General features: G+C 58.8%; 56 protein-coding genes and 2 pseudogenes (1 of these 58 running past the window's edge). 37 read left to right on the top strand and 21 right to left on the bottom strand.

Going from position 1 to position 55,529, the window contains the following annotated elements; genetic code table 11:
* Positions 1-107 precede the first annotated feature (107 nt).
* Both CJU81_RS19100 and rph read right to left on the bottom strand, forming a co-directional pair.
* Positions 108-476: a DUF4870 domain-containing protein gene (locus CJU81_RS19100; RefSeq protein WP_095037856.1), complete on the bottom strand. Its 369-nt coding sequence runs from the start codon at positions 474-476 to the stop codon at positions 108-110.
* A 35-nt stretch (positions 477-511) separates the two neighbouring features.
* Positions 512-1,234: a ribonuclease PH gene (gene rph, locus CJU81_RS19105; protein ID WP_095037857.1), complete on the bottom strand. Its 723-nt coding sequence runs from the start codon at positions 1,232-1,234 to the stop codon at positions 512-514.
* Positions 1,235-1,440: 206 nt separating this feature from the next.
* On the opposite strand from rph, the gene CJU81_RS19110 reads away from it, so the two are divergent.
* The 6 genes from CJU81_RS19110 to CJU81_RS19135 all read left to right on the top strand — a co-directional run bounded on the left by CJU81_RS19110 (position 1,441) and on the right by CJU81_RS19135 (position 6,749).
* A complete protein-coding gene (locus CJU81_RS19110) occupies positions 1,441-2,304 on the top strand; it encodes a YicC/YloC family endoribonuclease (RefSeq protein WP_095027644.1) in 864 nt (287 codons plus the stop codon).
* Between the two features lie 13 nt (positions 2,305-2,317).
* Positions 2,318-2,938 carry a guanylate kinase gene (gene gmk / locus CJU81_RS19115; protein ID WP_095027645.1) on the top strand — a complete coding sequence of 207 codons (621 nt, stop codon included), beginning with the start codon at positions 2,318-2,320 and terminating at the stop codon, positions 2,936-2,938.
* A gap of 168 nt (positions 2,939-3,106) precedes the next feature.
* Positions 3,107-3,370 (top strand): DNA-directed RNA polymerase subunit omega, encoded by a 264-nt coding sequence (gene rpoZ / locus CJU81_RS19120; RefSeq protein WP_016782707.1) that lies wholly within the window; start codon positions 3,107-3,109, stop codon positions 3,368-3,370.
* Positions 3,371-3,430: 60 nt separating this feature from the next.
* Positions 3,431-5,536 carry a bifunctional GTP diphosphokinase/guanosine-3',5'-bis pyrophosphate 3'-pyrophosphohydrolase gene (gene spoT / locus CJU81_RS19125; RefSeq protein WP_016782708.1) on the top strand — a complete coding sequence of 702 codons (2,106 nt, stop codon included), beginning with the start codon at positions 3,431-3,433 and terminating at the stop codon, positions 5,534-5,536.
* 24 nt (positions 5,537-5,560) lie between these two features.
* Positions 5,561-5,941, top strand: a complete 381-nt coding sequence (locus CJU81_RS19130) for a RidA family protein (RefSeq protein WP_095027646.1) — start codon at positions 5,561-5,563, stop codon at positions 5,939-5,941.
* A gap of 67 nt (positions 5,942-6,008) precedes the next feature.
* Positions 6,009-6,749, top strand: a complete 741-nt coding sequence (locus CJU81_RS19135; RefSeq protein WP_095037858.1) for a hypothetical protein — start codon at positions 6,009-6,011, stop codon at positions 6,747-6,749.
* A 159-nt stretch (positions 6,750-6,908) separates the two neighbouring features.
* On the opposite strand, the gene CJU81_RS19140 is transcribed toward CJU81_RS19135, so the two are convergent.
* A complete protein-coding gene (locus tag CJU81_RS19140) occupies positions 6,909-7,772 on the bottom strand; it encodes an SDR family oxidoreductase (protein ID WP_095037859.1) in 864 nt (287 codons plus the stop codon).
* A 188-nt stretch (positions 7,773-7,960) separates the two neighbouring features.
* Between CJU81_RS19140 and exbB the strand changes: the two genes are divergently transcribed.
* The 6 genes from exbB (at position 7,961) to CJU81_RS19170 (ending at position 14,757) form a co-directional block, all read left to right on the top strand.
* Positions 7,961-8,941, top strand: coding sequence for a tonB-system energizer ExbB (exbB, locus tag CJU81_RS19145; RefSeq protein ID WP_095027649.1), 981 nt, complete (start codon positions 7,961-7,963; stop codon positions 8,939-8,941).
* A gap of 6 nt (positions 8,942-8,947) precedes the next feature.
* Entirely contained in the window at positions 8,948-9,373 is a 426-nt protein-coding gene (gene exbD, locus CJU81_RS19150; protein ID WP_095037860.1) for a TonB system transport protein ExbD, read from the top strand.
* Complete coding sequence (locus CJU81_RS19155; protein WP_094999712.1) at positions 9,370-10,116, top strand: TonB family protein; 747 nt, start codon at positions 9,370-9,372, stop codon at positions 10,114-10,116. The genes exbD and CJU81_RS19155 overlap by 4 nt, the downstream gene beginning before the upstream one ends.
* A gap of 162 nt (positions 10,117-10,278) precedes the next feature.
* Positions 10,279-11,199 (top strand): hydrogen peroxide-inducible genes activator, encoded by a 921-nt coding sequence (locus CJU81_RS19160; protein WP_095037861.1) that lies wholly within the window; start codon positions 10,279-10,281, stop codon positions 11,197-11,199.
* 8 nt (positions 11,200-11,207) lie between these two features.
* Entirely contained in the window at positions 11,208-13,283 is a 2,076-nt protein-coding gene (recG, locus tag CJU81_RS19165) for an ATP-dependent DNA helicase RecG (protein ID WP_095037862.1), read from the top strand.
* A 79-nt stretch (positions 13,284-13,362) separates the two neighbouring features.
* The gene (locus CJU81_RS19170; protein WP_176464880.1) at positions 13,363-14,757 is read left to right on the top strand and encodes an aminoacyl-tRNA deacylase and HDOD domain-containing protein; all 1,395 of its coding nucleotides are present in this window, start codon (positions 13,363-13,365) and stop codon (positions 14,755-14,757) included.
* A 134-nt stretch (positions 14,758-14,891) separates the two neighbouring features.
* Here CJU81_RS19170 and CJU81_RS19175 read toward each other — a convergent pair whose 3' ends face one another.
* The 4 genes from CJU81_RS19175 to CJU81_RS19190 form a co-directional block, all read right to left on the bottom strand.
* Entirely contained in the window at positions 14,892-15,272 is a 381-nt protein-coding gene (locus CJU81_RS19175) for a helicase (RefSeq protein ID WP_095027654.1), read from the bottom strand.
* Between the two features lie 189 nt (positions 15,273-15,461).
* A complete protein-coding gene (locus CJU81_RS19180; RefSeq protein ID WP_016782719.1) occupies positions 15,462-15,737 on the bottom strand; it encodes an HU family DNA-binding protein in 276 nt (91 codons plus the stop codon).
* Positions 15,738-15,926: 189 nt separating this feature from the next.
* On the bottom strand, positions 15,927-17,075 hold the full coding sequence (locus tag CJU81_RS19185; protein WP_095037864.1) for an NAD(P)/FAD-dependent oxidoreductase: 1,149 nt from the start codon (positions 17,073-17,075) through the stop codon (positions 15,927-15,929).
* A 41-nt stretch (positions 17,076-17,116) separates the two neighbouring features.
* Positions 17,117-17,284: a rubredoxin gene (locus CJU81_RS19190; RefSeq protein WP_003437744.1), complete on the bottom strand. Its 168-nt coding sequence runs from the start codon at positions 17,282-17,284 to the stop codon at positions 17,117-17,119.
* Between the two features lie 203 nt (positions 17,285-17,487).
* On the opposite strand from CJU81_RS19190, the gene CJU81_RS19195 reads away from it, so the two are divergent.
* Positions 17,488-18,051, top strand: a complete 564-nt coding sequence (locus CJU81_RS19195; protein WP_095037865.1) for a chorismate--pyruvate lyase family protein — start codon at positions 17,488-17,490, stop codon at positions 18,049-18,051.
* Complete coding sequence (gene ubiA, locus CJU81_RS19200; RefSeq protein WP_095037866.1) at positions 18,051-18,941, top strand: 4-hydroxybenzoate octaprenyltransferase; 891 nt, start codon at positions 18,051-18,053, stop codon at positions 18,939-18,941. The genes CJU81_RS19195 and ubiA overlap by 1 nt, the downstream gene beginning before the upstream one ends.
* A 40-nt stretch (positions 18,942-18,981) precedes the next feature.
* Here ubiA and CJU81_RS19205 read toward each other — a convergent pair whose 3' ends face one another.
* Complete coding sequence (locus tag CJU81_RS19205) at positions 18,982-21,363, bottom strand: penicillin acylase family protein (RefSeq protein WP_095037867.1); 2,382 nt, start codon at positions 21,361-21,363, stop codon at positions 18,982-18,984.
* 40 nt (positions 21,364-21,403) lie between these two features.
* Positions 21,404-21,988 carry a DUF6436 domain-containing protein gene (locus CJU81_RS19210; RefSeq protein WP_095037868.1) on the bottom strand — a complete coding sequence of 195 codons (585 nt, stop codon included), beginning with the start codon at positions 21,986-21,988 and terminating at the stop codon, positions 21,404-21,406.
* A gap of 108 nt (positions 21,989-22,096) precedes the next feature.
* On the opposite strand from CJU81_RS19210, the gene CJU81_RS19215 reads away from it, so the two are divergent.
* Positions 22,097-23,041 (top strand): alpha/beta hydrolase, encoded by a 945-nt coding sequence (locus tag CJU81_RS19215; protein ID WP_095037869.1) that lies wholly within the window; start codon positions 22,097-22,099, stop codon positions 23,039-23,041.
* 32 nt (positions 23,042-23,073) lie between these two features.
* Here CJU81_RS19215 and CJU81_RS19220 read toward each other — a convergent pair whose 3' ends face one another.
* Positions 23,074-23,826 carry a hypothetical protein gene (locus CJU81_RS19220; protein WP_095037870.1) on the bottom strand — a complete coding sequence of 251 codons (753 nt, stop codon included), beginning with the start codon at positions 23,824-23,826 and terminating at the stop codon, positions 23,074-23,076.
* Between the two features lie 153 nt (positions 23,827-23,979).
* Between CJU81_RS19220 and CJU81_RS19225 the strand changes: the two genes are divergently transcribed.
* From CJU81_RS19225 to CJU81_RS19235, 3 genes are read left to right on the top strand one after another with little or no spacing between them, the layout of a single operon-like run.
* Complete coding sequence (locus tag CJU81_RS19225; protein WP_095037871.1) at positions 23,980-24,615, top strand: 2OG-Fe(II) oxygenase; 636 nt, start codon at positions 23,980-23,982, stop codon at positions 24,613-24,615.
* The gene (locus CJU81_RS19230; RefSeq protein WP_095037872.1) at positions 24,612-25,106 is read left to right on the top strand and encodes a DUF523 domain-containing protein; all 495 of its coding nucleotides are present in this window, start codon (positions 24,612-24,614) and stop codon (positions 25,104-25,106) included. Before CJU81_RS19225 ends, CJU81_RS19230 begins: the two co-directional genes overlap by 4 nt.
* Positions 25,107-25,149: 43 nt before the next feature.
* Positions 25,150-25,863, top strand: coding sequence for a carbonic anhydrase (locus tag CJU81_RS19235; RefSeq protein WP_095027664.1), 714 nt, complete (start codon positions 25,150-25,152; stop codon positions 25,861-25,863).
* 57 nt (positions 25,864-25,920) lie between these two features.
* On the opposite strand, the gene CJU81_RS19240 is transcribed toward CJU81_RS19235, so the two are convergent.
* A complete protein-coding gene (locus CJU81_RS19240) occupies positions 25,921-26,556 on the bottom strand; it encodes a hypothetical protein (RefSeq protein WP_095027665.1) in 636 nt (211 codons plus the stop codon).
* A gap of 342 nt (positions 26,557-26,898) precedes the next feature.
* Between CJU81_RS19240 and coxB the strand changes: the two genes are divergently transcribed.
* From coxB to CJU81_RS19285, 9 genes are all read left to right on the top strand, one after another.
* Positions 26,899-28,023, top strand: a complete 1,125-nt coding sequence (gene coxB / locus CJU81_RS19245) for a cytochrome c oxidase subunit II (protein WP_095037873.1) — start codon at positions 26,899-26,901, stop codon at positions 28,021-28,023.
* Positions 28,024-28,105: 82 nt separating this feature from the next.
* Positions 28,106-29,695 carry a cytochrome c oxidase subunit I gene (gene ctaD / locus CJU81_RS19250; RefSeq protein WP_095037874.1) on the top strand — a complete coding sequence of 530 codons (1,590 nt, stop codon included), beginning with the start codon at positions 28,106-28,108 and terminating at the stop codon, positions 29,693-29,695.
* A gap of 145 nt (positions 29,696-29,840) precedes the next feature.
* Complete coding sequence (locus CJU81_RS19255; RefSeq protein WP_095037875.1) at positions 29,841-30,413, top strand: cytochrome c oxidase assembly protein; 573 nt, start codon at positions 29,841-29,843, stop codon at positions 30,411-30,413.
* Between the two features lie 12 nt (positions 30,414-30,425).
* Positions 30,426-31,313, top strand: a complete 888-nt coding sequence (locus CJU81_RS19260; RefSeq protein ID WP_088378661.1) for a cytochrome c oxidase subunit 3 — start codon at positions 30,426-30,428, stop codon at positions 31,311-31,313.
* Positions 31,314-31,320: 7 nt separating this feature from the next.
* Positions 31,321-32,058 (top strand): SURF1 family protein, encoded by a 738-nt coding sequence (locus CJU81_RS19265; RefSeq protein WP_095037876.1) that lies wholly within the window; start codon positions 31,321-31,323, stop codon positions 32,056-32,058.
* The gene (locus CJU81_RS19270; RefSeq protein WP_095037877.1) at positions 32,033-32,626 is read left to right on the top strand and encodes a hypothetical protein; all 594 of its coding nucleotides are present in this window, start codon (positions 32,033-32,035) and stop codon (positions 32,624-32,626) included. Before CJU81_RS19265 ends, CJU81_RS19270 begins: the two co-directional genes overlap by 26 nt.
* 11 nt (positions 32,627-32,637) lie before the next feature.
* The gene (locus CJU81_RS19275) at positions 32,638-33,687 is read left to right on the top strand and encodes a COX15/CtaA family protein (RefSeq protein ID WP_095037878.1); all 1,050 of its coding nucleotides are present in this window, start codon (positions 32,638-32,640) and stop codon (positions 33,685-33,687) included.
* A complete protein-coding gene (gene cyoE / locus CJU81_RS19280) occupies positions 33,687-34,574 on the top strand; it encodes a heme o synthase (RefSeq protein ID WP_441007425.1) in 888 nt (295 codons plus the stop codon). The genes CJU81_RS19275 and cyoE overlap by 1 nt, the downstream gene beginning before the upstream one ends.
* Positions 34,571-35,206, top strand: a complete 636-nt coding sequence (locus CJU81_RS19285) for an SCO family protein (protein ID WP_016782739.1) — start codon at positions 34,571-34,573, stop codon at positions 35,204-35,206. Before cyoE ends, CJU81_RS19285 begins: the two co-directional genes overlap by 4 nt.
* Before the next feature lie 113 nt (positions 35,207-35,319).
* On the opposite strand, the gene CJU81_RS19290 is transcribed toward CJU81_RS19285, so the two are convergent.
* The 3 genes from CJU81_RS19290 to CJU81_RS19300 all read right to left on the bottom strand — a co-directional run bounded on the left by CJU81_RS19290 (position 35,320) and on the right by CJU81_RS19300 (position 37,853).
* Positions 35,320-36,090, bottom strand: a complete 771-nt coding sequence (locus CJU81_RS19290; RefSeq protein ID WP_095027675.1) for a MetQ/NlpA family ABC transporter substrate-binding protein — start codon at positions 36,088-36,090, stop codon at positions 35,320-35,322.
* Between the two features lie 81 nt (positions 36,091-36,171).
* Positions 36,172-36,846: a methionine ABC transporter permease gene (locus CJU81_RS19295; RefSeq protein ID WP_094999685.1), complete on the bottom strand. Its 675-nt coding sequence runs from the start codon at positions 36,844-36,846 to the stop codon at positions 36,172-36,174.
* Positions 36,846-37,853, bottom strand: a complete 1,008-nt coding sequence (locus CJU81_RS19300; protein WP_095003984.1) for a methionine ABC transporter ATP-binding protein — start codon at positions 37,851-37,853, stop codon at positions 36,846-36,848. Before CJU81_RS19300 ends, CJU81_RS19295 begins: the two co-directional genes overlap by 1 nt.
* Positions 37,854-38,042: 189 nt before the next feature.
* On the opposite strand from CJU81_RS19300, the pseudogene katE reads away from it, so the two are divergent.
* A pseudogene (gene katE / locus CJU81_RS19305) lies at positions 38,043-40,244 on the top strand (catalase HPII); the annotation flags it as partial.
* 60 nt (positions 40,245-40,304) lie between these two features.
* Here the strand turns inward: katE and CJU81_RS19310 are convergent.
* The 4 genes from CJU81_RS19310 to CJU81_RS19325 are packed head-to-tail and all read right to left on the bottom strand — an operon-like array spanning position 40,305 to position 43,113.
* Positions 40,305-41,024, bottom strand: coding sequence for a PA5502 family lipoprotein (locus tag CJU81_RS19310; protein ID WP_095037881.1), 720 nt, complete (start codon positions 41,022-41,024; stop codon positions 40,305-40,307).
* Positions 41,025-41,061: 37 nt separating this feature from the next.
* Entirely contained in the window at positions 41,062-41,850 is a 789-nt protein-coding gene (gene znuB, locus CJU81_RS19315; RefSeq protein WP_095027678.1) for a zinc ABC transporter permease subunit ZnuB, read from the bottom strand.
* Positions 41,843-42,631, bottom strand: coding sequence for a zinc ABC transporter ATP-binding protein ZnuC (gene znuC / locus CJU81_RS19320; protein ID WP_095037882.1), 789 nt, complete (start codon positions 42,629-42,631; stop codon positions 41,843-41,845). The genes znuB and znuC overlap by 8 nt, the downstream gene beginning before the upstream one ends.
* Positions 42,631-43,113: a Fur family transcriptional regulator gene (locus tag CJU81_RS19325; protein WP_095037883.1), complete on the bottom strand. Its 483-nt coding sequence runs from the start codon at positions 43,111-43,113 to the stop codon at positions 42,631-42,633. Before CJU81_RS19325 ends, znuC begins: the two co-directional genes overlap by 1 nt.
* Before the next feature lie 66 nt (positions 43,114-43,179).
* Here CJU81_RS19325 and CJU81_RS19330 point away from each other — a divergent pair, with 66 nt between their 5' ends.
* Positions 43,180-44,100 (top strand): zinc ABC transporter substrate-binding protein ZnuA, encoded by a 921-nt coding sequence (locus CJU81_RS19330; RefSeq protein WP_095037884.1) that lies wholly within the window; start codon positions 43,180-43,182, stop codon positions 44,098-44,100.
* A 100-nt stretch (positions 44,101-44,200) separates the two neighbouring features.
* On the opposite strand, the gene CJU81_RS19335 is transcribed toward CJU81_RS19330, so the two are convergent.
* Positions 44,201-45,151: a homoserine kinase gene (locus CJU81_RS19335; RefSeq protein ID WP_095037885.1), complete on the bottom strand. Its 951-nt coding sequence runs from the start codon at positions 45,149-45,151 to the stop codon at positions 44,201-44,203.
* A gap of 56 nt (positions 45,152-45,207) precedes the next feature.
* Entirely contained in the window at positions 45,208-45,498 is a 291-nt protein-coding gene (locus CJU81_RS19340; RefSeq protein WP_016782750.1) for a DUF2782 domain-containing protein, read from the bottom strand.
* A gap of 74 nt (positions 45,499-45,572) precedes the next feature.
* On the opposite strand from CJU81_RS19340, the gene polA reads away from it, so the two are divergent.
* Positions 45,573-48,341 carry a DNA polymerase I gene (polA, locus tag CJU81_RS19345; protein ID WP_095037886.1) on the top strand — a complete coding sequence of 923 codons (2,769 nt, stop codon included), beginning with the start codon at positions 45,573-45,575 and terminating at the stop codon, positions 48,339-48,341.
* A gap of 334 nt (positions 48,342-48,675) precedes the next feature.
* Here the strand turns inward: polA and yihA are convergent, their stop codons facing one another.
* Complete coding sequence (gene yihA / locus CJU81_RS19350) at positions 48,676-49,326, bottom strand: ribosome biogenesis GTP-binding protein YihA/YsxC (protein WP_016782752.1); 651 nt, start codon at positions 49,324-49,326, stop codon at positions 48,676-48,678.
* A 189-nt stretch (positions 49,327-49,515) separates the two neighbouring features.
* On the opposite strand from yihA, the pseudogene CJU81_RS19355 reads away from it, so the two are divergent.
* From CJU81_RS19355 to CJU81_RS19385, 7 genes and pseudogenes are all read left to right on the top strand, one after another.
* Positions 49,516-49,763, top strand: a pseudogene (locus CJU81_RS19355) (c-type cytochrome).
* Positions 49,764-49,809: 46 nt separating this feature from the next.
* On the top strand, positions 49,810-50,430 hold the full coding sequence (locus CJU81_RS19360; protein WP_094999673.1) for a c-type cytochrome: 621 nt from the start codon (positions 49,810-49,812) through the stop codon (positions 50,428-50,430).
* Between the two features lie 200 nt (positions 50,431-50,630).
* Positions 50,631-51,269 carry a thiol:disulfide interchange protein DsbA/DsbL gene (locus CJU81_RS19365; protein ID WP_016782754.1) on the top strand — a complete coding sequence of 213 codons (639 nt, stop codon included), beginning with the start codon at positions 50,631-50,633 and terminating at the stop codon, positions 51,267-51,269.
* Between the two features lie 15 nt (positions 51,270-51,284).
* Complete coding sequence (locus CJU81_RS19370; RefSeq protein ID WP_095037887.1) at positions 51,285-52,163, top strand: endonuclease/exonuclease/phosphatase family protein; 879 nt, start codon at positions 51,285-51,287, stop codon at positions 52,161-52,163.
* Entirely contained in the window at positions 52,160-54,151 is a 1,992-nt protein-coding gene (locus tag CJU81_RS19375; protein WP_095037888.1) for a GGDEF domain-containing protein, read from the top strand. Before CJU81_RS19370 ends, CJU81_RS19375 begins: the two co-directional genes overlap by 4 nt.
* A 275-nt stretch (positions 54,152-54,426) precedes the next feature.
* Positions 54,427-54,828, top strand: coding sequence for a hypothetical protein (locus CJU81_RS19380; protein WP_095037889.1), 402 nt, complete (start codon positions 54,427-54,429; stop codon positions 54,826-54,828).
* Positions 54,829-54,960: 132 nt separating this feature from the next.
* Positions 54,961-55,529: the 5' portion of an N-acetylmuramoyl-L-alanine amidase gene (locus CJU81_RS19385; RefSeq protein ID WP_095037890.1), read on the top strand. Its footprint extends 211 nt past the window's final position; 569 of the gene's 780 nt are visible here — the first part of the coding sequence; it begins with the start codon at positions 54,961-54,963; its stop codon lies beyond the right edge, outside the window.

The following is a 55,529-nucleotide window of genomic DNA, read 5'->3' on the forward strand; positions in this document are numbered from 1 at the left end:
GAAATACAAAACGCCCGATGCGGTGCATCGGGCGTTTTGAGACTGAAATTGGTGTAAACCTATTTCAGGACTAGACAGTGCACACTCTGCAAACAGCATGGGGCAACTTACTTGATCGGCCGCCACGTGAAGGGATAGCGGTAAACAATCCCATCGTTAGCCTTGACCCCGGCAATCACCACCAGGACGACAGCACCGATCAGCACCAGCCCCAACAAGGCAAAGCCAATCAGCACGAACATCAGCACGTAGCAAATGGCCGACGCTATCGCCACCGTGATCTGAAAATTCAAGGCTTCCTTGCCTTGGTCGTCGATAAAAGGGTCGCTGTCACGCTTGAGTTGCCACACGACCAGCGGCCCGATCAGGCTGCCAAACGGGAACCACATCCCCAAAAACGCCGAGAAGTGACAAAACATGGCCCATTTACGAGCGTCGCGGCTCGGTTCGGGTTTTGAAAGGTCCAGCTCGCTCATGGCATTCTCCAGGTAGGGGTTGAAGGCGTGGGCTATCAGTCCGCCAATGCAGCTTGCTGCAGAGCGAAAATCTCATTCATGCCTTTTTGTGCCAATGCCAGCATGGCGTTCAGCTCTTCAGGTTGGAACGGCGCGCCTTCGGCAGTCCCTTGAACTTCAATGAAACCACCGCTGCTGGTCATGACCACGTTCAGGTCGGTTTCGGCGGCCGAGTCTTCAGGATAGTCCAGGTCAAGGACCGGTTCGCCTTGATACATGCCGACCGATACCGCTGCGATCATTTGTTTGATCGGGTCGCCGCCTTTAAGGCCGCCACGCTTCTTGATGATTTTCAGGGCGTCAACCAGAGCAACCATTGCACCGGTGATCGATGCCGTGCGAGTACCACCGTCAGCCTGGATCACGTCGCAGTCGACGTACAAGGTGATATCACCCAGTTTGGACATGTCCAGTGCAGCACGCAGGGAGCGGCCGATCAGGCGCTGGATTTCCAGGGTGCGCCCGCCTTGCTTGCCGCGGCTGGCTTCGCGCTGATTACGGTCGCCGGTGGCGCGTGGCAGCATGCCGTATTCGGCAGTCAACCAACCCTGACCCTGGCCTTTGAGGAAGCGCGGCACGCCGTTCTCGACGCTGACGGTGCAGATGACTTTGGTGTCACCGAACTCGACCAGTACAGAACCCTCTGCGTGTTTGGTGTAGTTGCGGGTGATGCGGATCGGGCGGAGCTGATCGGCAACGCGACCACTTGGACGTTTCATGTGGGATACCTGTACGGGACGGAAAACTGCCGAGCATTATAAAGGAAAGGTCATGGCCGCGCAGGGCGCGTCGGTGGACGCTGGCGTGGAACGACGGTGAAACGTATTTACGACCGACGCTATTTGGGGCAGTTGCCCGCACTGCGTTACAATCTGTCGTCTAACTTGCCGTCAGGCTTAACTCATCCAATCGCGAGGTACCGTCCATGGTGCATAGCATGACCGCCTTTGCCCGCGTCGAAAGCGCCGGCACTCAGGGCACCCTGAGTTGGGAGCTGCGTTCGGTCAACAGCCGCTACCTGGAGCCGCACCTGCGCCTGCCTGAATCATTCCGTGACCTCGAAGGTGCCGTGCGTGAAGCCCTGCGCCAGGGGATTTCCCGGGGCAAGCTGGAATGCACCCTGCGCTTCACCGAAGAAACCACCGGCAAACCGCTGCAGGTTGACCGCGAACGCGCCGCACAACTGGTGGCTGCCGCCGAGACCATCGCCAGCCTGATCAAGCAGCCGGCCGCACTCAACCCGCTGGAAGTGCTGGCCTGGCCAGGTGTTCTGGTAGCCGATGCCAGCGACCCGCAAGCCCTGAACAGCCAGGCGCTGGCACTGTTCAAGCAAGGCCTGCAAGAACTGAAAAGCGGCCGTGAGCGCGAAGGCGCGGAACTGGCCCGTTTGATCAGCGATCGCCTGACCGCCATTGAAAGCGATGTCGACACCCTGCGCGAGCTGGTGCCGCAAATGCTCGCCACCCAGCGCCAAAAGGTCCTCGACCGTTTTGCCGACATGAAAGCCGAGCTGGACCCGCAGCGCCTTGAGCAGGAAATGGTCATGCTGGCGCAAAAGAGCGACGTGGCCGAAGAGCTGGACCGTCTGAGCACCCATATTCTTGAAGTACGTCGCGTACTCAAGTCGGGGGGTGCTGCCGGGCGACGTCTGGACTTCCTGATGCAAGAACTGAATCGCGAGGCCAATACCCTGGGCTCCAAGGCATTCGATCCACGCAGCACCCAAGCGGCGGTCAACCTCAAAGTGTTGATCGAGCAGATGCGTGAACAAGTACAGAATATTGAGTAAGGTACTCCCTGACATGACCCACAGCACTGGCACCCTTTATATCGTTTCTGCTCCTTCGGGCGCAGGCAAGACCAGCCTGGTCAAGGCATTGATCGACGTTGAGCCGCAGATCCGGGTATCGGTCTCGCACACCACCCGTGCCATGCGCCCGGGTGAAGTGAATGGCGTGAACTATCATTTTGTCGAGCGCGAAGAGTTCGTGAAAATGATCGAGCACGGTGACTTCCTGGAGCGTGCCGAAGTGTTCGGCAACCTTTATGGCACCTCGCAAAGCCACTTGCAGCAAACCCTGGATGAAGGCCACGACCTGATTCTGGAAATCGACTGGCAAGGTGCCGAGCAAGTGCGCAAACTGATGCCGCAGGCGCGCTCGATCTTCATCCTGCCGCCAAGCCAGGAAGCCTTGCGTCAGCGTCTGGACAACCGTGGCCAGGACAGTGACGAAATCATTGACGGGCGCATGCGCGAAGCCGTGAGTGAAATGAGCCACTATGTGGACTATGACTACCTGATCATCAACGACGATTTTGCCCTGGCGCTTGAAGACCTCAAGGCCATTTTCCGCGCCAATCGCCTGCAGCAAAAGCGCCAGCAACAGCGTTTTGGCAAATTACTGGCCGAACTGCTCGGTTAATGAACACTTCCCAAAACCCCTGTAAGGGCTTTACATTGGTGCTTACAGAGGTTTTTTGAGCAGTGGCCGAAAAATCAGCGCTTCCCTAATGGCTGGTGATTTTTTAAACTGTTCAGTCCGCTCGCCCATCCGGGCAGCGCGCATATTGCATTTGCTACGAGGAAGACCATGGCCCGCGTAACCGTTGAAGACTGTCTAGAACACGTGGATAACCGCTTTGAGCTGGTCATGCTCTCTACCAAGCGTGCCCGTCAACTGGCCACCGGCGGTAAAGAGCCTCTGGTGCAGTGGGAAAACGACAAGCCTACCGTTGTTGCCCTGCGCGAAATCGCAGAAGGCCTGATGAGCTACGAGTTTATCGCCAACGCTGAAATCGTCGAAGACGAACCGCTGTTCGCAGCGTTCGAGGACGAGTCCAACGAGGCGAACTAAGCCTATGCCCGGTCGACGTAGCACGGCGAAGGGTAAAAAGTTTTGGCAGGAGGTTTCCTCATGCCGAGCATAGACGCCCTCGCCGATCGCTTGTCGGCGTACCTCGGCCCGGACCAGGTCAATCTGGTCCGCCGGGCGTACTTCTACGCAGAACAAGCCCACGACGGCCAACGCCGACGTAGCGGCGAGCCTTATGTCACGCATCCGCTGGCAGTGGCCAATATCCTTGCCGACATGCATATGGACCATCAGAGCCTGATGGCGGCCATGCTGCATGACGTGATTGAAGACACCGGTATTGCCAAGGAAGCGCTGGTAGCGCAGTTCGGCGAAACCGTGGCCGATCTGGTCGATGGCGTCAGCAAGCTGACGCAGATGAACTTCGAAACCAAGGCCGAAGCCCAGGCTGAAAACTTCCAGAAGATGGCCATGGCCATGGCGCGCGATATCCGCGTGATCCTGGTGAAGCTGGCTGACCGTCTGCACAACATGCGCACCCTCGAAGTGCTGTCCGGCGAAAAACGCCGACGGATTGCCAAGGAAACCCTGGAAATCTACGCGCCCATCGCCAATCGGCTGGGTATGCACAGCATTCGTATCGAATTCGAAGACCTCGGTTTCAAAGCGATGTACCCGATGCGCTCTGCGCGCATTTACCAGGCGGTCAAGCGCGCCAGGGGTAATCGCAAGGAAATCGTCAACAAGATTGAAGAATCGCTCAGCCACTGTCTGGCCATCGATGGCATTCAGGGCGAAGTCAGCGGTCGTCAAAAGCATATCTACGGCATCTACAAGAAAATGCGCGGCAAGCGTCGGGCCTTTAACGAGATCATGGACGTCTACGCGTTCCGGATCATCGTCGACAAGGTCGATACCTGCTACCGCGTGTTAGGTGCTGTGCATAATTTGTACAAGCCCCTCCCGGGTCGCTTCAAGGACTACATCGCCATTCCCAAGGCCAACGGCTATCAGTCGTTGCATACGACGCTGTTTGGCATGCATGGCGTACCGATCGAAATACAGATCCGTACCCGTGAAATGGAAGAAATGGCCAACAATGGCATCGCCGCCCACTGGCTGTACAAATCCAGTGGCGACGAGCAGCACACGGGCACCCATGCCCGCGCGCGGCAATGGGTCAAAGGCGTGCTGGAAATGCAGCAACGCGCAGGCAACTCCCTCGAATTTATCGAAAGCGTGAAGATCGACCTGTTCCCGGACGAGGTCTACGTGTTCACGCCCAAGGGCCGCATCATGGAGCTGCCAAAAGGCTCCACGGCAGTGGATTTCGCCTACGCGGTACACACCGACGTTGGCAACAGCTGCATTGCTTGCCGTATCAACCGTCGTCTTGCGCCGTTGTCCGAGCCGCTGCAAAGCGGCTCCACGGTGGAGATCGTCAGCGCCCCCGGTGCCCGCCCCAACCCGGCCTGGCTCAACTTTGTGGTTACCGGCAAGGCGCGTACGCACATTCGCCATGCTCTCAAGCTGCAGCGCCGTTCCGAGTCGGTCAACCTGGGCGAACGCCTGCTGAACAAGGTGCTCAACGGCTTCAACAGCGCGCTGGACAAGATTCCGGCCGAGCGCGTCCAGGCCATGCTCCAGGAATACCGCCTGGAGCAAATCGAAGACCTGCTCGAAGATATCGGCCTGGGCAACCGCATGGCCTACGTGGTGGCCCGACGCCTGCTGGGCGAAGGCGAAGCATTGCCGAGCCCGGAAGGCCCACTGGCGATTCGTGGTACCGAAGGTTTGGTGCTCAGCTACGCCAAATGCTGTACGCCGATCCCGGGCGACCCGATCGTTGGCCATTTGTCCGCTGGCAAAGGCATGGTCGTGCACCTGGACAATTGCCGCAATATCAGTGAAATCCGCCACAACCCCGAAAAGTGCATTCAGCTGTCGTGGGCCAAGGACGTTACCGGCGAGTTCAACGTTGAATTGCGCGTCGAACTGGAACACCAGCGCGGCCTGATCGCGTTGCTGGCCAGCAGTGTCAACGCGGCCGACGGCAACATCGAAAAGATCAGCATGGACGAACGCGATGGTCGCATCAGCGTGGTCCAACTGGTGGTCAGCGTGCACGACCGCGTGCACCTGGCTCGCGTGATCAAAAAACTGCGCGCCCTTACCGGGGTCATACGCATCACTCGCATGCGTGCGTAGCCATCTAATTACAAGGAGTCACCCATGTCCAAGACTGTTATCACCAGCGACAAGGCACCTGCTGCAATCGGTACTTATTCTCAGGCGATCAAAGCTGGCAATACTGTCTACATGTCCGGTCAAATCCCGCTGGACCCAAAAACCATGGAACTGGTTGAAGGCTTTGAAGCCCAGACCATCCAGGTATTTGAAAACCTGAAGTCGGTAGCTGAAGCCGCAGGCGGTTCGTTCAAGGACATCGTCAAGCTGAACATTTTCCTGACTGACCTGAGCCACTTCGCCAAGGTCAACGAAATCATGGGTCAATACTTCCAGCAGCCCTACCCGGCCCGCGCCGCCATCGGCGTTGCTGCCCTGCCAAAGGGTTCGCAGGTAGAGATGGACGCTATCCTGGTTATTGAGTAACACCCTCGGCGCAGCGTCTTCATGCTGCGCCAACCCCCGCTCTTCCCGGTTTCAAAAGGATTCCACCATGCGCAAAGCGCTAGTGTTGTCACTGCTCTCCATTGTTTTGGTTGGTTGTGCCAGCGAACCCGCCCGTCGCGACATCAGTGGTGTCTGGATCAACCAGGCCGCAATCGACGCAGCTGCCAATGGCGGCAACCTGCGCGAAGCCCTGCTGGCTTATGGGCCGAACCTGGAATGGGACATCGACGTCAAAAACGCCACCGCGCACTACACCAACGGCTTTGAGTCAGTTGAAGGCAAGCTGCTACCTGCTGATGGCGGCGCATGGCAGGTCAGCTTTTATGGCAGCAGTTCCACCGACTTGAGCCTGGAGGGCGAAACGCTGATCCAGGCCGAGACGGATGCAGAGCCGCGCCAGCCTTTTGTGCGCTCGCAGGTCAAGGTTGCAAGCGATGCGCCATTAGGCACGAGCTTTGAAACCGCGCTCAACGCTGCCTACCTGGGTGGCCAGTGGCGCGTGCTCAGCGGCGCAGGCAAGGGCAATCAAGTGGCGTTTTCGGCAGACGGCCAGGTGACAGGGCTGCCCAATACCCAAAATTATGTGCTGTGCCTGGCGGGCGATTGCGCGTCAATGAGCGGCGAGTACGACAGCCTCTGGCTGCAGCAAGGTGAAACGGGTGCGGCGCATATTTTTGTTCGCGATGGCCGCAAGCTGGAAATTTTCCAGGCCCTGGACGCCTCGGCACCAGACGACATGCCCCAGTTCTACCCGGGCAAGCTTGAATGGTCGCTAGAGAAACTCTAAGCCTTTGTGCTGAATTTGTAGCCGCTGAAGAGCGCAGCGAGGCTGCGATCGGGCGCGCAGCGGCCGCAAACCCTGAGTACTCGATATACCTGACTCACTCAGCTATCTGATTTTACGGCCGCTGCGCGCCCGATCGCAGCCTTCGTTCCTCGTCAGCGGCTACGGATGTTTGCTTTCCCCCAAAATCGCTGCATACCCCTCGCGATAACTTGAATAGCGTGGCTCCCAGCCCAGCGCCTTGGCGCGTGCGTTGCTGCAGCGCTTGCTGCCTGCCCGGCGAACGCTTGCTTCAGCGGCCCATTCGGTAATACCCAGGCGCTCGCGCAACCAGTCCACAACCTCTGCCAGTGGCGCCGGTGCGTTATCCACGCCTATATAGCAATCATCCAGCGCCTTGCCCTGGCGATCAGCCTCCAGCAGAAAGGCCAGCAGCCCTGCGGCATCATCGGCATGGATACGGTTGCCATACAGCGGTGGCTCAACCGCCACGCGATAGCCTTTGCGCACTTGCCCCAGCAGCCACTCACGACCCGGCCCGTAGATCCCGGTCAGGCGTACCACGCTGGCAGCGATGCCACTATCCAGCGCCACCCGCTCGGCATCCAGGATGATACGGCCCGAGTAATTGGTGCTCAGGGCGGGTGATGTTTCGTCAACCCACTCCCCGTCCTTCTGGGCGTAAACGCCACTGCTGGATACAAACAGCAGGCGCTTGGGTCGCTGGCCGTGTTGCTCCAGCCAGCTCAGGGTGTTTTTCAGTCCGTCTACATACGCCGCCTGATAACCCGCTTCGTCATGTTCGGTCGCCGCCGCGCTGTACACCACATAGTCGATTTGACCAGTTGGCCATTGCGTCGGGCATTGCCCGCTGAACAAATCGCCCGCCACACCGATAACACCTGCGGGTAAACGGTCGATGGAGCGGCGCAGGCCATAGACCTGCCAGTCCGCGTCGAGCAGTTGAGTAGCCAGGCGACCACCGACATCGCCGCATCCGACGATCAATACAGAGGCTTTGGACATCGCAAAAATCCTAATGAAAAGTTACAAAACGACGTGAATTGACACGACCAAAGTCGTGACTTTCGAAAAAAACAGATGCTATTGCTTTTGTTAACAAGAATTACTTGCAATAATAACCCATCATTTTGCCCTTGGTCTTACACCGCGTTGTAGGGCATTACCTCATTACTTTCTCAGGTCCGGCTAGCATGACACGCAATCATTCCACCGCTTCGCCAACCCAGCCTTTGAGCCCCACACGCCTCTGGCGCGGGGTTGCGGCGCTGATGTTCAGCTTGATGTTGGCACCAGTCGCGGCATTTGCCGACGAGCCTGCTACCCCGGCCGTGCACGCGGCTACCGAAGCAGCTGCCCCGGCACCTGTTGCTGCACCGGGTGCGACTGATCCTACACTGGTTGAAGGCGCTGCTGCGCCAGCCGATGACGCACCGCAAATTGTCGCCGAAGAAGATAACAGCCTGGGCATGGCCCATGACCTGTCGCCTTGGGGCATGTACAAAAACGCGGACATCATCGTCAAAATCGTGATGATCGGTCTGGCTATCGCTTCGATCATCACCTGGACCATCTGGATTGCCAAAGGCTTTGAAGTGCTGGGCGCCAAGCGTCGTCTGCGCGTTGAAATCGCCAACCTGAAAAAAGCCCGTACCCTTAAAGAAGCCAGCGAAACTGCGGCCAAAGAAGGCACGCTGGCCCACTTGCTGGTACAGGACGCTCTTGAAGAGATGCGTCTGTCGGCCAACAGCCGTGAGAAAGAAGGCATCAAGGAACGTGTGAGCTTCCGTCTTGAGCGTCTGGTTGCAGCCTGCGGTCGCAACATGAGCAGCGGCACTGGCGTACTTGCCACCATCGGTTCCACTGCACCGTTCGTCGGTCTGTTCGGTACCGTATGGGGCATCATGAACAGCTTCATCGGTATCGCCAAAACCCAGACCACCAACCTCGCCGTTGTTGCACCGGGTATTGCCGAAGCCCTGCTGGCCACGGCACTGGGTCTGGTTGCAGCGATCCCTGCGGTAGTGATTTACAACGTTTTTGCACGCTCCATCACCGGCTATAAAGCCCAAGTGGCGGATGCCTCTGCTGAAGTGTTGCTGTTGGTTAGCCGTGACCTCGATCACCTGCCGCCCGAGCGCAGCTCGCAACCGCACATGGTGAAAGTGGGGTAATCGGCCATGGGCCTGCATTTAAAAGAAGGCGATGACGATCTCGCCGAGAACCATGAAATCAACGTCACCCCCTTTATTGACGTAATGCTGGTACTGCTGATCATCTTTATGGTGGCAGCACCGCTGGCCACCGTGGATATCAAGGTTGACCTGCCTGCGTCCAGCGCCAAACCGATGCCTCGCCCTGAGAAACCGGTGTTCCTCAGCGTCAAGGCTGACCAGCGCCTGTACCTGGGCGAAGAGCCGGTCACGGTTGAAGCCCTGGGCCCGACCCTGGATGCCAGGACTCACAACAACAAAGACACGACGATCTTCTTCCAGGCCGACAAGGGCGTGGACTACGGTGACTTGATGAGCGTGATGGATGCATTGCGCGCAGCCGGTTACTTGAAGGTAGGTCTGGTCGGACTTGAGACGGCAGCCAAGAAATGACCATAGCGCGCCAAAAGATGACGCGTTACGCAATCAGCCTGGCCGCGGTGCTGGCTATCCATGCAGTGGCAGTGATTCTTGCCCTGCAATGGTCCAACCCGCGAGCAATCGAACTTCCGCCGCAAGCGATGATGGTTGATCTGGCGCCGTTGCCAGCACCGCCACCGCCAGCACCGCCCAAAGTGGTGACACCACCACAACCCCCGGCGCCGGTGGAAGAGTTGCCGATACCCAAGCTGGCCGAAGCGCCCAAGCCGAAGATTTCTGTACCAAAACCGGTCAAGCCCAAGCAAAAGCCTCAACCGCCCAAGCCTGTGGAAAAACCGGACCCGGTCAAAGAGAAGCCTTCAGAAGAGAAACCAAGCGACGCGACGCCGACCAAGAACACCAGCGAGAAATCTGCTGCACCGGCTCCCGGGCCGTCGGCGCAACAACTGGCCGCCAAAGCCAGTTGGGAAGGTACGCTGCTCAGTCACCTGGGCAAGTACAAAAAGTACCCGCCTGCTGCGCAATCCCGTGGCAAGGAAGGTCTGAACCGTCTGCGCTTCGTGGTGGACGCTGAAGGCAAGGTGCTGTCCTACGAGCTGGTAGGGCGCTCTGGCAACGCTGATCTGGACCGGGCCACCCTGGAAATGATTCGCCGGGCACAACCCTTGCCCAAGCCGCCGCCTGAGATGCTGACCAATGGCAGTATCGAGATCGTGGCACCCTTCGTTTATTCCATCGATAAGCGTCGACGCTAACACCACAAAGGGCACCTCAGGGTGCCCTTTGTGCATCTGCGGTATGGATAAAAAACCAGTCATACCTTGATTGGCTACTGTAGCTCTGAGGGCAATGTCTGATAACGTGCGTCTATCGATTGCAGCCGCTATGCTTGGCCCGCAACCACAGGGACGCCCGCTATGACGCTTACAGAATTACGCTACATCGTTACCCTCGCCCAAGAGCAGCACTTCGGCCATGCCGCTGAGCGTTGCCACGTCAGCCAGCCGACCCTGTCGGTGGGTGTGAAAAAACTGGAAGACGAACTCGGTGTGCTGATTTTTGAGCGCAGCAAAAGCGCGGTGCGTGTCACTCCGGTGGGTGAAGCCATCGTGGCTCAGGCGCAAAAAGTGCTTGAGCAGGCCCAGGGCATTCGTGAACTGGCCCAGGCCGGCAAAAACCAGCTGACGGCCCCGCTCAAAGTGGGCGCGATCTACACCGTAGGTCCGTACCTGTTCCCGCACCTGATCCCGCAACTGCACCGGGTTGCCCCGCAGATGCCGTTGTATATCGAAGAAAACTTCACTCACGTGCTGCGCGACAAACTGCGCAATGGCGAGCTGGACGCGATCATCATCGCTCTGCCGTTCCAGGAAGCAGACGTGCTGACCATGCCGCTGTATGACGAGCCGTTTTACGTGCTGATGCCCAGCGAGCACCCGTGGACCAAGAAAGAAACCATCGACGCCAGCCTGCTCAACGACAAGAGCCTGCTGTTACTGGGCGAAGGCCACTGCTTCCGCGACCAGGTGCTGGAAGCCTGCCCGACTGTGGCCAAAGGCAATGATGGCGCCATGCACACCACGGTTGAGTCCAGTTCGCTGGAAACCATCCGCCACATGGTCGCTTCCGGCCTGGGTATCTCGATCCTGCCGTTATCGGCTGTCGACAGTCACCACTATGCCCCGGGCATCCTGGCTGTGCGTCCGCTGACCCCGCCGGTACCGTTCCGCACCGTTGCCATCGCCTGGCGAGCCAGCTTCCCGCGTCCTAAAGCGATTGAAATCCTCGCTGACTCGATCCGCCTGTGCTCGGTGGCCAAGCCGCCTGTTGAGAAGTAATTACGCCGATGACCGAGTTGTCGAAAGTGTCGGTCACTGCGCTCAAGGGCGTGGGCGAGGCCATGGCCGAAAAATTGGCCAAGGTGGGACTGGAAAACGTCCAGGACGTGCTGTTCCATTTGCCGTTGCGCTATCAGGACCGCACCCGCGTCGTCCCGATCGGTGCCTTGCGCCCCGGTCAGGATGCCGTGGTTGAAGGCCGGGTTATCGGTGCCGACGTGGTCATGGGCAAGCGCCGCAGCCTGTTGGTGCGCATCAACGATGGCACCGGCGGCCTGAGCCTGCGCTTTTACCACTTCAGTAATGCGCAAAAGGAAAGCCTCAAGCGCGGCACCGAAGTGCGCTGTTATGGCGAAGCGCGGCCCGGTGCCTCGGGACTGGAGATCTACCACCCCGAGTACCGCGCCATCACCGGTGACGAGCCGCCACCCGTCGACACCACGCTGACGCCCATCTACCCCACCACTGAAGGCCTGACCCAGCAGCGCTTGCGTCAGCTCAGCCAGCAAAGCCTGGCCATGCTCGGCCCGCGCAGCCTGCCCGACTGGCTGCCGCCGGAGCTGGCCAAGGACTATCAACTGGCCCCGCTGGATGAAGCCATTCGCTACCTGCATCAGCCGCCCGCCGATGCCGATGTTGAAGAGCTCGCTCTGGGCCATCACTGGGCACAGCACCGGCTGGCCTTTGAAGAGCTGCTGACACACCAGTTGTCGCAGCAGCGCCTGCGCGAGAGTTTGCGCTCACAGCAAGCCCCGGCGTTGCCCAAGGCGAAAAAGCTGCCAGTGCAGTTTCTCGCCAATCTGGGTTTCCCGCCGACGGGCGCGCAGAGCCGCGTTGGTAACGAAATTGCCTACGACCTCTGTCAGCCCGAACCCATGCTGCGCCTGATACAGGGCGACGTGGGTTCCGGCAAGACCGTGGTCGCGGCCATGGCAGCGTTGCAAGCGCTTGAGGCGGGTTACCAGGTGGCCCTGATGGCCCCCACGGAAATCCTCGCCGAACAACACTTCATCAACTTCAAGCGCTGGCTGGAGCCTTTGGGGCTTGATGTCGCATGGCTGGCCGGCAAGCTCAAGGGCAAGGCACGGGTCAGCGCGCTTGAGCAAATTGCCAGCGGCGTGCCGATGGTTGTCGGCACCCATGCGCTGTTCCAGGACAACGTGCAGTTCAAGAACCTGGCACTGGTGATCATCGACGAGCAGCACCGCTTCGGCGTGCAGCAACGTCTGGCTCTGCGCAACAAGGGCGTTGGCGGGGTGATGTGCCCGCACCAGTTGATCATGACCGCCACGCCGATCCCGCGCACCCTGGCCATGAGCGCCTATGCCGACCTCGACACCTCGATCCTCGATGAGCTGCCGCCAGGCCGTACTCCGGTCAATACGGTGCTGGTGGTCGATACGCGGCGTCTCGAAGTGATTGAGCGGGTGCGCGCCGCCTGCGCCGAAGGGCGCCAGGCCTATTGGGTCTGCACCTTGATCGAAGAGTCCGAGGAGATGACCTGTCAGGCGGCTGAAACCACCTTTGAAGACCTCTCCAGCGCCTTGGGCGAACTGCGCGTCGGGTTGATTCACGGGCGAATGAAAGCCGCTGAAAAAGCTGAAGTCATGGCACGTTTCAAGGCCGGTGAGCTGCAATTGCTGGTAGCAACCACCGTGATCGAGGTGGGCGTCGATGTGCCCAACTCAAGCTTGATGATCATCGAAAACCCCGAGCGTCTGGGCCTGTCCCAGCTTCACCAGTTACGCGGGCGCGTGGGCCGGGGCAGCGCCGTCAGCCATTGCGTACTGCTGTATCACCCGCCGCTGTCACAAATCGGCCGTCAGCGTCTGGGCATTATGCGCGAGACCAACGATGGCTTTGTGATCGCCGAAAAAGATCTGGAACTGCGCGGCCCTGGCGAAATGCTCGGTACCCGCCAGACCGGTCTTCTGCAATTCAAGGTTGCCGACCTGATGCGCGACGCCGACCTGCTACCTGCCGTGCGTGAGGCTGCTCAAGCGTTGATTGAGCACTGGCCGAGCCATGTCAGCCCTTTGCTCGACCGCTGGTTGCGTCACGGTCAGCAATACGGGCAAGTGTAAAAGATTATTCAGTAAATGGCCCGGCGGCCGATCTAGGGTCTGCTTATCAAATTTGAGTTGTACAGAACGGATGCAGATCATGACTGAAGTAGCCAGTGCCCCTGCCGTTGCCAGCACGCTGCCTGTTATCGGGCGTTTGCTCGATGACATGGCCATCACCTATCGCGAAGTCCCTGACCACCCGGGACTGGATCCAGCGCGCAAGGTGCATGCTGTACTGCTCGACGATTCGATCGGCACTTTGCTGGTGTTGTTTACGCAGAGCCATTTACTTGATTTGAACCGCCTTGCCGACTTGACCGGGCGGCGCATGACAGCGGTTGCGCCAGAACGTCTGGAGTTGCTGCTCGACAGGCATGGTCTGAAATCGTTGCCGGGCCTGCCAGCGCTGATCAACTCGCCGTGCCTGTACGAAGAGCAATTGCTGCAGCAGCCCGCGCTATTGATCAGCACTGGTGAACCGGGTGTATTGCTGGAAATTGTGCAGGATGATTTCAAGCGCCTGCTCAAAAATGCCAGCGCCGGGCGGTTTGGCGAGCCCCTGAGTGGGATCCAGCCGGATCATGGCGGGGACGACGGTGAGGCCATCACCCGGGCGGTCCAGGCCTTTACCGCGCGGCGTATCCAGCAGCGCCTGGAAGCCACCATTGAGCTGCCGCCGTTGTCCGAGAGCGTGCGCCGGATCATGCGGTTGCGCTCCGACCCTGATGTCACCATCGATGAGATCACCAGCGTTGTCGAAACCGACCCGGCGCTGGCGGCGCAGGTCATGAGCTGGGCGTCATCATCCTTCTATGCCTCCCCCAGCAAAATTCGCTCCGTTGAAGACGCAATCGTACGAGTGCTGGGAGTCGACCTGGTGATCAACCTGGCGCTCAGCCTGTCCCTGGGCAAAAGCCTGAGCCTGCCCAAGGATCATCCGCAATCGAGTACCCCCTACTGGCAGCAGTCGATCTATACCGCAGCAGTCATTGAAGGGCTGACCCGGGCCATGCCACGGGAGCAACGCCCTGAGGTTGGCATGACCTATCTGGCCGGGCTGTTGCACAACTTTGGTTACTTGCTGCTGGCCCATGTGTTTCCACCGCATTTTTCGCTGATCTGCCGGCATCTTGAGGTTAACCCCCATGTCAGTCACAGCTTGATCGAACAGCACTTGCTGGGCATCAGCCGTGAACAGATGGGCGCCTGGCTGATGCGCTTTTGGGGGATGCCGGACGAGCTGGCGATTGCCGTGCGTCATCAACACGACCCGGCCTACGTGGGTGTGGATGCCCAGTATCCGAACCTGGTGTGCGTAGCACTGAGCTTGCTGCGCAGTCGCGGAATCGGGCACGGAGCCTGTGCGCCGTTGCCGGATGCGTTGTTCGAGCGTCTTGGCGTGCCGCGAGAAAGGGCTGAGGCAGTGGTGGGTAAAGTGCTGGAGGCTGAGGTATTGCTGCGTGAGATGGCGGCGCAGTTCGGTCAGGCTTGAAGAGCTAAAAGCACAAGCCCCTCACCCTAGCCCTCTCCCAGAGGGAGAGGGGACTGACCGCGCGCGATTTCAAGAACACCGACAATCAGCTCCCTCTCCCTCCGGGAGAGGGTTGGGGTGAGGGGCTCTTGATCTTAAACCTTGGCTTTTTTACGCGGCTTGAGGTACTTGGTCAGGCCTTGAAACCAGATCACCAACGCCGGATTTCCTTTGATCTGAATCGATTTGTCCTGAATCCCGGTCATAAACGCCAGTTGCTTGTTTTTTGCTTGCAGCGTGGCGAAGCCGTAGGCGGCATCTTTAAAGGCGATAGCAAACGCAGGCTCTGGGTACAGGCCGGCATGGCTGGTGATGCGCTGATCTTTGACCTTGAAATGACGGGCCACTTTGCCGTCGAGGGTTTGCAGCTGGAACACCAGATCCTTGTCTACCAATTGTTGCTGGAAAGCAGGATTGTTGCGGCTGGCTTTACCCATCAAAAAGCCCAGCATCCAGAGCAGAAAACGAAATTTCATGTACGCGGCCTCGGGGAATTAAAAATGGCCGGCGCAGTGTAACGATTTGAGCGAAGAACGCCATATATCTGAATAGATAGGCGTAGATGGGCTTTATTTTGCCACTTATGGCCGCACAATCGGCTCGCGTTTTAGCAAGAATGGGCTGCTGGCAAGACCAGTTCGCCCATTCTTCACGCAGCCAACGCCTTAAGGATTCACGCTGTCCTTGAGGAATTTGCCCGGCTTGAACGCTACCGTGTTGCTGGCCTTGATGGTGACCGGCTGGCCGGTTTGCGGGTTTTGCCCCGTACGGGCACCGCGGTGGCGCTGGATAAAGGTGCCAAAGCCGACCAGCGTGACGCTGTCCTTGCGATGCAGGGCCTGGGTGATTTCTTCCAGCACTGCATTGAGAACGCGGTTGGCTTGTTCTTTGGTTAGGTCAGCCTTTTCAGCGATAGCTGCGGCGAGATCGGGTTTACGCATGATGAAGCCTCATTGACGGTTTTTTGTTGTTATGTCCGTGCTGCTCTCTACGGAACAGCGCCCAAGGCGCCGCAGGCTCTAAACTGCGGCAGACCAGTGTGAGAATGGCACGCGTCCAAGGTCGGCGCCAGCCTCTGCAAAGGCTTTGTTGAGTCAAGACAATGCCATATACGACAGAATCAGCTGCGTTTACGCCAAAAGTGCAGGCAGCTCTTTATTCAGTGCGAGTTTTTCGCGAACGGCTTCACCGGTCAGGGCGTAACCGAGCAATTTGCCGTCAGCGTCACGGCATAGCGCCTTGATATCGGCGCCCTGGCCTTCCACGGTCCACACGCCCTCGCAGCCGCGCGGCACAGGTGACACCACCAGCGGGCAAACCGAGGTTTTCACCGTAATGGGCATGGCCCCGTAGCTGACGGCTGTCGTGTTGCCTGCCAGGGTTTGCGCCAGTGCGCGGGCGCAGCTCATCAGCGGCATCACGTACAGCAGGTTCAAACCGTCCACTTCGGCGCAATCGCCCAGCGCGTAGATATTGGCGTGAGAGGTTTTAAGCTGGCGATCGACTTCAATCCCGCGATTGACCTTGATCCCGGCAGCCGCGGCCATATCAATGCGCGGGCGCAAGCCGATGGCAGACAGCACCACATCGCACGGCACGACACTGCCATCCGACAAATGCGCTTCGAGACCGTTTTCAGTGCGTTGCAGGCGGGTCAACACCGGCCCCAGATGAAAGCGTGCACCCAGGCTTTCAAGGCCAGCCTGTACCGCCGCTGCTGCGGCAGGATGCAGCAGGGTTGGCATCACTTGCTCGCAAGGCGCGACCACATCGACCTCGTAGCCACCTGCGATCAGGTCATTGGCGAATTCGCAACCGATCAGGCCGGCACCCAGGATCAATACACGGCGCTTGCCTGCCGCAGCAGCCCGAAAGCGCGCGTAGTCTTCGAGATCATTGATCGGGAAGATTGCATCCTGGGCATCGCCCTCCACCGGCACCTGCACCGTTTGCGCACCCCATGCCAGGACCAGGTCGCGATAGGGCACGGCCTCTTCACCGATCCACAATTGCTTGTGGCCCGGGTCGATACCGCTGATGCGGGTATGGGTGCGCACCTGGGCCTTGAGCTGCTCGGCCATCGCCTCAGGCGTTGCCATGCTCAGGCCATCAGCCTCTTTGTTCTTGCCAAAGCCGGTGGACAGCATCGGCTTTGAGTAAGAGCGCCCGTCATCGGACGTGATCAGCAGCAGCGGGGTTTCGCTATCCAGCTTGCGAAACTCGCGGGCCAGGTTATAGCCGGCCAGCCCGGTGCCAACGATCACGACAGGTGCGTTCATTCCAATCTCCAGAAGGTGAGTCAGGTTTTAAAGGGGGTTGATCAGTTGATTTCAATCATCTCGAAATCCATTTTGCCGACGCCGCAATCCGGGCATAGCCAGTCTTCAGGTACGTCCTGCCACAGGGTACCGGGGGCGATGCCGTCATCCGGCCAACCGTCGGCTTCGTTATAAATCAATCCACATACAATGCATTGCCACTTTTTCATCGGGGTATTTCCTAAAGGTTCAGGCTTGGACAAGACCACAGACTTATCAACAGGCGCCGTGTTGCTCATCAAATTCAGGGCGTTTTGTACTGATGACCACCCGCAGATGCAAGCACCAATACTGGCAAAAGTCCCTTGGCCGCTCATTCGAGGATCAGCGTGATAAGCTCGCCGACCTCAATGGCTGCCAATTATGACCCACCGTGCCGCACATAACTTCTCCGCTTATTTACCCTGTCTGGCTTGAACAAGGCCAACTTCCTGCGTTGCCTGACGCACAGACCCTGGACTGGCTGTTTGACGAGGGTTCTCTGACTCGGCGTCTCACTGCAATTTCAGATAATGCCTTCAGCGTGCTTCCACTTTATGAAGGTTGGCAAGTGCTGCGCCCGGATGAATGCGCTGCACTTGACCTGCCTCAGGGTGTTCAGGGCTGGGTGCGTGAAGTGTATTTGCGCGGGAATGGCCAGCCCTGGGTATTTGCCCGCAGTGTGGCGGCTAAAAGCTCGCTGCAAGAAGGCGGCCTGAACATGGATGAGCTGGGTACCCGCTCTCTGGGCGAGTTGCTGTTCAGCGACCAGGCCTTTGAGCGCGGCGCCCTGCAGGTCTGCCACTACCCGCCCAACTGGTTGCCGCAGGCAGATCAGGCCGATCACTTGTGGGCCCGCCGCTCGCGCTTTGTGCGTGGCAAACTGAGCGTGCTGGTGGCCGAAGTGTTTTTACCCAAACTGTGGGCCGCCCTCGGAGCCCGGTCGGAGAACAATTGATGTACACGCGCCTGCTCAAATCACTCAACCGCTTTAACCCCCGCGCCTGGGACTTTATCCAGCTGACCCGCATGGACAAGCCCATCGGCATCTACCTGCTGCTGTGGCCGACCTTGTGGGCGCTGTGGGTGGCCGCCCAGGGCGTACCCTCCCTGGGTAACCTGCTGATTTTTGTCTTCGGCGTGATCCTGACCCGTGCTGCAGGCTGCGTAATCAACGACTTTGCCGACCGCAAGGTGGATGGTCACGTCAAACGAACAGAACAACGGCCTATGGCCAGTGGAAAAATCAGCAGTAAAGAGGCCTTGGTGTTCTTTGCGCTGTTGATGGGGGTCAGCTTCCTGCTGGTGCTGTGCACCAATGCTCCGACCATCTGGCTTTCATTTGGCGCGCTGGCCCTGGCGGCCACCTACCCGTTTATGAAGCGCTATACCTACTACCCGCAAGTGGTGCTGGGCGCAGCGTTTTCGTGGGGCATCCCGATGGCCTTTACGGCCGAGACCGGCAGCCTGCCTGCTGCAGCCTGGCTGCTGTACATCGCCAACCTGCTGTGGACAGTAGCCTACGACACTTACTACGCCATGACCGACCGCGAAGATGACCTCAAGATCGGTGTTAAATCCACCGCCATCCTGTTTGGCGATGCCGATCGCGTGATAATCCTCACCTTGCAGGGGCTGGCCCTGGGTTGTCTGCTGCTGGCAGGGTCGCACTTTGAGCTGGGTGGCTGGTTCCACCTTGGCCTGCTGGCTGCGGCGGCGTGCTTTGTATGGGAGTTCTGGTACACCCGCGACCGTGACCCGCAGCGCTGCTTCAAGGCCTTCCTGCACAACCACTGGGCAGGGTTGGCGATTTTTGTGGGGATCGTGCTGGATTACGCACTGCGTTAACCGGTGGAGCGGGCTTCGCGAGCAGGCTCGCTCCCACAGTTCATAGTATCGGCACCAGCCGCAAGGTGCTGCGGGTATTGAGCTGGATTTCAGCTTCGTCCATATGCGGTTTGTCGTAATCGCCTTCGATGTAGGATTCGGCCTGGTCGCGGTAGTGCCTGTCGAACGGCACGCCGCTTTGCCCGACCGGGTTGATGGTCAGCCCGTGGGAAGGGTCGGCAAAATCGATCAGGCGTCGAGTAGATGGGCCGTAGGTCACCGGCCACGGGGCGTTGCCGAGCTTGGCACTGAGGTTGTTGGGCACCTCGTGGCTGCCGGGAGCGGCAAAGGGGCCGACGTTGAACAGCCAGTCCAGCGGCTTCTGCCGCCCCAGCGGATGCTCGTGGGTCAGGGTGTGGGCACGGCCCCAGTGCCATTGCCCGGGGTCATCACCCAGAGTGGCCTTCAGATGGGCAATGCTGGCCTGCCAGGCAACCTTGACCGTGTCGGCGCGGGTCTCTTGTTGCGCTGTGCTGCGGTTGTCCCACCAGGGTGAATCAGGGCTTGCCGCCAGGCGCGGCAAAGCCGCATCGATCACACGGGTCGTGAGCATGGCGTCAAAAAAATTGTCGCCCAATTTGTCACGCATGGTGGCTTCTGTGAGGCTGTACAAGAACTGGTTGAACACCGTGGCAACCGTTGAGTCCAGCGGATAATCGCCTTTCCACTGTGCCAGTTGCTCCACCAGTTTACGTTCGCCCGGGTCCGTGACCACTTCGCGCAGCACCGGCAACAGGGGCTTGAGCACACGCTGCCCGTAGCCCGTGGCAGTGCCCAGTTGCAAGGCCTGGCTGTTTTTCAGGTTCCACTTCACGCTGGCATCGCTGAGCTGACGATCAAGCTGCTGGCCGCGATCGGCCAGGTTGTAATAACCGGGAATCTCGATGCCAGCAGGCGACAATGGCTGGAAGTTGGCCGACACGATAAAGCCCCGCGCCGGATTTTCTTCCTGGGGGTTGGCGCTGAACGGGTAAAAACCGTCTTTGTCGGCCTGTGATGTGCTGCCGTCGAGGATAAACGCCGGATTGACCCCGGCCGGGCGCTTGGGCAGTTGCGCCGCTGCCCACCAGCCGATATCTCCCTTCGCGTTTGCCCACACCAGATTCAGACCGGGTGCCTGGATATAGGTCGCTGCCGTACGCGCCTTGCTCAGGCTGTCAGCGCGGTTGAGCTGGTAGAAGCCTTCGAGGATCGGGTTCTTGCTCTCCAGAAAGCCCCACCACATGGCAATCGGCGTGTTGCCCGCGGTAGCGCCCAGCACGTCATTGATAATCGGCCCATGGGGCGATTGGCGCAGGGTGAGGGTGACCGGCGCTTCGCCCTTGACGGCAATTTGCTGTTCAGTGCGGGTCATGTCGACCCATTGGCCGTGGTACCAGACTTGATTGGGGTTATCGGGATTGGTCTTCTCGGCGATCAGATCCAGATCGTCATTCTGGAACATGGTCAGGCTCCAGCCGAAATCGGTGTTGTTGCCCAGGAAGGCGAACGGCACCAGCGTCTGATGGTAGCCATACAGGTCAAAGTCCGGGGCCGACAGCTGCGCCTCGTACCACACCGACGGTGCCGCAAAACGGATATGCGGGTCACCCGCCAGCAGCGGCTTGCCACTTTGTGTGCGCTTGCCTGACACCACCCAGGCGTTGCTGCCTTCAAACTGCGGCAAGCCCGCCTGGCTCAGGGCCTGATCGCTCAGTTGGGCCAGCGCCCCCAGGGTTTTCCAGTCACTGGCCGCCAGCGCCGGGGCCAAAACGCCCTGGGGCTGCCAGTCGAGGTCGAAGATTTTCAGGTAATCGCTGCCCAGTTGGTCGCGAATATAGGTCAGCAGCGGTTCGGTGCGAAAGGCGGCGGCAAAGCTGTAGGCCATGTAACCGGCAACGCTGATGGTATCTTCGGCGGTAAAGGGTCGTGGCGTTATGCCCAGCAGGTCAAACTCCACGGGCCTGGGGTTATTGGCCTGGTATTGATTGATCCCGTCCAGGTACGCCTGCAAGGCCAGGAATGCCGGAGACTGCGGATCCAGCTCGGTCAGGTAGCTGGCGGCCCGCTCACGGATCCGCAGGCTGCGAAACAGCTTGTCGGTATCGACCAGCTTTGGCCCCAACACTTCGGCCAGCTCGCCCCGCGCAAGGCGACGCATGATCTCCATCTGAAACAACCGGTCTTGTGCCTGTACATAGCCCAGTGCGCGGTACATGTCGGCCTGGTTGCCTGCACGAATATGCGGCACACCGCGCTCGTCATAGCGCACCGTAACCGGCCCCTGCAGCGCCGTCAGCACAACCTGGCCCTGACGCGTGGGCAATTTGCTTTGCACGTACCAGAACCCGCCGCCTGCGACGGCAGCAACCACAAGGGCAATAACGGTCAGGCTGCGTTTCATGGAGCAACTCCTTGTTCTGGTCGTGTGCGCCGGCGCGATATCAGTGGCCAGCGTTCTTATCCTGCCAAGAGCAATAACAGCCAAGGGCCATGGTGTGGGTGGCCTTGACCGGGCGGCCTTCGCTGAGGGCTTGCAAGATCGGCTCGATAAAGCTGTTGCTGGCGTTACAGGTGGCCCCTTCGCTGTAAGGGCCAAAGTAGGCCAGTTGGCCGCTGCGGTCCCAGATGGCAACGGCCGGGCTGGCGCTCAGGTGATCGGCACCGGGCACGCTGTTCAGGGGTTTGATCGCGCCCAGGGTGGCGGGCAACCGGCCTTGGGTACCGGGCTTTTGCAGCGAATAAAACTCGACGCCCTGGGGCACGTAACGGGCCAGCAACTCGCTGAGGTGTTGCTGGTTGCCGACGTTGCACGGGCAGGCCGGGTCCCAGAAGTGCACCACGCGGATGGCACCCGGGCCGGACAGTTCGGCGGGCAGGCTCAGGACATCTCCGGCAAACAACGCGGTCTGCTCACTGAAAGTGCGGATGTAGCGGCCCTGAAACCAGTCGTAGGCCAGCCATAGCCCCACCGCGCAGAGCAGTGTGAGCAGGCAGGCCAGCAGGGTTTTGGAGGTGGGCACCGGCATGCAAAAGCTCCTTGAAGGCCGCGTAGCTTGCCATGCTTGACCTGACAGATGAATATCGATGGTCTATAAAGCCTGTTTTGCGCACCCGCGCCCTGTCTGGAAGCCCTTATGTCTGCCCCGTTTTCCCCCGATTCCTTGCGCGCCAGTCTGCAGCCGTTGGCCGCAGGTCAGCCGTTATCGAGTGAGGGGCTGGCCTACCAGCATTTTTACGGGCTGGACTTTGCACAGCGTTCACCGGCGGTCAAACGCCAGCTGGGGCGCTTCACTGCGGGCGGTTATGAAATCGTCAGCCAGGTGTGGTGGCCTGATGCCCCGCCGGCGGCCACGCTATTTGTGATTCACGGCTTTTACGATCACATGGGGCTGTACCGGCATGTAATCGAATGGGGTTTGAACCACGGTTTTGCGGTGATTGCCTGTGATTTGCCGGGGCACGGGCTGTCGAGTGGTGAACGAGCCAGCATCGATGATTTCGCCCAATATCAGGCGGTGCTGCAAGGTCTGTTTATCGAAGCTCAATCATTGCAATTGCCGCAGCCCTGGCACTTGTGCGGGCAAAGTACGGGTGGGGCGATTGTGCTCGATCACCTGTTGCGCTACGGCGAACAAAGCCCGGCCCAGGGTCAGGCGATTCTGCTGTCGCCGCTGGTGCGGCCCAAAAACTGGGGCTGGTCGAAATTCAGCTACTACCTGCTGCGCCCCTTCGTCAAAGGCATTGCCCGGCGCTTTAGCGAGAACTCCAACGACCCGGCTTTCTTGCCGTTCCTGCAAACCGACCCTCTGCAACCGGTGCGCCTGCCCACGGCCTGGGTGGGCGCGCTGGCGCGCTGGATACCGCGAATCGAACAGGGCGCAGCACCAAGCTCGCGCAGACCGCTGGTGATCCAGGGCCAGGCCGATAAAACGGTGGACTGGCAGCATAACCTTGAAGTGTTGAAGGCCAGGTTCAACCAGCCGCAGGTGCTGTTATTGCCTGAAGCACGACACCATCTGGCGAATGAAACGCCCGAGATACGCGCACGATATTTCGCTTTTCTGGACAGGTATTTCTGACACCCACTCTTCCTGCGGGAGAGGCTGTAAACCTATGGGTTCAGGTTTGCAGTGCTTTGTCCCACCGCCAACCCGGCGCGAATCGCGGCCAGCGCGGCCTGATAGTAGGTCTTGCCATCTGGCGACTGGGCAAAGGTCACGAACTCTTCCAGCTCTGGATCAGACAGGTCGCGGTACACATACAGCAAGGTGTTATCCAGCTCGCCAGCAATCTGGTCCATCAAGCGTTGGCGCTGGCCATTGAGCATGCTTTGCGCCTGACCACCACCCAGCAGCCCTGGAATCATCGAACTCAAACTGTCTGCGGCAACGCCGGCAATCGCCAGGCTGACTTCAGCCCCGGCTTCACGGGCCGGCAGTGCGCGGGACAAATGATTGATCAGCAACTGGCGGGTCGCGTCAGCCTCCATGCGTGGCAAGCCCTGGGCGTGCTTGGCCAACTGATCGCGACGGGTGGCCAGCAGCTCTGCAGCGACAATTTTGGCCCCCAGCGGCGACTGGAAAAAGATCAATGCCGGGCTGGGGTTGGGCAGATTCTTGCGCATCTGCTCCTTGGCCCGCTGATCCATCGCCGCAGGTGCAAAACGCTGGCTACTATTGTTGACCAACGCTTGGTAGACCGCTGGCGGCAAATTGTTGCGATAACGTTCCTGAGCAGCGCCCAGAGCATCATTGAAGTGCGCGCGTTGTTGCGGCCAGCCAGCGACCGTAAACAGATCATCAAGGTTGTCTGCCCATGCGGGTAACGTACAAAACATCATTAACAGTAAAAACAAGCGGCGCATGAGGGGCTCCTGTCTGCAGGGCGCTATTGTCCGGGTGTGGCGTAGGACTTGTCGAGAATTCCTCTCGCTCTTGTAGGCATTAATACGTGCAGGTGATTTATTTCGACATTGCCAGCCAGACGGAGCTGTCAGATTTTGAGGCGGCTCGATACTATGCGCGCCATGCAAATACCCTCAGATCACCCGCTGTTGCTACGCATCGTCGACGACCTGTACACGCAGGGATGGTCACAGCAAAATATTTTCCTGCCCGAGGCTCTGACCCTCGAACTGGCGGCTGAGTGCCATAAACGTTCCGCTGAAGGTGAACTGACCCCGGCAGCGGTTGGCCGCGGTGTGACCCAGGAGGTCCGCGAGGGTATTCGAGGTGACCATATCCAGTGGCTGGAGCCGGGAGAGGCTCTGGCCTGCGACAGTTATCTGGGTTTGATGGAAAGCCTGCGAATCGCCATGAATCGCAGGCTTTTTTTGGGCCTGGAGGACTTTGAAAGCCACTTTGCGCTGTACCCGCCCGGTGCGTTTTACCTCAAGCATTTTGACCGTTTTCGTGATGATGACCGGCGCATGGTTTCGGCCGTGGTCTATCTCAATCAGGGCTGGTTGCCAGAGCATGGCGGGCATTTGCGCATGTACCTGGACGGCAATGTCGACTATGACGTACTGCCGACCGGCGGGTGTCTGGTGGTCTTTCTCTCCGGCGAAATCCCCCATGAAGTGATGCCTGCGACCCGTGACCGCCTGTCGTTGACCGGCTGGTTTCGTCGTCGCGCCACCGAGGTATTCGTATGAGCCACAAAGTGCTGGTAAGCCGCTGCCTGCTTGGCCATCGCGTGCGTTATGACGGCGGGGCCAGTGGCCCGTATGCGCAACTGGCGCAGTGGCAGGATGAAGGCAGGGTGATTGCCTTGTGCCCGGAAGTCGCAGGCGGCTTACCTACGCCTCGAGCGGCGGCGGAAATCCCCGGTGGCCAAGGGGTCGAGGTGCTCGCAGGCAAAGCCTCGGTCATCACCACTGAAGGCGAGGACGTGACCGAGGCGTTTGTGTCCGGGGCTCATCAGGCGCTGGCGCTGGCTGAGCGGCATGGCATCCGCATTGCTATTCTCAAGGCTAACAGCCCGTCCTGCGGCAACCGGCTAACCTATGACGGCAGCTTTAGCGGCACCAAGGTCAAGGGCCAGGGCGTGACGGCAGCACTGCTGACCCGCGCCGGGGTGCAGGTATTCAGTGAGCTGGAGCTGGAACAAGCAGCTAGCGCATTGGGTGTTTTGACGAAGAAATGACTTCAGGTAACATCCGTTACCACTTTTGCCCAGGGATACAACGATGACTGACAAGCCTAAACCACAGGCCTCGGCCGCGACCGAAAGTGCCGACACAGCACTGCACCATATCGTTGATGGCTTTTTGCACTTTCATCACGAAATCTTCCCTGAACAAGAAGCCTTTTTCAAAAAACTCGCCACGGCGCAAAACCCGCGGGCGATGTTTATCGCCTGCGCTGATTCGCGCATCGTGCCTGAGCTGATCACCCAAAGTGCACCGGGCGATCTGTTCGTGACCCGTAACGTCGGCAACGTTGTACCGCCTTACGGTCAGATGAACGGTGGTGTTTCTACAGCGATCGAATACGCGGTACTAGCACTTGGCGTGCAGCACATCATCATTTGCGGGCATTCCGATTGTGGCGCGATGCGCGCCGTGCTCAACCCCGCCAGCCTGAAAAAAATGCCAACGGTAAAAGCCTGGTTGCACCACGTAGAAGTGGCCAAAACCATGGTGCAGGACAACTGCAACTGCGCGAATGAATCGGAAAGCATGCATGTGCTGACCGAAGAAAACGTGATTGCCCAACTGCAGCACTTGCGCACGCACCCGTCGGTGGCGTCGCGTATGGCCAATGGGCATCTGTTTATTCATGGTTGGGTGTACGACATCGAAACCAGCCAGATCAAGGCCTACGACGCCGACAAGGGCGCCTTCCTGCCGCTGGACGGCACCAGCCCGATCCCGAGCGCGACGCCCAAAGCGCGGTTTTAACGCATTTGCGTAGCAGCTGACTCGCGGAGCGAGGCTGCTGCTACGGGAGCGGTGTAGTTACAACGCCAGGCCAACGCCCAATTGCTTGGACAGGCACGGCCAGCGCTTCCACGCGGCGCCTGTTTCAGGGCTGGTCAAACGCTCGCGATAGGCTTCGACCGACTCAAGGGCGAAGCTCTCTTCGTTGAGCATCAAGTCGACAGCGTGATGCACTGCAGCGTCGAGCTGGTTGGCAAAGTCTTCGCCGATCAACTGGTGAGCAATCAGGTTGGCCACGGTCATGTCCAGCGGAATCAGCGGCTGCTGAAAATGCTTGATATAGAGATCGTTGACCTCTTCAACCAGGCGATGGGCCAGGTAAGCTTCGTCCAGCAGACCCTCAAGGCCTTCATGGCCAGCCAGCAGCGGCAGTGGCTGGGCAAAAAACTGCTCGGCGATTTTCAGGATCGGCTTGATCTGCGATTCGATACCGGCTTCGCGGGCAACTTCATTGGCCGCATCAAGCAAGTCGGGCACCTGGTCGATATAGGCGCTGACAAAACGCGTCATCACCACATTACGGTCGACTTCAGGCAGTTGGATCGCGGTGTGAAGGTGCGGCAATTGAGCGGCCAGATGCTTGGCGAGCAGGCCCGTGCTGGCCTCATGTTCTTGGGCACGCGAGATCTGCACGCGGATGGCGGCGGTGTTCATGGGAACTCCAGGGGGGGTGTAAGGCAGGGAGATGCTTTAAAAGTAGCCCTATCAAGTCAAGGAGAGGGCTTTATCAGGGGGAGTATTGTTATTCATTTTGTGACCGGGCAGTGAGTGCCATTTGTCGATGGCCCCTTATTTCATTGTTTTGACCCCTTGCATTGCGGGGATGGGCCCGGTGTCTATACTCGTTTTTGTAACCGTTATTCGATGACGCCCGACTGCTTGAGCAGACGAGGCCAGGCGGAAAAGATAGCTGGTTGAACACCGCCCCCTTGTAGCGCTGCCCGTGTACTGATGCAGACCGGCGCAATAACAAGAAAAATAAAGGGGAACACCGCGATGCGACATCCACACCTATGGATGGGCCTGCTGTTGTGGTCAGTGTTCGGCCAGGCACAAGCGGCCTGGACCGTGAATATGGCGCCGGGTGCAACCGAAGTCAGTCATGCGGTCTTCGACCTGCACATGACCATCTTCTGGATCTGTGTGGTGATCGGCATCATCGTGTTCGGGGCCATGTTCTGGTCGATGATCGTTCACCGTCGCTCCACGGGCCAGCAACCGGCCAAGTTTCACGAGAGCACCAAAGTCGAAATCCTGTGGACAGTCATCCCCCTGCTCATCCTGATCGCCATGGCTGTACCGGCGACCCGCACCCTGATCCATATTTACGACAGCAGTGAATCGGATGTGGATATCCAGGTCACCGGCTATCAGTGGAAATGGCATTACAAATACCTGGGCCAGGACGTCGAATTTTTCAGCAACCTGGCCACCCCCGCCGACCAGATCCATAACCAGGCCCCCAAGGGCGAGCATTACCTGCTCGAAGTTGATGAGCCGCTGGTTTTACCCATTGGTGCCAAGGTGCGCTTTTTGGTGACCTCGGCAGACGTGATCCACTCCTGGTGGGTACCGGCCTTTGCGGTCAAGCGTGACGCCATTCCAGGCTTTATCAACGAGGCCTGGACCCGCGTCGAGAAGCCCGGCATCTATCGCGGCCAATGCGCCGAGCTGTGCGGCAAGGACCACGGGTTTATGCCCATTGTGGTCGATGTCAAAACCAGAGCCGATTACGACACCTGGTTAACCGAACGCAAGGCCCAGGCCGCACAACTCAAAGAGTTGACCAGTAAAGAGTGGACCCTGGACGAACTGGTGGCCCGTGGTGACAAGGTTTACCACACCGCTTGCGTGGCCTGTCACCAGGCCCAGGGCCAGGGCCTGCCGCCCATGTTCCCGGCACTCAAGGGTTCGCCGATTGCCACCGGGCCTGCCGCCGATCACCTGCACCGGGTGTTCTTCGGCAAGCCGGGCACGGCCATGGCCGCGTTTGGTAAGCAATTATCGGAAGTCGATATTGCTGCCGTTGTTACTTACGAGCGCAACGCCTGGGGTAACAACAAGGGCGACATGGTGACGCCAAAAGACGTGCTGGCGCTCAAACAGGCGCAAGGCAAATGAGCCGCGCAAGGCCACGCGCGCGCAACGGTCGGGGGCGCTCTGCCGCCGGCTTCTTGGTCCAGCTGTTTGCAGGAGTCAGGACATGAGTGCTGTTATCGATGACCACGGGCATGCAGACGGTCAGGCACATGGCCCGGCCAAAGGCCTGATGCGCTGGGTGCTGACCACCAACCACAAGGACATCGGTACCTTGTACCTGTGGTTCAGCTTCTGCATGTTTCTGCTTGGCGGCTCGTTCGCCATGGTGATTCGCGCCGAGCTGTTCCAGCCCGGCCTGCAAATAGTGGCCCCGGCGTTTTTCAACCAGATGACCACCATGCACGGCCTGATCATGGTGTTCGGTGCGGTGATGCCGGCGTTTGTCGGCCTGGCCAACTGGATGATCCCCTTGATGATCGGCGCGCCGGACATGGCCCTGCCGCGCATGAACAACTTCAGCTTCTGGCTGTTGCCCGCGGCGTTCCTGCTGCTGGTGTCGACGCTGTTCACCGCAGGCGGTGGGCCCAACTTTGGCTGGACGTTCTACGCGCCGCTCTCCACTACATACGCACCCGAAAGCGTGACTTATTTCATTTTTGCTATTCATTTGATGGGTATTAGTTCGATCATGGGGGCGATCAACGTGATTGCTACCATCCTGAATTTGCGTGCTCCCGGCATGACCCTGATGAAAATGCCGCTGTTTGTCTGGACCTGGCTGATCACCGCCTTTCTGCTGATTGCGGTGATGCCGGTGCTGGCGGGCGTAGTGACCATGATGTTGATGGATATTCACTTTGGCACCAGCTTTTTCAGCGCGGCCGGTGGCGGTGACCCGGTGCTGTTCCAGCATGTTTTCTGGTTCTTCGGTCACCCCGAGGTATACATCATGATCCTGCCGGCTTTCGGCGCCGTCAGCGCGATCATTCCGACCTTCTCGCGCAAACCGCTGTTTGGTTACACCTCTATGGTCTACGCCACAGCCAGCATCGGCTTTCTGTCGTTTATCGTGTGGGCGCACCACATGTTCGTGGTCGGCATTCCACTGGTTGGCGAACTGTTCTTCATGTACGCCACGTTGCTGATTGCGGTGCCGACCGGGGTTAAGGTGTTCAACTGGGTCAGCACCATGTGGCAAGGCTCACTAACCTTTGAAACCCCCATGCTGTTCGCTGTGGCGTTTGTAATCCTGTTCACCATCGGCGGATTTTCCGGGTTGATGCTGGCCATTGCCCCGGCGGATTTTCAGTACCACGACACCTATTTTGTGGTGGCGCATTTCCACTATGTGCTGGTGCCGGGGGCAATTTTCGGAATCTTTGCTTCGACCTACTACTGGCTGCCGAAATGGACCGGCCACATGTACGACGAAACCCTGGGCAAGCTGCATTTCTGGCTGTCATTTGTGGGCATGAACCTGACGTTCTTCCCGATGCACTTTGTAGGACTGGCGGGCATGCCGCGGCGGATTCCTGATTACAACCTTCAATTTGCCGACTTCAACATGGTGTCGTCGATCGGCGGATTCATGTTTGGTGTTACGCAGTTTCTGTTCCTGTTTATCGTCATCAAATGCATTCGAGGTGGCCCGAAAGCGCCGGCGAAACCATGGGAAGGTGCCGAAGGTCTGGAATGGAGCGTGCCTTCGCCCGCGCCGTACCACACCTTTACCACGCCGCCGGAAATCAAATGAACGGTCGAAAGTCCCTCACCCTAACCCTCTCCCAAAGGGAGAGGGGACTAACCGTACGCGGTTTCAAGAACACCGCCAATCAGCTCCCTCTCCCTCCGGGAGAGGGCTGGGGTGAGGGGCTTTTGCCCTTCTAAGGAGGTCCAATGTGAACACCTCAACACCCATCAAACGCCTGGTGCTGCGCTTATTGCTGATGGTCGTGGTGATGTTTGCTTTCGGCTTTGCCCTGGTGCCGATTTACGACGTGATGTGCAAGGCCTTCGGCATCAATGGCAAGACCGCCGGGCAATATGAAGGCGAGCAAGTGGTCGATCCGACTCGTCAGGTGCGGGTGCAGTTTTTGTCTACCAATGCCATAGACATGGTGTGGGACTTTTACCCCAAGGGGGATCAGTTGGTGGTCAATCCAGGGTCAGTCAACGAGATGGTCTTTGTTGCCCACAACCCCACTGACCATCCGATGTCGGCCCAGGCGGTACCGAGTATTTCCCCTGCCGAAGCAGCGCAGTACTTCCACAAGACCGAATGCTTTTGCTTTACCCAGCAGGTGCTGCAACCGGGTGAAAAGATCGAAATGCCGATGCGCTTTATTGTCGATCGGGCCATGCCCAAGGATGTGAAACACCTGACGCTGGCTTACACGCTGTTCGATATCACCGCTCGCCATCCGCCCGTCGCCGCTGTCTCCGGCAAGGACGCTGACCAGCCTTCCCGATAAGGAGAACGCACCATGGCAACTCACGATCAGTACTACGTCCCGGCACAGAGCAAGTGGCCGATCATTGCCACTATCGGTTTGTTGGTCACGGTGTATGGCTTGGGCACATGGTTTAACGATCTTAAGGCGGCGCGGCCTGAGTCCCACGGGCCGCTGATCTTCTTCGTCGGTGGCCTGATAGTGGCCTACATGATGTTCGGCTGGTTTGGCGCCGTGATCAAAGAGAGCCGCGCCGGGCTCTACAGCTCACAACTGGACCGTTCGTTCCGTTGGGGCATGACCTGGTTCATTTTTTCCGAAGTGATGTTCTTTCTCGCATTTTTCGGCGCGCTGTTTTACGTGCGTCACTTTGCTGGCCCGTGGCTGGGCGGTGAAGGCAGCAAGGCAGTGGCGCATATGCTGTGGCCCGACTTCCAGTTTGCCTGGCCTCTGCTGCACACCCCCGACCCTGCCCTGTACCCGCCACCCAAAGGCACCATCAGCCCGTGGGGCTTGCCGCTACTCAACACCGTATTGCTGGTCAGCTCCAGCATCACCCTGACCATCGCCCACCATGCATTGAACAAAGGCCATCGCGGCGCGCTGAAGTTCTGGCTGGGGCTGACCGTGTTGCTGGGCGCAGGTTTCCTGGGATTCCAGGCTGAAGAATATGTGCACGCCTACAAGGAACTGGGCCTGACCCTGGGCTCCGGCATCTACGGCGCGACGTTCTTTATGCTCACCGGCTTTCATGGCGCCCACGTGACCATCGGTGCGTTGATTTTGCTGATCATGCTGATTCGCATCGTGCGAGGCCACTTCAATGCCGAGCATCAGTTCGGCTTTCAGGCCGCGACCTGGTACTGGCACTTTGTGGATGTGGTGTGGCTCGGCCTGTTTTTGTTTGTTTACGTGCTGTGACCCGGTCATGACGCGCTTTCGGCCCGGGATCGCGCCCACCCTGGTGGTGTTGCTGTTGCTGCCGCTTTTGGTGTTTTTGGGGTTCTGGCAGTTAAGCCGCGCAGAGCAAAAGCGCGTATTGCTCACTAACTATGCTGAGCGCCAGGTGGCTGCGCCGGTAACCGTCGGGCAATTGCTGACCCTTGATGCCCCGGCCTTTCGCCGCGTGCAGCTGCGCGGTCACTTCGATGGCCAGCACAGCCTGTTGCTGGATAACCGTGTACGCAACGGCGAGGTCGGCGTCGAGCTGCTACAACCCTTTCAGGATCAGGCCAGCGGCCAGTGGTTGTTGCTCAATCGTGGCTGGCTGCCGTGGCCAAGCCGCCGCACGCCGCCGCAGTTCAGTACCCCCGAGCAGATACTGGACCTGCAGGCCTGGGTTTACGAGTCGCCGGGGGCTCCTTTCCAGTTGCATGCCGACCCCCAGGGCGCTCCTTGGCCACGGCTGGTGACGGCGCTCATGCCGGACAAGTTGTGGGCCGAGCTGGGCCGTGAAGGCTTTGCCGATGAGCTGCGCATCGCTCCGGGGCCTGCGGCGTATGTCGCCGACTGGCCACTGGTTTCAACGGGCATGGGCCCGGAAAAACACACTGCCTATGCCGTGCAATGGTTCGCCCTGGCGTTGGCGTTGCTCGGCCTTTATCTGTACCTCGGTTGGCACACTGCTCAGGAGAAACGCCATGGGAACGGCCATCAATCCGCCTGAAAGCGCACGCGCCCTGCCCCCCTCAACACGACGGCGTGGGCGCTTGCAACTGGTCCTTATTTTGCTGCTCACCGTCGGCCCGATGGTGCTGGCCACGGGCATGTACAAACTCAAGTTCTGGCTGCCCGAAAGCCGCAGCTACCACGGCGAGTTGCTCGGCAACGGGCAGAGTCGCGCCGCCCTTGGGGTGACGGCCGATGAACAACGCTGGCAACTGCTGGTGACCGCGCCACAAGCATGCGCGGCGGACTGTCAGCAACTGGTGTACCTGGCCCGCCAACTGCAAATTGGCCTGGGGCGCGATGCTTCCCGCGCCAGCCACGGCCTGGCGTCGGCACAACCGGTGGATGGCGCCTACGCCGCCAAGCTTCAGAGCGAGTATCCGCAGTTACAGCGCTACACCCTGGACCTGCCAACTTATACACAGGGCGCCGAGGGCAACGGTGCGGCGCAACTGTGGATCATCGACCCCCACGGCAATCTGGTGCTGCGCTACGGCCCCGGGGTAATCGGCAAGGACGTGCTCAACGACCTGCGCCTGCTGCTGAAGCTGTCCAATATCGGATAGAGGGCTATGTCATGGCCAAAGCTGGATTTCGCCTCGCGTTGCTTGCCACCTTGCTAGCGCTGGTGGTGGTGCTGCTCGGCGCCTACACCCGCCTGACCCACGCCGGGCTCGGTTGCCCCGACTGGCCCGGCTGCTACGGGTTTATCAGCGTGCCCAAGACCGAGGCGCAACTGGCCCATGCCGAGCTGCACTTTCCCGATACCCCGGTGGAGGCCGACAAAGGCTGGAGCGAGATGACCCACCGTTATTTCGCCGGCACCCTGGGCGTACTGATTGTGTTGCTGGCAGCCCGGGCCTGGCGGCAACGGCACCTGCCCGATCAACCGCTCAAGTTGCCGCTGTTTATCTTGCTGGTGGTGATCGCCCAGGCCGCTTTTGGCATGTGGACGGTGACGCTCAAACTGTGGCCGCAGGTGGTCACCGGGCATTTGCTCGGCGGCTTCGCCACCTTGAGCCTGCTGTTTTTGCTGACGTTGCGTTTATCTGGCGTATTGCCCGCGCTGGCAGTGCCGCGGCGCTTGCAGCGTTGGGCCACCGCCGGGCTGGTGCTGGCGATCCTGCAGATCGCGCTGGGAGGCTGGGTCAGTTCCAACTATGCCGCCGTGGCGTGTGTTGATGTGCCGACCTGTCATGGCCAATGGTGGCCTGAGGCCGATTTCGCCAATGGCTTTCATCTGACCCAGCACATCGGCCCCAACTATCTGGGCGGGCAACTGGACAGCGAGGCCCGCACGGCGATTCACCTCACCCATCGCTTAGGCGCCGTGCTGCTGACCGGGGTGTTGCTGGGCCTGGCGTGGCAGTTGCGCAAGGTCGGCATGACGCGTCTTGCCGGGTTACTGGTGGTGGCGTTGGCGGTACAAGTCAGCCTGGGCTTGAGCAACGTGGTGTTGGGTTTACCGCTGGCGGTGGCAGTGGCACACAACGCAGGGGGCGCGGCGCTGCTGCTGACACTGGTGCTGGTCAATTACCACACGCGCACGGCTCTGGTGCGGGTCAAGGCCCCGCGCTTTGCCCGCTGGAGCTTCAGCCTTAAAGGAGAGCAGCCGTGGCGACCGTGATGAGCGAGCAAGCACAGCGAGCGTTATGGCGCGATTATCTGGAGCTGACCAAGCCCAAAGTGCTGCTGCTGATGTTGATAACTTCGTTGATAGGCATGTTTCTCGCGACCCGCGCAGGTGTGCCCTGGCCAGTGTTGATCTTCGGCAATCTGGGTATTGGCCTGTGTGCCGGGGCGGCGGCAGCGGTCAATCATGTAGTGGACCGGCGCATTGACGCCGTCATGGCTCGTACCCACAAGCGCCCGTTGGCCCGGGGCCGGGTGTCGCCGCTTGCTGCGCTGACCTTCGCCCTGCTGCTGGCGCTGGCGGGCATGGCATTGTTACTGATGTTTACCAACCCGCTGACGGCCTGGCTGACGCTGGCGTCGTTGCTTGGCTATGCGGTGATCTATACCGGGTTTTTGAAGCGGGCCACGCCGCAGAATATCGTCATAGGCGGGCTGGCCGGGGCAGCGCCACCGCTGTTGGGCTGGGTGGCCGTTACCGGGCAAGTCACCGCCGAGCCACTGCTGCTGGTGCTGATTATCTTCGCCTGGACCCCGCCACACTTTTGGGCGCTGGCCATTCATCGCAAGGAGGAATACGCCAAGGCCGATATCCCGATGTTGCCGGTCACCCACGGTGAGCACTACACCAAGGTGCATATCCTGCTGTACACCTTCGTGCTGCTCGCGGTCAGCCTGCTGCCCTTTGTGATCCACATGAGCGGCCTGCTCTACCTGGCCTGTGCGCTAGGGTTGGGCGCACGCTTTCTGCATTGGGCGTGGGTGCTGTACCGTGGCACCCAGCCGCACGCGGCGATCAACACGTTCAAGTACTCTATCTGCTACCTGTTCCTGCTGTTTATCGCGCTGCTTGTCGACCACTACCTAATGTTGAACCTATGACTAAAACTCAAAAAACCGTCTTTATCCTCGTTGCGCTGGTGGCTTTGGTCATGGGCCTGACGTTTAACAAAATGATGTCGGGTAAAAGTCAGGGCGATAACACGTCGCTGATCGATGCGGGGATCATTTTGCTGCCGCAAAGCCGGCAGTTGCCAGACGTGACGATGACCAACCAGGACGGTCAGCCGGTGGTGATGAATGAACTGAAAGGCAAGTGGAGCATGCTGTTTTTTGGCTACACCTTCTGCCCGGACATTTGCCCGACCACCCTGGCCCAGCTGCGCCAGATCAAAAGCGAGCTGCCCAAAGAGGTGCAGGACAAGCTGCAGATCGTGCTGGTCAGCGTTGATCCCCATCGCGATACGCCGCAGCAGCTCAAGCAATACCTGGGCTACTTTGACCCTCAGTTCGTGGGCCTGACGCCGGGTTCCATCGATGAGCTGCAGACACTCGCGAACGCGGTGAGCATCCCGTTTATTCCGGCCGATACCAGCAAGGCGAATTACACTGTGGACCACAGTGGCAACCTGGCACTGATCGGCCCGGACGGTACTCAGCGGGGTTTTATCCGCGCACCGTTCAACAACCAGAAGATGGTTGCCCAGTTGCCGGGGCTGGTTGAACGCAAGTGAGGGAAAGAAGCCTGTAGTCGCTGCCGAAGGCTGCGAAGAGGGCATCTGGGGCTTCAAGAAAACGGGGGGCTTCGCCCCCCTTCGCAGCCTGTGGCAGCGACTACAGGTCGTGCTTAGAACGCCGGAACGATGGCGCCTTTGTACTTCTCAATAATGAACGCTTTCACTTCCGGGCTGTGCAGGGCTGCAACCAGCTTTTGCATGTCAGCGGAGTCTTTGTCATCCGGGCGTGCAACCAGAATGTTCACGTAGGGCGAGTCGCTGCCTTCGATGACCAATGCGTCTTTTTCCGGGTTCAGCTTGGCTTCCAGCGCGTAGTTGGTGTTGATCAGCGCCAGATCAACCTGGGTCAGTACGCGTGGGATGGTGGCTGCTTCCAGCTCGCGGAACTTCAGATTCTTGGGGTTGGCGGTAATGTCTTTGGGTGTCGACAGGATGTTGGTCTTGTCCTTGAGCGTAATCAGCCCGGCCTTATCCAGCAACAACAGCGCACGGCCGCCGTTGGTGGCGTCATTCGGGATCACCACGGTAGAACCGTCTTTGATTTCATCCAGCTTTTTGTACTTGCTCGAGTAGGCGCCCAGCGGCTCAAGGTGAACGGCTGCAACGCTGACCAGGTTGGTGCCCTTGGCCTTGTTGAACTCATCCAGGTACGGCTGGTGCTGGAAGAAGTTGGCGTCCAGGCGCTTTTCAGCCACTTGTACGTTTGGCTGGATGTAGTCGGTGAACACCTTGACCTTGAGGTTGACGCCCTCTTTGGCCAGTGCAGGCTTCACGAACTCGAGGATTTCGGCGTGTGGCACAGGGGTGGCCGCAACCGACAGATCGCCCGCGTGGGCCGAAAACGCCGCAACAGCGGCCACAGCAGCAAATAACTTCTTCATGCAGCAACTCCTTGTGAATACCTGGGTTCAGGTATCTGCCAGCCGCAGGCTGGCGGTTACGTTTATTGAATCGGGTCGCCTTTACTTGCGCGAAAAGTGAACCACCAGCCTGTCGCCAACGGTTTGCAGAATCTGCACCAGAATCAGCAGCAGCACCACCGTGACAATCATTACGTCGGTCTGGAAGCGCTGATAACCGAAGCGGATCGCCAGGTCGCCCAGGCCACCTGCGCCCACCACACCGGCCATCGCGGTGTAGCTCACCAGGGTAATGGCGGTCACGGTGATCGCGGCGAAAATGCCGGGGCGCGCCTCAGGCAACAGGGCGCTGGTAATGATCTGACGGGTGCTGGCGCCCATGGCCTGGGTCGCCTCGATGATCCCGCGGTCGACTTCACGCAAGGCAGTCTCCACCAGACGGGCGAAGAACGGCGTGGCACCGACCACCAGTGGCGGAATGGCACCCGCCACACCCAGCGAAGTGCCGGTAATCAGGACCGTGAAGGGGATCATCACAATCAACAGGATGATGAACGGCAGCGAACGCAAAATGTTCACCGCCAGCGACAGAAAGGCATACACCGCCTTTTGTTCAAACAATTGGCGCGGGCTGCACAAAAACAGCAGCACGCCCAGCGGCAGGCCCAGCACGATGGTGAACAGCAGCGAACCGCCCAGCATCATCAGGGTGTCGCCGGTGGCCAGCCAGATTTCCAGCCAGTCGATATTGGAGAAAAAACTCAAGAAAGCGTCCATTAGCGCAGCACCTCCATATGAACGTCAGCGGCAACGAAGCGGGCAAACGCCGCTTCCATATCGCCACCTGTGATGGCGAGGGTCAGTTGCCCATAAGGGGTGTCTTTGATGCGGTCAATACGACCGGCCAGGATGCTGTAGTCCACACCCGTTTCGCGGGCGATGGTGCCCAGCAAAGGAGCGTAGGTAGCTTCGCCCTGGAAGGTCAGGCGTACGATGCGGCCAGGCACATGAGCGAAATCGTCGCGTTGCTCGCTCTCGTCGATCTGCTCGTCTTCCTGGACAAAACGCTTGGTGGTCGGGTGCTTGGGGTGCAGGAACACATCGGCCACCGGGCCTTGCTCAACGATTACACCCGCATCCATCACTGCCACTTCATCACACACGCGACGAATCACATCCATCTCGTGGGTGATCAGCACGATGGTCAGCTTCAGCTCGCGGTTGATCTCGGCCAGCAGTTGCAGCACCGAAGCGGTGGTTTGCGGGTCGAGGGCGCTGGTGGCTTCGTCGCACAGCAGCACTTTTGGCTTGGTGGCCAGGGCGCGGGCAATGCCCACGCGCTGTTTCTGGCCGCCCGACAGTTGAGCCGGGTATTTTTTGGCGTGATCTGACAAGCCTACGCGCTCGAGCAATTCAGCAACGCGCTTATCAATGGCACTGCGGGACAATTCACCGGCCAGTGTCAGAGGCATCGCAACGTTATCGGCCACGGTCTTGGAGGCCAGCAGGTTGAAGTGCTGGAAAATCATGCCCACCTGCTGGCGGAAACGGCGCAGGCCGTTGGCGTCCATGGCGGTCACGTCTTCGTTGTCGACGATGATCTTGCCGCCGCTCGGGGTTTCGAGGCGGTTGATCAGGCGCAGCAATGTACTTTTACCCGCACCGGAGTGGCCAATCAGGCCGAACACCTGGCCGCTCTCAACACGCAAACTGGTGGAGTGCAGCGCGGGAATGTCCTTACCGGCAACCCGGTAAGTTTTATGAACATTATGAAACTCAATCACGTAGCGAACCTTGTGGGCGCGTAAATAGAAGTTCAGCGGTAAGCCGGGCGCGCATTTTAGCCTGTCCGTATAGATGCACTTAGCATTTATTTGCGCGCAAACCTTTGATTTGGCAATAAGACGACTAAAGGTCAAAAAAAGGGAACGACGGTAGAGGCCAGGCGTCAGTACTTAGGCAACTCGCATCCGCTTCGGCGGTATTTGTCGACAAGGCCTGATGCACAGGGCTTCGCAAACAAGGAGTTTAGTCTGATGAGCAGCAAAAAACCGTCTTCAAACAAGAGCCAGATGGCCGGCACCGACACCCTGGATCGTGGCAATACCAACCTCAAATTGCAAAGCCTTGAAACTTTTCGTGATGACGCCACGGATCAGGCGTTGCGAACCAATCAAGGGGTCAAGATTGCTGACAATCAGAACACGCTCAAGGCTGGCTCCCGGGGCCCGTCGCTGCTCGAAGACTTTATCATGCGTGAGAAAATCACCCATTTTGACCATGAGCGCATTCCCGAGCGCATCGTGCATGCGCGAGGCACCGGGGCCCATGGCTATTTTCAGGCGTACAAGTCCCATAGCGCGTTGACCAAGGCGGGGTTTTTGCAGGACCCGGGCAAGCAAACCCCCGTGTTTGTGCGCTTCTCTACCGTGCAGGGCCCGCGAGGCTCCGGGGATACAGTGCGTGACGTTCGCGGTTTTGCGGTCAAGTTTTTCACCGACGAAGGCAACTTCGACCTGGTCGGCAACAACATGCCGGTATTTTTTATACAAGATGCGGTCAAATTTCCTGACTTCGTTCATGCCGTAAAACCTGAACCACATAACGAAATTCCCACAGGTGGTTCAGCTCATGACACTTTCTGGGATTTTGTCTCACTGGTGCCGGAATCTGCTCACATGGTCATTTGGGCCATGTCCGATCGGGCCATTCCGAAAAGCCTGAGAAGCATGCAGGGCTTCGGCGTGCACACCTTTCGTTTCATCAATGCCGAAGGCCAGTCCAATTTCGTCAAATTCCACTGGCGGCCAAGCGTGGGTACTTGCTCATTGGTGTGGGACGAAGCGCAAAAGCTCGCAGGCAAAGACACTGACTTCCATCGCCGTGATCTGTGGGATGCCATTGAAACAGGCGATTACCCGGAGTGGGAGTTCGGTGTGCAGATCATCCCTGAAGAAGACGAACATAAATTCGATTTCGACATTCTTGACCCGACCAAGCTGATTCCCGAAGAACTGATACCGATTACGCCGTTGGGCAAAATGGTACTCAACCGCAACCCGGACAATTTTTTCGCAGAAACCGAGCAGGTAGCGTTCTGCCCGGGGCATATCGTTCCGGGGATCGATTTTTCCAATGATCCGCTGCTGCAAGGGCGCCTGTTTTCGTACACAGATACGCAGATCAGCCGCCTTGGCGGGCCGAACTTTCATGAAATCCCGATCAACCGTCCGGTAGCGCCCTTCCACAACAACCAGCGAGATGCTCAGCACCGCAATATGATCCACAAAGGACGTGCAGCCTATGAGCCCAATTCCATCGATGGTGGCTGGCCAAAAGAGACGCCACCGGCGGCCAGGGACGGCGGCTTTGAAAGCTACCCGGAGCGCATTGACGCCAACAAAATCCGTCAACGCAGCGAATCATTCAGCGACCATTTCTCCCAGGCCCGGCTGTTTTTCAACAGCATGAGCAAACACGAGCAAGAGCACATCATCGCCGCTTATAGCTTCGAGCTGGGCAAAGTGGAGCGCGAGCATATCCGGGCGCGGCAGGTGAACGAGATCCTGGCCAATATCGATTTGGGGCTGGCCGGGCGCGTAGCGGAAAATCTGGGCTTACCTGCGCCCAAGGCTGGCACCGTGGCCGAGCGAAAGACCGGTATCGCCAAGTCTCCGGCCTTGAGTCAGGCCAATCTGCTGGCGGCAAATATCAAAACCCGCAAGGTGGCAATCCTGGCTGCCAACGGGGTGGATGCCAAGGCGATCGATGCCCTGAAACAGGCACTGGCTGCACAAGGTGCCCACGCGAAATTGCTGGGGCCGACGTCTGCACCGGTCAAGGCCGCCGATGGCAGTTTGCTTGCAGTGGATGCGTCGATGGAAGGCTTGCCCTCAGTGGCTTTCGACGCGGTGTTCGTGCCCGGCGGCGCGGCGTCCATCAAGGCCTTGAGCGGCAATGGCGTGGCGTTGCACTACCTGTTAGAGGCCTACAAGCACCTCAAGGCCATCGCCTTGCACGGCGAAGCCAGGCAGTTGCTGGACGTGCTGCATTTGCAGGCGGATGAAGGCTTGCTGGTGATCAAGGAAGCCAAGGATCTGAAAGGCTTCTTTGCGGCAATGGGTCAACACCGTGTCTGGGCGCGAGAGGCCAAGGCCAAGGCAGTCCCGGCCTAACTCTAAACAAAAAACCCGTAGCAGCCAGTGGCTGCTACGGGTTTTTTATGCCGGGGCAATTTACTCCGGCTTGGTAGGTATCAGCACCAATTGCGCAGGCACATGGCGAATGATCTGACGCTCAAGTTTCAGGTCAAACCCGGGGTCGAGCTTTTTAACCCGCTTGCTGATCAGTGTGGCCAACCAGGGGTAGTCCGCCGTACGCGGAACCTGCAGGCTGACGGAGCACTGGTAATTAACGATATCTTGCGCGATCAAATCCAGTTGATGGCGAAGTTTGGCAATATCGTTGATGTTCAGTGCAACGGTGGTGCTTTCAGCCGCCGGGTCGATCACCTTGGCCGGTGGACGGGCCTCGGCAGCCTTGAGCGCAGCTTCGGCCTTGTCCAGCTCGGCCTTGCGCGCCTGGGCAATGGCACTGTTGACCCCACCAGTCAGCGCAGGGGCCTTGGGCATCAGGGCGCGGGCACGGCTCAGGGCAGTGGCTGCGGCGTTGACATCACCTTTTTGCAGGACGATCTGGCTGCGCTGCAGGTAGGCCTCGGCCAGTTGGCGCTGGTACTGCACCAATTGCGGATCATCCGGGGTTTGGGCCTGCAAGGCACTCAGTTGGTCCTCAGCGGTCGCGAGTTCGCTGCTGGCCAGGTTTTGCTCCAGCTGTGCGATGGCCGTAGCGCGTGCGTCGGCGGCAGTAGTGTCGGCCGACGGCGTGCTTTGGCAGGCGCCCAGCAGCAAGGAAAATGCGGCCAGGAGCAAGTAACGGGAGTTGAACAGCTTCATTCCTGCGGCTCTCTAAGTGCGCAAAAAACAAGCAAGTCTACACCCCTCGACGGGGCAGAACAAAACTCAGCAAAAACAGTGCAGCGGCACACACCACAATCGATGGCCCCGCTGGGGTGTCCTTGAACCATGACAGTGCCAGGCCACCACATACGGCCAGTATGCCCAGCGCGCTGGCGCCCAGTGCCATTTGCTCCGGAGAGCGGGCATGGCGCTGGGCCGCCGCCGCCGGAATGATCAGCAAGGAGGTGATCAGCAGCACGCCGACGATTTTCATCGCCACGGCTATCACCACCGCGATCAACAGCATCAGGGTCAAGCGTAACGCTGCCACGGGCAAGCCTTCAACCATGGCCAGCTCTTCGTGCACGGTAATGGCCAGCAACGGCCGCCATAGCGCAACCAGCAGCGCCAGTACCGCAGCGCTGCCGCCGAGAATCCACATCAGGTCGTTAGGGCTGATGGCCAGCAGGTCACCAAACAGATACGCCATCAGATCGATCCGAACTTCATGCATGAAGCTTAGTACGACCAGCCCGAGGGACAAGGTGCTGGGGGCGAGAATTCCGAGGAGCGTGTCAGATGCCAGCGATTGACGCTGTTGAAGCGTAACAAGCAACACGGCCAGTAACAGGCAGCCCACGGTCACGGCAATGGTCGGGCTGATATCCAGCAGGAAACCCATCGCCACGCCCAGCAGGGCTGCGTGCGACAACGTGTCACCGAAGTAGGCCATGCGCCGCCACACCACGAACGACCCCAAAGGACCTGCAACAATTGCCAAAGCCAGACCTGCCAGCAGGGCGTAAAGCAGAAAATCAGCCATGCTTGCAGCCTTCTCCGTGAACGTGGGCGGATGCCGCCGGGTTATTTTCGCTGACCACTGAGCCATGCAAGTCATGTGCGTGGTCGTGGTGGTGGTGATAAATCGCCAGGCTTTGTGCGTTTTTGCCAAATAGCTCAACAAAAGCCGGGTCGCCGCTCACCTGCTCAGGGTGGCCCGAACAACAGACGTGGCGGTTGAGGCACACCACCTGATCGGTGGTGCTCATCACCAGATGCAAATCGTGGGAGACCATCAGCACGCCGCAGCCGTGGCGGTCGCGCAGGCGGGTGATGAGGGCATACAGCTCCGATTGACCGGCCACGTCCACGCCTTGCACCGGCTCGTCGAGCACCAGCAGTTCGGGCTTGCGCAGCAGGGCGCGGGCCAGCAGTACGCGCTGCATTTCACCACCGGAGACGCTTTGCACCGGGCTGTCGATGACCTTTTCAGCACCGACTTCCTTTAGTGCTTCAAGGGCCTGGGCGCGGTCTACACCGGGCACCAGACGCAAAAAGCGCAACACGGACAATGGCAGCGTCGGATCAACGTGAAGCTTTTGCGGCATATAGCCCACGCGCAGCCTGGGTTTGCGCCATACGCTGCCGCTGGTGGGCTTGAGCAGGCCGAGCACGGCTTTGACCAGCGTGGTCTTGCCGGCGCCATTGGGCCCGATCAGGGTCACGATCTGGCCCGGTTCAACGCTCAGCTCGATATTGTCGAGTACGTTTTGCCCGGCATAGGTCACGGTGACATGTTGCAGGCGAATCAGTGCAGCGCTCATCAGGCCTCCCGGCAACCCGAACACAGTCCGACCACTTCGACAGTCTGGCCTTCGACAGTAAAGCCGACATCCCTGGCGCTGTTGATAATTGCGTCGCTGATGGACTTTTGCTCAAGCTCGATGGCGGCGTGGCAGTTACGGCAAATCAGGAACTGGCCCTGATGCGGATGCTCGGGGTGGCTGCAGCCAACAAAGGCGTTAAGCGACGAGATGCGGTGCACCAGGCCATTGTCGAGCAGGAAGTCCAGTGCCCGATAAACGGTCGGCGGCGCGGCGCGACGGCCATCCTGCTCGCTCAGCACGGCCAGAATGTCGTAGGCGCCCAGCGGCTTGTGGCTTTGCCACACCAGCTCAAGCACCCGTCGACGCAGAGCGGTCAGGCGCAGGCCCTTTTGTGCACACAAGGCATCAGCCTCGGTCAGGGCGCTGTGGACACAATGAGAGTGGTCGTGGGGACGGCTGGCAAGCGGTGTACTAGGCATGGGCGGCGACGATTATTGAGAGAGACGTTATTATGTTACCTGTTTCAGCCATCATGAGTGCTTATCGTGCCACGTCTTTTTTCCCTTTTTCTTGCTCTAAGCGCCAGTTTGCTCGTGATCAGCCCGGCCCGGGCCGAAGTCAACGTGCTGACCAGCATCAAGCCCCTGCAACTGATTGCCGCTGCCGTGCAGGACGGCGTGGGGCATCCCGAGGTACTTTTGCCGCCCAATGCCTCGCCGCATAACTACGCGCTGCGACCATCCGACGTACGGCGCGTGCAGTCGGCGGATCTTTTGTACTGGATAGGCCCGGACATGGAAGGGTTTCTGCCACGGGTTATCAAGGGCCGCACATTGCCCTCTGTGACCGTGCAAACCCTGCTGGGTTTGAAACTGCGTCATTTCGCCGAAGATAGCCATTCGCACGAAGAAGATGCCGCCGAACATGATCACGATCATCGCCCCGGCACCCTGGATGCACACTTGTGGCTGGCCCCGGACAATGCCCGGGTGATTGCGGCAAAAATGGCCGCTGACCTGAGTGAAAAAGACCCTGCCAACGCAGGCAAATACCAGAGCAACCTTAAGGCCTTCAATGAGCGTCTGGATGCGTTGAATGTGCGTCTCAAGGCTCGTATGGCCGGGATTGCCGACAAGCCGTTCTTCGTCTTCCACGAAGGTTACGACTATTTTGAAAGCGCTTACGGCCTCAAGCACACCGGAACGTTCAGTGTGGCTTCGGAAGTACAGCCGGGCGCCCAGCACGTAGCAGCCATGCGCAAGCGTCTGCAGGAAGTGGGCAAGACCTGTGTATTCAGTGACCCGCCGCTGCGCCCGCGCCTGGCGGACACCCTGACAGCCGGGTTGCCGGTCAAGTTGGCGGAGCTGGATGCCCTGGGCGGCTACACCCCTGCGACGGCGCAGGGGTATGAGCAGTTGCTGGAAAAACTCGGCAATGACCTGGCGGGGTGTCTGGAGAGTTTGTAAACCAACCGTAGTCGCTGCCGAGGCACGAAGGCTGCGAGCTTTTGATCTTCAAAGGCTCGCAGCCTTCGTGCCTCGGCAGCGACTACGAGAAGACTGACTCTTACAACGCAAACGGCAGTTTTACGGTCACCGTCTGGCGCAAAGCCAGGCGCTTCTCGAATTCGCCCGGGTCGTGAATCAGCACGTCCTGACCGGCAAAGGTCTGGGCTGCGATCAGGCGCGACAGCCAGAACCGCACGCAGGCAATGCGCAGCATGGTCGGCCACAGCTCGGCCTCGGCGGCAGTGAACGGACGCAACGCGGCATAGGCGCCCAGCAGCGCACGGGCGCGGGGAGCGTCGATCTGACCGTCATCGTCTGCACACCAGTCATTCAGCGCAATTGCCACGTCGTACAGCATCGGGCCCGAGCAGGCGTTGTAAAAGTCGATCAGCCCGGTCAGATGAGTGCCTTCGAACATCGCGTTATCGCGAAACAGGTCGCCATGCAGGTTGGCCCGGGGCAGTGCCAGAATCTGCGCCTTGCGCTCGGTTATTTCCTGTAGCGCCTTTTGCAGCAAATCTGCCGATTCAGGTGACAAATCAGCCATCAAGGCTGGCCCTTGCGCCAGCATCCAGTCCAGGCCGCGGTCTGTCTTGCGTTCCAGTACGTTGTCGCGGGTGGCGGTGTGCAAGTGGCCAAGCAATTCGCCAACCTGGGCGCAATGCTGGGCGTTGGCCTCACGGATATGCTTGCCCGCCAGGCGCGGCTGCAGCAATGCCGGCTTGCCCTTGAGCTCGCGCAAGGCCTGACCGTCAACGGTGCGCAAGGCAAAAGGCACCGGCAGATCGGCGTCATGCAGCACGTCCAGCAGCTCGATAAAGAACGGCATCTCTTTGACCGGCCCGCGCTCAACCAGGGTCAGGACAAATTCACCGCGCTCCAGGCTGATGAAGTAGTTGGTATTTTCGCTGCCCGCAGCAATCCCCTGGAAATCGAGCAAACGGCCGAGTTCATAAGGCGCAAGGAAGGTTTCCAACTCGCTGCGAGTCAGTGGGGTGAATACAGACATGATTTAAATTGCCAGTACGGGCGCCGCGTGAGGCGGCGCCAATTAAAGTTAAGACGCTACTTCCATTCGAAGATTTTCCACGAAGGAATCAGCATATCCGGCTGGTCGGAACGGATGTAATTGGCATCAGTACCATCAGCGCGTACCAGGAAGTACGGTTTGCCCCCTTTTGGGGTGACCTTGATGGCGTACAGGAAACCGTTTTGACGGTACTCCTGAATGGTTTTATCGCCTTCCGTGCGAATGGTTACATCTGGATCGGCGGTGACTGCTTCATCTGCTGCGAAGGTTACCAGCGGAGTGAGTGCAAACAAACCGGTCAGCAACAGGCGATTGAGTGTGCGCATGATAACCTTGTCCCTTTGTCGTCATTGGTCCGGACATTCTAGCGCCGGACTCGCCGAAAAGGTTGATCCTGCTCATGAGCCAAGCTCCCCTCGTCCTGGTGGACGGTTCTTCATATCTGTACCGCGCCTTCCACGCGCTGCCGCCGCTGACTACGTCCAAGGGGCTGCCGACCGGCGCCGTAAAGGGCGTGTTGAACATGCTCAAAAGCCTGCGCAAGCAGTACCCGGACAGCCCGTTCGCGGTAGTTTTCGACGCTAAGGGCGGGACATTTCGCGATGACATGTACGCCGAGTACAAGGCCAATCGTCCGAGCATGCCCGATGATATGCGGGTACAAATCGAGCCTTTGCACGCCAGCGTGATCGCGCTGGGTTTCCCCTTGCTGTGCGTAGAGGGCGTGGAAGCCGACGATGTCATCGGTACGCTGGCCCGCAGCAGCGCTGCTGCTGATCGACCAGTGGTCATTTCCACCGGTGATAAAGACATGGCCCAGCTGGTTGATGGCCACATCACGCTGGTTAACACCATGACCGGCAGCGTGATGGACATCGAGGGCGTTAAAGAAAAATTTGGCGTTTCACCCGAGCAGATCATCGACTACCTCGCGCTGATGGGCGATTCGTCTGACAACATTCCAGGCGTGCCAGGTATTGGTCCCAAGACAGCGTCCGGCTTGTTGGTGGGCGTAGGCGGTGGTTTGGTCGATCTGTACGAAAAGCTCGATATCGTGCCGACCCTGCCCATTCGCGGCGCCAAAAACTTGCCTGCCAAACTCGAAGAACATCGCGAAATGGCGTTTTTGTCCTATCAGTTGGCGACGATCAAGATCGATGTGCCGCTGGATATCGGCCTGGAAGACTTGCACCTCAAGGCGCCTGACTGCGAAAAGCTGATTGAGCTGTACACCGAACTTGAGTTCAAAAGCTGGATTGCCGAAGTTGAGCGCGAGGCCAAGCGTGCCGGGCAGGTGATTGTGCATGAGGCTCCTGAAGCGCCCGCCGAAGCGGAGCAGCAGTACGAGACCATCCTCGACCAAGCCCGTTTTGATGTGTGGCTAAAAAAACTCAACGACGCCAAATTGATTGCCTTTGACACCGAAACCACCGGCCTGGACGCGCAGCAAGCGCAGCTGGTGGGCCTGTCGTTCGCGGTCAAGCCTGGCGAAGCGGCTTACATTCCATTGACCCATTCCTACATGGGCGTACCCGAGCAACTGGATCGCGACACGGTATTGCGTGCCCTCAAGCCGCTGCTGGAAGACCCGAGCAAAGCCAAGGTCGGACAACACGCCAAGTACGACATGAATATTCTGGCCAACTGCGCCATTGGTGGCGATCAAGCGTGCGGGATCATGGTACAGGGCGTTGCCTACGACACCATGCTGGAGTCCTATGTGCTCGACTCCACCGGCAGCCGCCACGATATGGACAGCCTGGCCCTCAAGTACCTGGGCCACACCACCACGAGCTTCCAGGACATTGCCGGCAAGGGCGTCAAGCAACTGACCTTCGACCAGATTTCCCTGGAGCAGGCCGGGCCGTATGCGGCCGAAGATGCCGACGTGACCTTGCGCCTGCACCATGTGCTGCATGAAAAGCTCGCGGCAATCCCCAGCCTGAACAGCGTACTGACAGACATCGAGATGCCGCTGGTGCCGGTGCTGGCGCGCATTGAACGCCAGGGCGCGCTGGTGGATGCCAACCTGCTGGGTATCCAGAGTGTTGAGCTGGGTGACAAGCTGGTTGCGCTTGAGCGTGAGGCTTTTGCCATTGCCGGTGAGGAGTTCAACCTGAGCTCACCCAAGCAACTGGGTGTGATTCTGTACGAAAAACTCGGTCTGCCAATCATCAGCAAAACAGCCAAAGGTCAGCCTTCGACTGCCGAAGCCGTGCTGGCGGAGCTGGCCGAGCAGGACTTCCCGCTGCCCAAGGTGCTGATGCAGTACCGCTCGATGAGCAAGCTGAAGAGCACTTACACCGATCGCCTGCCGGAGCAGATCAACCCTCGTACGGGCCGTATCCACACCTCCTACCACCAGGCCGTCACGGCGACCGGTCGTTTGTCTTCAAGTGATCCAAACTTGCAGAACATTCCGATCCGTACCGCCGAAGGTCGTCGGATCCGTCAGGCATTTGTGGCCCCCAAAGGCTACAAACTGCTGGCGGCCGACTACTCGCAAATCGAGCTGCGGATCATGGCTCACCTGGCCAAGGACGAAGGTTTGCTGCATGCCTTCCGCAACAACCTGGACGTGCACAGCGCCACCGCTGCCGAGGTATTCGGGGTTGATCTGGCGGACGTCACCACGGATCAGCGCCGCAGCGCCAAGGCCATCAACTTCGGTCTGATCTACGGCATGAGCGCCTTTGGCCTGGCCAAACAGATCGGCGTCGACCGCAAACAATCCCAGGCCTACATCGACCGTTACTTTGCGCGCTATCCGGGGGTTCTGGACTACATGGAGCGCACGCGCACCCAGGCTGCCGAGCAAGGCTATGTCGAGACCATTTTCGGTCGTCGCCTGTATCTGCCGGAAATCAACGCGAAAAACCCGGCGTTGCGCAAAGGCGCAGAGCGTACGGCGATCAACGCACCGATGCAGGGAACGGCGGCCGATATCATCAAAAAAGCCATGGTGTCTGTGGATAACTGGCTCAGCGCCTCAGGCCTCGATGCCCGCGTCATCCTGCAAGTACACGATGAACTGGTGCTCGAAGTGCGTGAAGACCTGGTGGACCAGGTGCGTGATGAAGTGCGGGTGCATATGAGTGACGCAGCGAAGCTGGATGTGCCGCTGCTGGTTGAAGTGGGTGTGGGCAACAACTGGGATGAGGCGCACTAAAACCACGGGGTTTGGTAGTCGCTGCCGAGGCACGAAGGCTGCGAGCTCTTAAAGATCAAGGGCTCGCAGCCTTCGTGCCTCGGCAGCGACTACACGTTTTTACAGCTTGCCGCCTGGTCTGCAAGCGGGCTTATTCCAAAGAGTTTTTAGGCTCCCGGAACTAAATCTGCCAACACCACTCAGATTTATTGAATGGGTGGTGAAGCCCTTCAAAGCTCCTAATGTTGTGTTAAGTGTTGGCAGATATCTGAACCCCGCCCTAGCGGTTCAGTACTTGAACCCCGGACCTCCTTCCCCCCATGCGAAGTCCGGGGTTTTTTTTGCCTGCGATGTGTTACTCGTCGGCTTCAACCAGTTCTTCGCCTTTGTTCGGCAGTTCCATCCAGCGTGCCAGCACGGTGTACGCCTCTTCCAGGCCCATGCGCTTTGGCGTGGAGAACAACTGGATAGTGACGGCATCACCCCATTGCTTGCGAATGTCCGACTGGATTTTAAGCAGCGTATTTTTTGCAGCGCCGTACGTCAGTTTGTCGGCTTTGGTCAGCAAAATATGCATTGGCATGCCGCTGGACACGGTCCAATCCAGCATCAAAAGGTCGAAATCGGTCATTGGATGACGGATATCCATCATCAAGATCACGCCCTTGAGGCTTTCACGGCTGCCGAAATACGCCTCAAGGTGACGCTGCCAGTGCAATTTCAGCGGGATCGGCACCTTGGCATAACCGTAACCCGGCAGGTCGACCAGACGACGTTCTTCGTCCAGTTTGAAGAAGTTCAGCAACTGAGTGCGGCCCGGAGTTTTCGACGTGCGCGCCAGGCTGGCGTGGGTCAAAGTGTTGAGGGCACTGGACTTGCCGGCGTTGGAACGCCCGGCAAACGCGACTTCGTAGCCTTCGTCATCGGGGCATTGATCGACTTTGGCAGCGCTGAGCATGAAGGTGGCCTGTTGGCACAGACCGAGAATGGGGTTCTTGAGTTGCATGGGATTTCCGATGTGAGCGGCGTCAGGAATGGACGCGGCGAGCGTGTCGTTTCCGTTTCAGTGACGCCAGTATATAATGCCGCAGATTTTGTGTGCGCTTTGTCCCAGCGTAGGATGAAGAACACGGGAGCGAAAACCCAGGTTGCGCATTAGAACGCAGCAGGCTCCCAACCCTGAAAAGGTCGTTTTATGACTGCTGGTACCGGTGTCTTGATGCCACGTTACAGCATTCAGGCTACACAGGATCCGGAAGCCGTGTACAACCGCGTTTGTATTGTCTGCCATGCAGGTCAGCTTATCGGCCAAGGTTAGAGCAGGGTATGGAGGCGCTGGTGCAACACGTGACCCAGGGTTTCAAGGCGATGCCGCCGCGTGGTTTGTGCATGGACTGCAGTGTCGAGGATCACCGAACTGTCCTACAGTGGATAAGCGAGTGAGCCCGGCCCAGAACTCTTTAACCCTTAGCCGTAGTTGGATTAGCTGATGAACAAATTACTCGTGAGTCTGCTGTTGACCTTGGGCGTCAGCGGTATTGCCCAGGCTGCAAGCACCGCTGTGGTAGGTGATGCTGCTGCAGGTCAGGCAAAAACCGCTGTATGTGGCGCTTGTCACGGTCCGGACGGCAATAGCATGGCCCCAAACTTCCCCAAGCTGGCCGGGCAAGGTGATCGTTACCTGCTCAAGCAGTTGCATGAAATCAAGGACGGCAAGCGTCAGGTGCTGGAAATGACCGGCCTGCTGGCGAACCTGAACGATCAGGACCTTGCCGACATCGCTGCCTACTACTCAAGCCAGAAAGGTTCGGTGGGTGCTGCTGACCCGGCACTGGTTGCCCAGGGTGAAGCCCTGTTCCGTGGTGGCAACCTTGAGAAAGGCATGCCAGCGTGCATCGGCTGCCACTCACCTGACGGCCAGGGTCTCGCTGCTGCCGGTTTCCCGCATCTGGGTGGCCAACACGCCAGCTATATCGAGAAGCAACTGACAGACTTCCGTGAAGGCGATCGCACCAACGATGGCGACTCGATGATCATGCGCGGCATCGCGGCCAAAATGAGCAACAAGGATATCAAGGCGCTGGCCAGCTATATTCAAGGCCTGCACTAAGGTCTGTACGGTCGGCGGGGCCAGGTCTTGATACCAGTGGTCACGTTAACGATCGTTTAATCCTTGAATGTGAACCTCAAAGGGCAGCTTCGGCTGCCCTTTTGCATCGCGTCTACAGTTACACTATCGAACTCAAGCCAGCATGGACCTGTCTGAATACAGGTCACGTTGATATGACCTTATCTGTCCAGGAGTAAAGCATGCGTAATCTGATTCTCAGCGCCGCTCTCGTCAGTGCCAGCCTGTTTGGCATGACCGCTCAAGCTGCCGAGCCGCTTGAAGCGGGCAAACAATATGTAGAGCTGAGCAGCGCCGTTCCGGTTGCCGTGCCTGGCAAGATCGAAGTTGTCGAACTGTTCTGGTATGGCTGCCCGCATTGCTTCGCGTTCGAGCCAACCATCAACCCGTGGGCAGAAAAACTGCCGGCCGACGTGAGTTTCGTACGCATCCCTGCCATGTTTGGCGGGATCTGGAATGTTCATGGCCAATTGTTCATCACCCTTGAAGCCATGGGCGTTGAAAACAAGGTTCACAAAGCCGTGTTCCAGGCCATCCACGATGGTAAAAAACTGGCTACCCCAGAGGAAATGGCTGATTTCCTCGCGGGTGAAGGCATCGATAAAGACAAGTTCCTGAGCACTTACAACTCGTTTGCCGTCAAAGGCAAGGTTGAAGACGCCAAGAAGAAGGCACAGGCCTATCAAATCTCCGGCGTACCGACCATGGTCGTCAACGGCAAGTACCGCTTCGACCTGGGCACTGCCGGTGGCCCTGAGGGCGCATTGAGCGTTGCCGACCAGCTGATCGCCAAAGAGCGTGCAGCGGGCGCAAAAAACTAAGCGGCGCCCTCGCCCATGCTCCGCTGGAAAGGCGAGCGAAGCGTTGGTCTGCATGAGCCGCAGATTAACGAAGATCATCTGGCGTCCTGCGGGATGCCGGATGATCGGCGTTTACGACTGCTCAGTTTCAATATCCAGGTGGGTAACAGCACCCAGGGTTACCGGCATTACCTGACCCGCAGTTGGCAGCATGTATTGCCCCACAAAGGGCGGGCCGGCAACCTGGAACGCATTGGTGACTTGCTCAGCGACTTCGATCTGGTCGCCCTGCAAGAAGCCGATGGTGGTAGTCATCGTTCCGGATACATCAATCAGGTCAAGTATCTTGCCCAGCAGGGCGAATTCCCCTACTGGTATCAACAACTCAATCGCAATCTCGGGCGTCTGGCCCAACACAGCAATGGCGTGCTCAGCCGGTTGCGTCCTGCCGCGATTGAAGACCACCCCTTGCCCGGCCCTGCGGGGCGTGGTGCGATTCTGGTGCGCTTTGGAGACGGCCCCGATGCATTGGTGGTGGTGGTTATGCACTTGGCACTGGGGACAAAAACCCGCACCCGGCAGTTGGCCTATATTCGCGAGTTGATTGGCGGTTATCAGCATCAGGTGTTGATGGGCGACATGAACACCCATGCCAACGACCTGCTGCACACATCACCACTGCGTGACCTCGGGTTGTTGGCACCGCAGATGGAGGCCACCTTCCCCAGTTGGCGCCCGCAACGTTGCCTTGATCATATTTTGCTCAGCCCTAGCCTGACCCTTGAGCGCGTTCAGGTACTGGACCAGCCAATCTCGGACCATCTGCCGGTGGCTGTAGACATCCGTCTGCCAGGTTCTATCGGCGTTGACTCGCAGCTAGCGTTGCGCCCGTCTGATAACGAGCCCAAGGCATGACAGACGAAGCCGCGCGCTGGAAAGAGAAATACCTTAAGAGTGTTGAGCTGCAAGACAAGCTTGAGCGTCGCTGGAATGCCCGCCTCGACTTGCTGCGCCGTGGGCTGGTGCGCAGCACCCTGGCCGCTGAAGGTACCGATCGTACGGTCGACCAGTGCATGAAAGAGATGCGCGAAGTGGTGCGTACCAATGAGATGGACGCCGCCCTTGCCGCTTTGCTGCCACGCCTCGAAAAAGCCGTGCTCGACTCTGAGCAGCGGCGTGAAACCCGGGTTGAGCAAGTCAGCGTGGCACTCAATACACTGGTCACGCAACTGCAGGCCCTGCCTCTGCCACGTGAGGTCAGCAAGCCGCTCAAGGCCTATGCCAAGCAGCTCGATAACCGGGTGACCCACGCCCGTGAAATACCGTTGCTGCTCGATGAGCTGAGTCGCTTGCAGGGGCAGGCATTGGCGCCGCAGCTCAATGGTGCACAACCACCCAAGCCGGGTTTGCTGCAGCGCCTGTTCGGTGCACAAAACGCCGAAAAGGTCCCCGACGAAGATACTGTGGCTCCGGTTTCGACTCTGGGGCAAGCCTTGGCGCCGGAACCTGCTGCGCCGAAAACCGTGGCCCCGCTTCTTGTTGCCGAGCCGCTGGCAAAGCCCGCTGTGCAGCCAGAACCAGTAATGGTTGAAGCCGAACCACCGCCTTTGCCGCCCGTTGCTGCAACTGACGATGACGTTCAAACGCTTGTCGAGCCGCTACCTGCGCTGCCTCAAGAGCCCCAGGTGCATGCATCCAGCGGTGCGCTTGAGTCTGTAGTCGCGATGGTTGAGGCCGAGAATGATCAAACCCGGGACTTCGTTGAGCCGCCGCCCGATGAGCAACCTGAGCGGGCCGAAATCGATGCCGTCTATGCCCTGCCCGATGCCCCCGAGCCGACTTACAGCAGCGTAGCCGAGCATATTGAGTCCACGTTGCTCGGGTTATTAAGCGGTCTGTCGCTGCCTGAACACCACAGGCCCCAGGCCGAAGCCATGTGTCGGCGCCTCGAAAAAGGGCTTAACTGGTACGAATTGCTACCGATACTCGACGATCTTGCCGTTTTGATGCTGGCCATCACTGATAGCGGCCAGCATGAGTTCGAGACTTACCTCAAGCAACTCAACGAGCGTCTTGAGTCGTTCCAGAACAACCTTCAGGCAGCAAGCGAGGGTCATGCCGAAGGTCGATCCGCCGCCGACGACTTGCACAGCCAGTTACGCGAACATGTAGACGGCTTGCAAAACAGCGTTCAGGACGCCGTCGACCTGAACAGCCTCAAGCACCTGCTGGAAAACCGTCTCGAAGGGCTATTGGGCACGATAGACCAACACCAGCAGCAGCGCATCGCCCGTGAGCAAGAGGTCGCGGCCCATCTTCAGGGCCTGGCCGAGCGCATTGCGAGCATGGAGCAGCAGGCCCAGGGCTACCACGAACATCTTGAAGAGCAACGCCAAAAAGCCTTGATAGACCCCCTCACAGGCCTGCCTAACCGTGCGGCATGGGGTGAGCGTCTGCAGCATGAGGTCGAACAATGGCAAACCCATGGCAAGCCTTTGCTGATCGCCATGCTCGATCTCGATCACTTCAAGCGCATCAATGATGGCTACGGGCACCTGGCGGGTGACAAGGTGCTCAAGATCATTGCCACTCAGTTACGCAAGCATCTGCGGTCGGTCGACTTTATTGCCCGTTTTGGTGGCGAAGAGTTTGTGCTGCTTATGCCCGACACGCCGCTGGCTTCAGGCTTGCATCTGATCGAGAAGCTGCGGGCGGCGATCGAGGCCTGCCCGTTCCACTTCAAGGGCGAGCCCGTGACGATCACCACGTCTATCGGTGTGTCCGCGTTCAGGACGGGTGATCGCAGTGACCATGTGCTTAAGCGGGCAGATGAAGCACTGTACCGGGCCAAGCAACGTGGGCGTAACTGTGTGGAACCTCAAGTATCGACAGTTAAAACTTGATACTTATTCATCGCACTGCGTAGTTACTTTCTAGTTGAAAAGTAGTACATGTCGGCATTTAAACTATATCGATATATTCGCCTGCGTATTTCTTGACGACCGACAAATGGGCGGCTTATATAAAATAACAGGCCAGCTTGATTAATTAGCAGATGATGCTGGCACTGTGTATAGCTGATTATTAACCCTCCATCAACAATGCCGCCGAGCACCGCGGCTCTGGCCCGCTGACCCGGCGCCAGCGCGGAGCGCTGCACGGCCGTGAAAGGTAGTGTATGAAAACATTAATTTCTTTGTTGTCCGTAATCTTTTTGATTATGGGGGCTGCTTCGGTAAGTGCAGCAACTAAAAACACGATCTTCTCAGCCAACATTAACAAGGACGGAACCGTAGCTGCACAATCGCCGCACTGGATTAAAGACATTGAATACTCCAGTCAGCCCGATTATGCAGCCAGTTATAAAGTCAACTTGATGCCCGGTGCTTTTCAGAAAGATCCCAAGTTCTGTGTGGCATCGACCTACGACAATTCAAGCTACGAACACACTCTTTATGGCGACGCCAAATTGTCGAGCAAACCGACCCGTTCTGAAGTGAATGTTATTGGCCTGATACTGGGGGCCAATGGGCCATCCGGGGACACATCCATGAGTTTTTATCTGGTGTGCGGTAAATAACCCACCTTGCGGAGGTTGCGGCCCTGCTGTTGTTTATCAGGTCGCAGCCCTCGTGTTTATCCCGTACAGCTGCACGACACGGGCGGTAAGGTATGCTTGCCCATTAATTGCTTAGTCGTGTTGTTCTTGCCCATGAAATTTTCAGCTCTGATTTTGTCTCTTGCCCTGCTGGCCGGTTGCAGTAATGGCCTGCGCATGGACACCAGCCACCCTTCGGTCAACCACGACAGCCGGGTGCAGTTCGTGGTGCTTCATTACACCTCGACTTCACTGGAACGCTCTTTGGAGCTGTTGACTCACGGGCCCGTCAGCAGCCATTACCTGGTCGGCGATACCCCGCCGACCATTTACAAACTGGTGGATGAAAACCAGCGTGCCTGGCACGCCGGTGAGAGCCAATGGAAGGGCCGTACCTGGCTGAATTCCAGCTCCATCGGCATTGAAATCGTCAACAAGGGCTATCGTGATACGCCACAAGGCCGGGTCTGGTACCCCTATACCGAGGGTCAGATTCAGTCCGTTATTGCACTGCTCAAAGACATCTCCACGCGCTACAAGATCGACCCGCACAATATCATTGGCCACAGCGATATCGCGCCCTTGCGCAAGCTGGACCCTGGCCCGTTGTTTCCCTGGAAACGCCTGGCGGATGCAGGCTTTGGCATCTGGCCTGACGCTCAGTCTGTTGCCCGCGAGCAAGC

It is taken from the genome of Pseudomonas fragi (assembly GCF_002269505.1).
Classification (GTDB): domain Bacteria; phylum Pseudomonadota; class Gammaproteobacteria; order Pseudomonadales; family Pseudomonadaceae; genus Aquipseudomonas; species Aquipseudomonas fragi_D.

Excerpts from the sequence above, each read along its gene's own strand:
- CJU81_RS19100 (WP_095037856.1), bottom strand. The coding sequence starts at position 476 with ATGAGCGAGCTGGACCTTTCAAAACCCGAACCGAGCCGCGACGCTCGT.
- rph (WP_095037857.1), bottom strand. The coding sequence starts at position 1,234 with ATGAAACGTCCAAGTGGTCGCGTTGCCGATCAGCTCCGCCCGATCCGC.
- CJU81_RS19110 (WP_095027644.1), top strand. The coding sequence starts at position 1,441 with ATGGTGCATAGCATGACCGCCTTTGCCCGCGTCGAAAGCGCCGGCACT.
- gmk (WP_095027645.1), top strand. The coding sequence starts at position 2,318 with ATGACCCACAGCACTGGCACCCTTTATATCGTTTCTGCTCCTTCGGGC.
- rpoZ (WP_016782707.1), top strand. The coding sequence starts at position 3,107 with ATGGCCCGCGTAACCGTTGAAGACTGTCTAGAACACGTGGATAACCGC.
- spoT (WP_016782708.1), top strand. The coding sequence starts at position 3,431 with ATGCCGAGCATAGACGCCCTCGCCGATCGCTTGTCGGCGTACCTCGGC.
- CJU81_RS19130 (WP_095027646.1), top strand. The coding sequence starts at position 5,561 with ATGTCCAAGACTGTTATCACCAGCGACAAGGCACCTGCTGCAATCGGT.
- CJU81_RS19135 (WP_095037858.1), top strand. The coding sequence starts at position 6,009 with ATGCGCAAAGCGCTAGTGTTGTCACTGCTCTCCATTGTTTTGGTTGGT.
- CJU81_RS19140 (WP_095037859.1), bottom strand. The coding sequence starts at position 7,772 with ATGTCCAAAGCCTCTGTATTGATCGTCGGATGCGGCGATGTCGGTGGT.
- exbB (WP_095027649.1), top strand. The coding sequence starts at position 7,961 with ATGACACGCAATCATTCCACCGCTTCGCCAACCCAGCCTTTGAGCCCC.
- exbD (WP_095037860.1), top strand. The coding sequence starts at position 8,948 with ATGGGCCTGCATTTAAAAGAAGGCGATGACGATCTCGCCGAGAACCAT.
- CJU81_RS19155 (WP_094999712.1), top strand. The coding sequence starts at position 9,370 with ATGACCATAGCGCGCCAAAAGATGACGCGTTACGCAATCAGCCTGGCC.
- CJU81_RS19160 (WP_095037861.1), top strand. The coding sequence starts at position 10,279 with ATGACGCTTACAGAATTACGCTACATCGTTACCCTCGCCCAAGAGCAG.
- recG (WP_095037862.1), top strand. The coding sequence starts at position 11,208 with ATGACCGAGTTGTCGAAAGTGTCGGTCACTGCGCTCAAGGGCGTGGGC.
- CJU81_RS19170 (WP_176464880.1), top strand. The coding sequence starts at position 13,363 with ATGACTGAAGTAGCCAGTGCCCCTGCCGTTGCCAGCACGCTGCCTGTT.
- CJU81_RS19175 (WP_095027654.1), bottom strand. The coding sequence starts at position 15,272 with ATGAAATTTCGTTTTCTGCTCTGGATGCTGGGCTTTTTGATGGGTAAA.
- CJU81_RS19180 (WP_016782719.1), bottom strand. The coding sequence starts at position 15,737 with ATGCGTAAACCCGATCTCGCCGCAGCTATCGCTGAAAAGGCTGACCTA.
- CJU81_RS19185 (WP_095037864.1), bottom strand. The coding sequence starts at position 17,075 with ATGAACGCACCTGTCGTGATCGTTGGCACCGGGCTGGCCGGCTATAAC.
- CJU81_RS19190 (WP_003437744.1), bottom strand. The coding sequence starts at position 17,284 with ATGAAAAAGTGGCAATGCATTGTATGTGGATTGATTTATAACGAAGCC.
- ubiA (WP_095037866.1), top strand. The coding sequence starts at position 18,051 with ATGTACACGCGCCTGCTCAAATCACTCAACCGCTTTAACCCCCGCGCC.
- CJU81_RS19205 (WP_095037867.1), bottom strand. The coding sequence starts at position 21,363 with ATGAAACGCAGCCTGACCGTTATTGCCCTTGTGGTTGCTGCCGTCGCA.
- CJU81_RS19210 (WP_095037868.1), bottom strand. The coding sequence starts at position 21,988 with ATGCCGGTGCCCACCTCCAAAACCCTGCTGGCCTGCCTGCTCACACTG.
- CJU81_RS19215 (WP_095037869.1), top strand. The coding sequence starts at position 22,097 with ATGTCTGCCCCGTTTTCCCCCGATTCCTTGCGCGCCAGTCTGCAGCCG.
- CJU81_RS19220 (WP_095037870.1), bottom strand. The coding sequence starts at position 23,826 with ATGCGCCGCTTGTTTTTACTGTTAATGATGTTTTGTACGTTACCCGCA.
- CJU81_RS19225 (WP_095037871.1), top strand. The coding sequence starts at position 23,980 with ATGCGCGCCATGCAAATACCCTCAGATCACCCGCTGTTGCTACGCATC.
- CJU81_RS19230 (WP_095037872.1), top strand. The coding sequence starts at position 24,612 with ATGAGCCACAAAGTGCTGGTAAGCCGCTGCCTGCTTGGCCATCGCGTG.
- CJU81_RS19235 (WP_095027664.1), top strand. The coding sequence starts at position 25,150 with ATGACTGACAAGCCTAAACCACAGGCCTCGGCCGCGACCGAAAGTGCC.
- CJU81_RS19240 (WP_095027665.1), bottom strand. The coding sequence starts at position 26,556 with ATGAACACCGCCGCCATCCGCGTGCAGATCTCGCGTGCCCAAGAACAT.
- coxB (WP_095037873.1), top strand. The coding sequence starts at position 26,899 with ATGCGACATCCACACCTATGGATGGGCCTGCTGTTGTGGTCAGTGTTC.
- ctaD (WP_095037874.1), top strand. The coding sequence starts at position 28,106 with ATGAGTGCTGTTATCGATGACCACGGGCATGCAGACGGTCAGGCACAT.
- CJU81_RS19260 (WP_088378661.1), top strand. The coding sequence starts at position 30,426 with ATGGCAACTCACGATCAGTACTACGTCCCGGCACAGAGCAAGTGGCCG.
- CJU81_RS19265 (WP_095037876.1), top strand. The coding sequence starts at position 31,321 with ATGACGCGCTTTCGGCCCGGGATCGCGCCCACCCTGGTGGTGTTGCTG.
- CJU81_RS19270 (WP_095037877.1), top strand. The coding sequence starts at position 32,033 with ATGGGAACGGCCATCAATCCGCCTGAAAGCGCACGCGCCCTGCCCCCC.
- CJU81_RS19275 (WP_095037878.1), top strand. The coding sequence starts at position 32,638 with ATGGCCAAAGCTGGATTTCGCCTCGCGTTGCTTGCCACCTTGCTAGCG.
- cyoE (WP_441007425.1), top strand. The coding sequence starts at position 33,687 with ATGAGCGAGCAAGCACAGCGAGCGTTATGGCGCGATTATCTGGAGCTG.
- CJU81_RS19285 (WP_016782739.1), top strand. The coding sequence starts at position 34,571 with ATGACTAAAACTCAAAAAACCGTCTTTATCCTCGTTGCGCTGGTGGCT.
- CJU81_RS19290 (WP_095027675.1), bottom strand. The coding sequence starts at position 36,090 with ATGAAGAAGTTATTTGCTGCTGTGGCCGCTGTTGCGGCGTTTTCGGCC.
- CJU81_RS19295 (WP_094999685.1), bottom strand. The coding sequence starts at position 36,846 with ATGGACGCTTTCTTGAGTTTTTTCTCCAATATCGACTGGCTGGAAATC.
- CJU81_RS19310 (WP_095037881.1), bottom strand. The coding sequence starts at position 41,024 with ATGAAGCTGTTCAACTCCCGTTACTTGCTCCTGGCCGCATTTTCCTTG.
- znuB (WP_095027678.1), bottom strand. The coding sequence starts at position 41,850 with ATGGCTGATTTTCTGCTTTACGCCCTGCTGGCAGGTCTGGCTTTGGCA.
- znuC (WP_095037882.1), bottom strand. The coding sequence starts at position 42,631 with ATGAGCGCTGCACTGATTCGCCTGCAACATGTCACCGTGACCTATGCC.
- CJU81_RS19325 (WP_095037883.1), bottom strand. The coding sequence starts at position 43,113 with ATGCCTAGTACACCGCTTGCCAGCCGTCCCCACGACCACTCTCATTGT.
- CJU81_RS19335 (WP_095037885.1), bottom strand. The coding sequence starts at position 45,151 with ATGTCTGTATTCACCCCACTGACTCGCAGCGAGTTGGAAACCTTCCTT.
- CJU81_RS19340 (WP_016782750.1), bottom strand. The coding sequence starts at position 45,498 with ATGCGCACACTCAATCGCCTGTTGCTGACCGGTTTGTTTGCACTCACT.
- polA (WP_095037886.1), top strand. The coding sequence starts at position 45,573 with ATGAGCCAAGCTCCCCTCGTCCTGGTGGACGGTTCTTCATATCTGTAC.
- yihA (WP_016782752.1), bottom strand. The coding sequence starts at position 49,326 with ATGCAACTCAAGAACCCCATTCTCGGTCTGTGCCAACAGGCCACCTTC.
- CJU81_RS19360 (WP_094999673.1), top strand. The coding sequence starts at position 49,810 with ATGAACAAATTACTCGTGAGTCTGCTGTTGACCTTGGGCGTCAGCGGT.
- CJU81_RS19365 (WP_016782754.1), top strand. The coding sequence starts at position 50,631 with ATGCGTAATCTGATTCTCAGCGCCGCTCTCGTCAGTGCCAGCCTGTTT.
- CJU81_RS19370 (WP_095037887.1), top strand. The coding sequence starts at position 51,285 with ATGCTCCGCTGGAAAGGCGAGCGAAGCGTTGGTCTGCATGAGCCGCAG.
- CJU81_RS19375 (WP_095037888.1), top strand. The coding sequence starts at position 52,160 with ATGACAGACGAAGCCGCGCGCTGGAAAGAGAAATACCTTAAGAGTGTT.
- CJU81_RS19380 (WP_095037889.1), top strand. The coding sequence starts at position 54,427 with ATGAAAACATTAATTTCTTTGTTGTCCGTAATCTTTTTGATTATGGGG.